Here is a 46,333-nt window from a genome sequence, read left to right as displayed (position 1 = left end):
ACAGTACTCCTACCTTGAATACCATAGACTTTTTGTACCTGCTTATAGGTGTAGTTGCCTTTTTCTACCTCGGCTACTAAGGCTAATTTAAAGCCTAAATTGTAATCGCGTTGGGTGCGCTTAACCCGCTTGTTTACTCCTTTACTCATAATAAGTCGATTTTGTGTCAACTTATTTCAGGACGGGACATATAGAATACAAAAGCCCGAGTTTTTACTCTCGGGCTTTTTTGTTTTTGACTTATTTTAAAAATAAGAATATAACAATAGAAAAAATTTATTTCAACTTATTATAATTATATAGTTACTCCATTCTTATACTATTTTTTTTGGTAAATTCGTACAGCAACAAAAAAACTAACATATATGGCTTTTGATATTAATATGATAAAAAATGTTTATAGCAAAGTAGTTGAACGAGTAGATGCTGCTCGTAAAATTACAGGTAAACCTTTAACATTATCAGAGAAAATTTTATATACACACCTTTGGGATGGTAACCCAACCAAAGCATTCGAAAGAGGAACGGATTATGTTGATTTTGCACCAGACCGTATCGCTTGTCAAGATGCAACAGCACAAATGGCCTTATTACAATTTATGCAAGCAGGAAAAGATAATGTAGCGGTGCCCACTACTGTGCATTGTGATCATTTAATTCAGGCAAAAGATGGAGCAGCTACCGATTTAAAACATGCAAATGATGTAAGTAGTGAAGTTTTTAACTTTTTAGAATCTGTATCTAATAAATATGGTATTGGCTTTTGGAAACCTGGAGCAGGAATTATTCATCAAGTGGTATTAGAAAATTATGCATTTCCAGGAGGAATGATGATTGGTACTGATTCTCACACAGTAAACGCTGGAGGATTAGGAATGGTAGCTATTGGTGTAGGTGGGGCTGATGCAGTAGATGTAATGGCAGGAATGCCTTGGGAATTAAAATTTCCAAAATTAATAGGAGTAAAATTAACAGGTAAACTATCTGGATGGACAGCACCAAAAGATGTGATTTTAAAAGTTGCTGAAATCCTAACAGTAAAAGGAGGAACAGATGCAATTGTAGAGTATTTTGGACCTGGAGCAACAGCAATGTCATGTACTGGTAAAGGAACCATTTGTAATATGGGGGCTGAAATAGGAGCAACCACGTCAACATTTGGTTATGATGAATCTATGGAGCGTTATTTACGTGCTACTGATAGGAGTGATGTTGCTGATGCAGCAAATGAAATTAAAGAATATTTAACAGCAGATGCTGAAGTATACGCAAACCCTGAGCAATATTTTGATCAAGTAATTGAAATCAATTTATCAGAATTAGGCCCATTATTAAATGGACCTTTTACTCCTGATTTATCTACTTCAGTAGGAAAAGAAATGACAGAGAAGGCTCAAGCAAATGATTGGCCATTACAAGTAGAATGGGGACTAATAGGTTCTTGTACGAACTCTTCTTATGAGGATTTATCACGTGCAGCTTCTATTGCGCAACAAGCTATAGACAAAGGACTGAAAACTAAAGCAGAATTTGGTATCAATCCAGGATCTGAGCAAGTACGTTTTACTGCTGAAAGAGATGGAATACTACAAGTTTTTGAAAATTTAGATGCAACAATATTTACCAACGCATGCGGGCCATGTATTGGACAGTGGGCTAGATATAGTGATCCTAAAAATGCGCCAAAGAACAGTATTGTTCACTCTTTCAATCGTAATTTTGCTAAAAGAGCTGATGGTAATCCTAATACACATGCTTTTGTTGCTTCACCAGAATTAACAGCAGCAATTGCAATTTCTGGACGTCTAGATTTTAACCCGATGACAGATTCATTAATTAATGAAAATGGAGAAGAGGTAATGTTTGATGAGCCAACAGGATGGGAGTTACCACCAAAAGGCTTTGAGGTTAAAGATAATGGATATCTAGCACCAGAGAAAGATGGAAGCCATGTAGAAATAGTTGTCAACCCTAATTCAGAGCGTTTAGAATTATTAACACCGTTTGAACCGCTAGGAGATACCATTAAAGACGCTAAACTATTAATTAAAGCACACGGTAAATGTACAACTGACCATATTTCTATGGCAGGACCTTGGTTACGCTATCGCGGACATTTGGACAATATTTCTAACAATATGTTAATTGGAGCAGTAAATGCTTTTAACATGAAGACAAATTTCGTGAAAAACCAATTAACAGGAGAGTATGATGCAGTGCCTAAGGTACAGCGTGAATACAAAGCAAAAGGAATTAAAACAGTTGTAGTAGGAGATCATAACTATGGTGAAGGTTCTTCTCGTGAACATGCTGCTATGGAGCCTCGTCACTTAGGAGTGGCTGCTGTATTAGTAAAATCATTTGCGCGTATTCATGAAACAAACTTGAAAAAGCAAGGAATGTTAGGGTTAACTTTTGATAATGAGGCTGACTACGATTTAATTCAAGAAGATGACACTTTTAACTTTGTAGATTTAAATGAGTTTGCACCTAATAAACCATTAACAATTGAAATAGTACACGCTGATGGCTCAAAAAATACAATTGTTACAAATCATACCTACAATGAAGGGCAAATAGAATGGTACAAAGAAGGATCAGCTTTAAATTTAATTAAAAAAGAAAATGCTTAACAAACATTTTAAAAGATAAATAGTTAAAAAGCTCTGGAAAATTCCAGAGCTTTTTTTTGTAATGTACTTTTAGTTTTTTCGACTTAAGACTTAAAAGTAAAAACTATGAGTGCACTTTGGTATTTTGAGGATGTTAACTTGTTTAAAATATTATGCCCTCACAGATATGGAGGTTATAAAGAAGAACATGTGTTTTCTGCATATAAAAAAAGTGATTATATATATTTTGAAGATGACGCAGCCAGTAAAATATATTTAATAGATAAAGGAAAAGTTAAGATTGGGTATTATACAGAAGATGGAGATGAAATTATCAAAGCAATATTAACAAAAGGAGAAATTTTTGGAGAAAAAGCAATTCTAGGGGTTGATAAAAGAAATGAATTTGCACAATCAATTGATAATACTACAGTGATTTGTCCAGTATCTAAAGATACGATGTTTTCATTAATGAGAGATAACGTGTCTGTTAGTTTTAAAATACACAAATTCATAGGCTTAAGAATTAAAAAATTAGAAAGAAGACTTCAATTATTATTATTTAAAGATACACGAACCCGTTTATTAGAATTTTTCAAAGAGCTTTGTGAAGAGTATGGTCATGAATGTGATAAAACAGGAGATCAAGTAATTGAACATCCATACACACAAAAAGACATAGCAACGCTAATTGGCACTTCAAGGCCTACTTTAAATACCTTAATGAATGAGCTAAAACAAGAAAAAATCATTGATTTTAACAGAAAAGAGATTAGATTACTAAAAAAAGTTGCTTAAGTGTAAGCTAGCTAACATTTTAATAAAAAATACGCAAGTAACTTTGTTTTTGTATAAACTTTAAAATACAAAAACAATGAAAAAAATACTTTTAACATTAGCAGCGGTAAGTGCATTAACTTTCGTTTCATGTAACGATGATGATGACAATACACCAATAACATCAAACTTAAATTTAAATATTAGCGGTTTAGAAAATTTAGGAGCAGAATATGTATATGAAGGTTGGGTAATAGTAAATGGATTACCAGTATCAACTGGAACTTTTAGTGTAAATGATTCAGGAGAGTTATCACAAAGTTCTTTTGTAGTAGAAGCAAATACTTTAGCAGTAGCTACAAAGTTTGTGCTTTCTATAGAACCAACAAACGATACAGATCCAGCACCGGCAAATACTAAAATATTAGCAGGAGACTTTTCTGGTAATTCAGCAGGAGTAACATCGACAGGAATTGTTGGAGACTTTTCGAATGCAACAGGGAAATATATTTTAGCAACTCCAACAGATGGAATGATGAATAATGAAAGAAGTGGTATTTGGTTTTTAGATTTAACAACAGGTGGTCCAACTACAGGATTATCTTTGCCAACATTGTCAGCAGGTTGGAAGTATGAAGGATGGGTAGTTATGAATGGTACACCAATAAGTACAGGAACATTTACTGATGTAGCAAAGGCAGATGATAATGCAGCAGCAACAAACTTTAAAGGAAATATAAACAATGGCCCAGGGTATCCAGGCGAAGATTATATTCAAAATGCACCTGATGGTTTTACTTTTCCTACAGACTTAAGAGGTGCAACAGCTGTTATATCAGTTGAACCAGATCCAGATAATAGTTCAAAGCCATTTACATTAAAACCTTTAGCACACGGAATTCCTTCAGATGCTAATGATCATGTAACATTTAGTATGGGAGCTGGACCAGTCAAAGAAATTAGTGGTACGGTTATAAGATAGAATAGTTTGTATAATTTACACATGTAAGAGTAATCAATTATCTTTGGTTACTCTTTTTTTATATAAAATTATTTATGACAGAATTTTTAAAAAATATATCTCAACAACCACTACATGTAATTGATGAAAGTATACCTTTTGAGCAATACATTCCAATTTCAATAGCAGCATCAAATAAAGAATTAACTTTTGATATTTCATCATCAAAAGAATGGGAAGTATATTTAGAAAACTATTTTTCAAAACATAAAAAAACAGTAGCTTTTGGTGGGTATTTAGAAGTAAGAGATATTTATAGCAGAAGTGAACATTTTAATAAACTATCAGAAGAAAACCAACGAAACATTCATCTAGGAATAGATTTATGGTGTAATGCAGAGACTGATATTTTAGCAGTGCTAGAAGGAGAAATCCATAGTTTTAAAAACAATACAAACTACGGTGATTATGGACCAACAATTATAATAAAACATTCAATAAGAGGAAATGAGTTTTATTCACTATATGGTCATTTATCTTTAGAATCTTTAGAAAACATATCTGTTGGTAAAAAAGTTAGACAAGGAGAAAAGATTGGAACTTTAGGAGATAATTCTGTAAACGGAGACTATGCTCCGCATTTGCATTTCCAGTTAATTATAGATATTGAAGATTATTATGGAGATTATCCTGGAGTAACTTCTAAAAAAACATTGGATTTTTACAAGCAAAATTGCCCCAATCCTAATTTATTACTAAAATTGCCAGATGAAATGAACATTAATAAATTTTAAAAACTTCTTTAGAAAAAGATTTGTTTAAAATTTTTAATGAGAGAACGAGTGGAGCGAGTGGTTGCAAACGTTCTTAATTTTATAATTATAATAAATCAATTAATTAAAAAAACTTAAAGCGTTTGAAATATAGACAACTTACAAAAGAGCAATTTGAAGGATTGCATGAAGATTTTGCTCGTTTTTTAGCATCACAAAACATTGATAAAAAAGAATGGGATGAATTAAAAAAAGAGAAGCCGCACGTTGCTGAAGAAGAAATGAATGTGTTTAGCGATGTCGTTTGGGACGATGTGCTTACCAAAACAGCATATTTAGAACATTTTTCTCCAAAAGTGGTAAACCTATTTAAATGTGAAGAAAAAGAAATTCATCGTATTGTAATAAAAATAGATAAAGAAATTAATGTTTTAGAACAAGATGGGTTTGAGTGGTTACTAAAAAATCCGAATGATGAAACAATTGAGTTTTTAAGAGGCTCAAAAGCATATCAAGAAGAAAGAAATGTTGAAATTTTTGATTTAATTGAAAAAGGAAGTACTATTTCCAAAGGAGAATTGTATGAGTATTTTGATCAATTAACGTCTAATTCATAAAACCGGATAATAAGTTTATTTCAAAAGAGTAACTAACTTATCTGTACCAGAACTAGCAATGTCTTCAATAATAGTCAAGTTATTGAAGGCATTTTTATTTACAGCAGGTTTAGGATCTATAAAATAAATAGGTGTATTATGCTGTATATAGTTAACTAAACTAGCTGCAGGGTATACTTGCATAGATGTTCCAATAATTACCAAAACATCTGCTTGTAAGGTAATTTCAGCAGCTTTTTCCAAAAGAGGAACATCTTCACCAAACCAAACAATATGTGGACGCAATTGAGCATTTTCTTCACATACATCACCTATAACAATATCTTTATTCCAATTGTAAACAAGGTGTTTGTTTTTTGTGCTACGGGCTTTTAATAATTCACCATGTAAGTGAATTATATTTTTGTTTCCTGCTCTTTCGTGTAAATCATCTACGTTTTGAGTAATAATGTCAACTTCAAAATCATTTTCTAAAGAAACTAGGTTATGATGTGCTTTATTAGGAGAAACCTCTAAAAGTTGTCTTCTACGTTGATTATAAAAGTCTAATACCAATTCAGGGTTAGCGAGAAACCCTTGTGGAGAAGCCACTTCATAAATATCATGACCTTCCCATAAGCCATCAGCATCCCTAAAAGTTTTAATACCGCTCTCGGCACTAATTCCTGCTCCTGTTAATACAACTAATCGTTTTTTCATAAAACTAAAATATAAAATTTTACTTACTGTATAATTGATGAAGGGCTATTAACTTATTTAGAAAGTTTTATTTACGAAGAAATATGAAAGATACATTTGAGAGAATGTTAGATAGTGTTATTCATCATTTTACGGTTTTATTAGAAATATATACTAATCAAATAACTGGAGTTCAATAGTGAGAAGTTATGGTATTTTAGAAGTATTAGATTTATATTTACTACAGAATAGCTTTTATTTTTCTATAGAGAATAAAAATTAGGTAAATTTGTATTGCTATGAAACATTTTCCTTTTCTATCTGAACCACTTTACTCATTAAAAAGAGAACTACACTCATTCCTAATTTTATTTTTCAAAATAAATACTCAGTTTTATCTAAAGTTTAAAGTATTAACTATGAAAAAAATATTACTCATTAAAGTCTTATTGGTAAGTTTTGGTCTTTTTTCTCAAGGTTCCCCAAAAATTACTTTAAAAGATTCTAGTGAACTAAAACTATCAAGTCTAAAAGTAGAAGTAAATATTACAGGTGATTTTGCTACTACTACATATGATATGGAGTTTTATAACGGTTTAGACAGAACACTAGAAGGGGATTTGATATTTCCTTTAGAAGAAGGACAATCTGTATATCAATTTGCGATGGACTTAAATGGAAAGTTAAGAGAAGCTGTAGTTGTAGAAAAAGAATTAGCTCGAGTTGCTTATGAAACTACTGTTAGGCAAAATATTGACCCTGCACTCTTAGAAAAAACATTAGGTAACAATTACAAAGCAAGGGTATACCCAATTTTTCCTAAAAAAAATAAAAGAGTAGTTTTAATGTATGAAGAAAAGCTTTCTGTTGTGAACGATAAACTTGTATATAAACTTCCTTTAGGAATTAAGAAAGTTGTTGATAATTTTTCTTTAGATATTTTTACTTATGGAATATCTAAACCTCCTATTGTAAAAAGCGAGTTCTTTAAAGATTTACATTTTCTTAAGAAAGGAAGTGTAATGAGTGCTTCTTTAGTTAAAAAGAATGTAGCTCCTCAAAAACCAATTAAAGTAGAGTTAAAAAAGTCTTCTAACTCTGAAAATGTTTTAAGCTATGGAGATTATTTTTATAGCTCGATTCCATTGAAAAACAAATCGAGAAATAAAGAAAAGCCTAAAAAGATAAGTATTCTTTGGGATGTTTCTTTTTCAATGAGAAATAAAAATTTAAATAAAGAAATAGAGCTTTTGAATAAATACTTTAACTATATACAAAATGTAGAAGTTGAATTTATCTCTTTTAATAATACAACAAATAAAGATGAGAAATTCGTTATAACTAATGGTACATGGGATAGCCTTAGAAAAGAGATACAATCTCAAACTTATGATGGGGGAACTAATTTAGAAATACTAAGTACCTTAAAATTAAATTCAGATGAAATACTTTTATTTTCTGATGGATTGACTAACCTAGGAACTATAGAAGGGTTTAAGAATAAAACAGTTTATACAATTAACTCGTTAACATCTGCTAATCATTTTTTATTAAATAAGATAGCCACTGATCAAGGAGCAGTATATATAAACTTAGGGAAACTTAATAGTGAAGAAGGATATAGACTATTAAAACAAGAAGTGTTACAGTTTTTAGGTTTTAAAAGTGATGCTAATCTAGATGAAGTATATCCAAAAAGCAGAACAAATGTTACAAGTGATTTTGTAATTACAGGACGGTTTAAAGGAAATTCCTCAGTTGAATTAGAGTTCGGATATCAAGGTAAGGTTACAAAAGTATTAACTCTTAATTTGGAAAATTCTCTAGTTTCAAATCAAGTTAGAAGACTTTGGGCAAAAGAGAAATTAAAGTATCTAAATAAAGAAAAAGTAAAGAACAAGAAAGAAATTATTTCTTTAGCGAAACAGTATCATTTGGTTACAGATTACACTTCAATGTTAATTTTAGATAGAATTGAAGATTATGTACGATATGGTATAGAACCACCAAAAGAATTAAGGTCTCGTTACAAAGAATTGTTAAAAGAAAAAGAAGAAGATCAAATTTCAACTATAGAAATTATTGAAGATAGAAGAGAAGACCTTTTTGATCAATATAAAGATATTACAGATTGGTATAATTTTACTTACCCGAGGAAGGATCAAAAGAAAAAAAGAACAAGTCAAATATCTAGGGTTAGAAATTCCAATATAAATCAAGAAAGTACTATTACCAACACAACAAACAACAACAGTATAAATGACAATCATATTGATAACCCAAGAGCAGATGTTGATTATTCTAAAAAGGTGGTAACAGGTATTGTAAGTGATTCTTCAGATGTTTTACCTGGAGTGAGTGTAATAGTTAAGGGAACTAATCGAGGAACTGAAACTGATTTTGATGGTAATTATGCTATTAATGTGGAGGAGAATGAAGTTTTAGTTTTTTCTTTTGTAGGATGTTCAACTAAAGAAGTTATTATTAGTAATGGTAGCACTGTAAATATAGAACTTGAAGAAGATAATGTTCTTGATGAAGTAGTTGTTACTGGATTAGGCATAGCAAGAGAATCAAAACCAGTAAGTAGTAATATTATTCAATCTTTATTAGGTAAATCTTCAAGAGTAAATATCTCTCAAAATAATCAGAAGCCTACCAAAACCTATATAAGAGGAAACAGTTCGTTAAATCAAAATGAGCCAATGTATATAGTTGATGGAATTCCAGCAAGAAAGAGTTTTATTGAAAAATTAAATTCCAAAGACATTGATGCTGTACAGGTAATTAAACCTTTTGATGCAATAAAACTCTATAGAGAAAAAGCAAGGAATGGGATTATAATTTTTACAACAAAAAAAGGAAAAGAAACTAATAAAAAAGAAATAGAGAAATTAAACTTGTTGATAGAGGAAAGAATAGAATTAAAAGCATGGAATCCTAAAACTCCATATTTAGATATTCTTAAAAAAGAAACTTCGGTTTTATCTGCTTATAATAAATATTTAGAAATTAGAGATTATTATTCTAATAGTCCGATGTTCTACATAGATGTAGCTAATTTCTTTGACCAAAAAGGAGAAAAAGAATTAGCAATTAGAATTTTGACAAATTTAATAGAGATAGATCTAGATAATTATGAACTTATAAAAGCATTGGCATATAAGTTAGAGTATTTTAAGGAGTATGATTTAGCCAAGAATATTTATAAAAAAGTATTAGAATTAAGACCTGAAGAGCCTCAATCATACAGAGATTTAGCATTAGCATATGAACTAGCAGGTGACTATCAAGATAGCTTTAATTTACTGTATAAGATTTATAATGGAGAGCTTTTAGTTAAAGATGAAAATGAACGATTTGATGGTATAGAATCTGTTGTATTTATAGAGCTTACAAGGATAGTATCGAAGTACGGAAATAAATTAATGTTAAGTAAACATCAGAAAAAGTTTTTTAAACCAATTCCAGTAGATGTTCGTATAGTTGTTGATTGGAATCATAATGACACAGATATAGATTTATGGGTTATTGATCCAAATGGAGAAAAGGCATATTACAAAAATCAGGAAACAGTGATTGGTGGAAGAATGTCAACTGATATGACAGAAGGTTATGGACCGGAAGAGTTTATGCTAAAGAAAACTATTAAAGGAAAGTATAAAATAATGATTGATTATTATGCTGATAATGTTCAAAAAATATCTGGTCCAACTATTTTAAAAGTAAATATGTTTACAAATTATGGAAAGAAAAATGAAAAGAAACGAACAACCATCGTAAAATTAGAAAAACAAGAGGATTATATTGAGGTAGGGAATTTGTCTTTTTAAAATAACTTTATTCTAAAATTTACCTTTACATATATTAAACATATGGATACTCTAATTTCTATATGCTAATTTAGTTACCAACAATGTTTTTTACTGCTCCTGTTAATACAACTAATCGTTTTTTCATATATAAATAATAAAAATTAAAAATAAATAAATTAAAGATGTTTGATGTGTTAATAAGCTAGGTTTGTTTTATCTTTTTCAGAAGTAATAGCATAAATCGTTTTCTAATTTTACAGTTTATTTGTGAGTTATCTCTTAAGATACTTAAAAATTTTAAAGACAAACAACTTTTGATTACTTAAGTAAACTCAAAGAGGAAATAGTTCCAATTTTACAAAGAATTTAGTAACTTTATATATAGGTATAAGAAGTCTTAAGAAGCTCTATCAGTCTTATAAGAAGATATTAATATAAACTAGTAAAAATGAAATCACTTATAAAGTTAATACTATCATTATCTATTATAGTTCTTACATTTAATTGTTGTACAACAACTCAATTAGTTGAGTATTGGAAGAACCCAGAAATTGATTCACTCTCATTATCGAAAGTATTAATCATTGGTATGACTCCAAATTTAGAAGCTAGAGATAAATTCGAAAAATCACTAAAAAAGGAGTTAGAATCTAGAAACATTGCAGCAGTACCAAGTTTAGATATTTTTGAGCCAGAATTTAGAATGGAAGGGAAAACAGAAGAAGAATTACAACTTATAGAGAATGTTTTAACAGCAAATTTTTATGATGCAGTACTTTATACTAAGGTGATAGGTGTAGAAGACAGAAAAATCTTCTCAGAAAAATATAAAGAAAAAAAATACCTAGATGTTAAGTTTAAGGAAGATTATTATAATCATCGAGAAATTCTAGAAGACCCGAATTATTACGAAAAATATAAAATATATAAAGCAGAAACTTCTTTATATTGTATTTGCCCTACAAAAGAACGAGAGTTAATTTGGAAAGGATACATAGATATTGTAGACCCTAAGTCTATAGAAGAAACTGTAAATGATTACGTTAATTTATTGGTTCTAGCCTTAGAAGAACAACAACTTATTAATAAAAAAGAAATTTAGTTTTCTCTTCTTTATTCAAGTTTATATTGGTAATCTAACAAAATTAAGAATTATAGCTTTACTTGTTATTTTAATTTAATTGAGAATAAGGTTTACTATCTTTATTAAAAACGAACGAGTCGTTTCAGCATAAGAGAAAAATAGGAAAAATCACTATGTTTGTTGAATGATTGATGAAGGATTATTAGCCTATTTAGAAGGCTACATTACCGAAAAAAGGAAAGATACATTTCACAAGGTTTTAAATGAAAGAACGCGCCATTTTACGGTAGTGTTAGAAGACATTTATCAACCACACAATGCAAGTGCTGTGGTAAGAAGTTGCGATATTTTTGGAGTACAAGATGTATATGCAATTGAAAACAAAGTAACTAATAGGGTTTCAAGGCATGTGGCGAAGGGAAGCCAGAAATGGTTAGATATTCATCGTTATAAAGAAGATGGTGATAATACCAAACTTTGTATAGAAGACTTACAAGCGAAAGGATATCAAATTATTGGTACCACTCCACATACTGATTCGTGTATATTACCTGATTTTGATGTCACAAAAAAATCAGCATTTGTTTTTGGAGCTGAAAAAGGTGGTATTTCTGACTATATGAAACAAGAAGCGGATGGATTTCTAAAAATCCCAATGGTTGGTTTTACCGAAAGCTTAAACATATCTGTAGCTGCTGCAATTACACTACAAAATGTAACTACACGCTTGAAAAGAACAGATATAAATTGGCAACTTTCAGAAGAAGAAAAGAAAGTATTGTACTTTAAATGGATAAAAAACACGATTAAAAATCCAGAGAAATTAATCAAGTATTATTATAGTGAGCTTACTTAGATAGAAGTCAATATTTCAGAAACCAATTCTTTGGTTAATGGTTGGCCGTTAGCCAATTTTTTTATGTTTTCGAAAGTAAATACAAAATCACAGCCGTTTTTATATTCAGAACACCCGTAGGCAGATTTTCCTTTTAAAACAGTTCCTTTGTTGCATTTAGGACAGGTTAGGGTGTCTTTAGATTTGGCTTCGCTGAACTTACGTTTCTCGCTATCGCTCGAAATGGGATTTGAGCTCGTTTTCTTAGGTTCAAATTTTAAAATAAAACTATCATCAAAACGAACTAAACCTTCTACTTTTTTATCTTCTTGTTTAAACCCCTTTAAATTAGTAGTACATCCTTTATCAAGCAAACGAATTAGTTGGTTTTCAGATATTTTTTTATCCATAAATTCAAAAGCTAACGTAAAATCACAACCATTTTTATAAGCAGAACAGCCATAAGCGGCACTTCCTTTTAATAATTGACCTTTTTTACATTTAGGACATTCTTTACCAATGACAGTTTTCTTTTTAGAAATTGTTTTTTTAGGTTGTTGTTTCGTTTTTTGAACCTCATAAGAAATCCGTTTCGTTTTAGAGCTCGAACGTACTTCGTAGACTAAATCGTCTACCATTTTTTTCATTTGATTTATAAACGTAGCAGCATGGTATTCGCCACGCTCAATTTCTTTCAAACGTTTTTCCCAGAGCCCTGTTAATTCAGCAGATTTTAAAAGTTCGTTGTCAATTAAATCAATCAAACCGATACCTGTTTGGGTAGGAATAATCAATTTTTTTTGACGTTCAATATATTTTCTTCTAAATAAAGTTTCAATAATACTCGCACGTGTAGATGGTCGTCCAATACCATTTTCTTTCATCAATTCGCGCATTTCATCATCGTCTACTTGTTTTCCTGCAGTTTCCATAGCACGTAATAAACTCGCTTCGGTATAATTTCGAGGAGGTTTAGTTTCCTTTTCTAAAAAAGAAGGTTCGTGCGGTCCTTTTTCTCCCTTTTTAAAAGTAGGAAGTACATCTTTTTCTTCTGTTTTTTTAGAGTCATTTCCATATTCAAAAACAACTCGCCAACCTTTGGTAAGGATTTCTTTTCCTGAAGTTCTAAAGGGCACTTTGTCAGCTTCTCCTTTAACTTCAGTTTTAGAAATATCACTATCAGGATAAAACACGGCAATAAATCGTTTTACAATAATAGCATACACTTGTTGCTGATTGTATTGCAGGTTGATTTCTATTCCTGTAGGAATAATAGCATGGTGATCGGTAACTTTTTTATCGTTAAAAACTTTACTCGATTTACGTATTTTCTTTCCTAATAAAGGTTGTGTTAACGAAGCATATTGTTTTAGTCCTTTTAAAATATTCGGAACCTTAGGGTAAATATCATTCGGTAAAAAAGTAGTATCTACTCTAGGGTAGGTAACAACTTTCATTTCGTATAATTTCTGAACAATTTTTAAGGTTTCATCTGCAGAAAACCCAAACTTATTATTACAATATACCTGTAAGCCTGTTAAATCAAAAAGTTTTGGAGCGTACTCCTTTCCTTTTTTCTTGGTAACTGAGGTAATTTCAAAATCACTTTCTTTTACTTTATCCGCAAAAGCTTGTCCATCTTCTTTTTTTAGAAAACGACCTTCTTCACAACTAAACAGTGTTTCACGATATTGGGTTTGTAATTCCCAATACGGTTCAGGTTTAAAGTTTTGAATTTCTTTATAACGATCAACCAACATAGCTAGGGTAGGGGTTTGTACTCTACCAATAGATAATACTTGTTTGTAACCACCAAATTTTACAGTGTACAAACGGGTAGCATTTAAACCTAAAAGCCAATCACCAATGGCACGAGAAAATCCTGCATAATATAAATTGTTGTAATCGTCGCTGTCTTTTAGATTTTCAAAACCTTCTTTAATTGCTTCTTCGGTTAGGGAAGAAATCCATAATCGTTGAATTTTGCCTTTGTAATTTGCTTGGTTAATTACCCAACGCTGAATGAGTTCTCCTTCTTGTCCTGCATCCCCGCAGTTGATAACCACATCGGCTTTTTCAAATAAAGATTTAATTATTTTGAATTGTTTCTGAATACCGCTGTCATTAGTAACCTTCGTATCGAAGCGTTCGGGAAGCATAGGTAAGTTGTTTAAGTCCCAACTTTTCCAGTGAGGTTTGTAGTCTTTAGGCTCTAAAAGAGTGCATAAATGACCGAATGTATAGGTAACAGCATAACCATTCCCTTCGAAATATCCATCTCGTTTGGTATTGGCTCCTAAGATATTAGCTATTTCTCGAGCTACACTTGGTTTTTCGGCGATACAAACTTTCATGTAAGTAATTTAGAGAGTCGAAATTACTAAAATATTTGTGAAGTTTCTACTTGAATTTACTATTGTTCTTTAACAAAATGAGGCCACCTTCGCATATAGTCTATAAACTTATTACTTAGCCCTTCGCTAGCTAAATATTCTTTTGAAACGGGTGTTTTAATAGGAGTAAAATTGGGGTTTTTAATAACCTTTTCAGGAAAGTCGTGATGAAGAATTCCAGATCTACCTATACAAACAAAATCAACTCCAGCATTTAATACGCTAGTAACATCTTTACCATTATTAATTTTTCCAGCAACGGTTAAAAGAACACTTTTGTAATCTAATTCAGTAAAATGCTCTAGTAAAGTTTTGTTTTGAAAAGCTTCATGTTCAGGATATTTAAAAACATCCCATAGAGAAAGGTCAATGAAATCTATTTTGTTATCGCTAATTAATCGTTTACAAATTTCTCTTATTTCAAGAAAATCCATACCAAACTTTTCAGGAGAAAGTCGAACACCTATTAAAAAATCAACTCCGCAAATATTTCTTATTTCATTAACAATCTCAAATAAAAGTCGTGATCTATTGTCTAAACTACCACCATACTCATCGGTTCTTTTATTGATTTCACTACTTAGAAACTGTGTTAAAATATATCCATGTGCACCATGAATTTCAACTCCATCATAACCACATTTTTTTGCTCTGCCAGCTGCTTTTATAAAGTTGTTTTTTAGGTCTTTAATTTCATTCAAAGATAATTCTCGAGCATTGTGTTTTTCATTGTTAGAAGGACAAACAGGTTGTTCATAAATCAATTCAGATGGAGACCTCATACCTGCATGATGTAATTGAATAACAGCTAAACTACCATGAGATTTAATACTTTTAGCTAGTTTTATATGTCCAGGAGTTTGTTCATCAGAAAAAATACCCAATTGACCAGGAAATCCTTTTCCGTTTTCTTGTACATGAGAAGCACAAGTTGTAACCATTCCAAATTGTCCTTTAGCTCTCATAGTTAACCAATTATATTCATCATCTGAAAGTTGACCATTTTCAAAGCTTTGGGTATTTGTTAATGGAGCAAGCATGAATTTATTTTTCATTTTGGCTCCACAAGAAAATTGTATCGGTGTATTAGGGTTGGTTTTCATACTTATTTAGTAATAGTTATTATTTTGAAGACAAAAAACTCGCTTATTGCGAGTTTTTGTTATGTGAGAGTACTAAAATAATTACTTCATTTCAGCTAAAAACTCTTTATTCATTTTTACATAATCAGCATTACCCGCTTTTTCAGCACCTGCTAATGAAGCTTTTGCTGCTTTAACAGCACCCTTCTTATCGCCAGCTTTTGCTAAAATTAATGATTGTTGACGTAAATACCAGAAACGAGGCTGATCTTTAGTCATCTCAACTGCTTTATTTATCCAATTTTTAGCTTTGTTAATGTCTTTCCCTTCTTGTAAATAATACACAGCGGAAGAAAAATAATCATTAGCAGAAGGACCGCCCATTACTTGCGCAATGCTTTTTTCTACCGCTTTATCAGTAGGAGTATTAAACTTTACACCTACGTAAGCATTTTCCCATAAAATACCCAATACAGCAGAATCGTTTGTTAAATCGTCAATAGTAATGGTAAATGTTTCAATTTTCATAGGCATTGCTTCAACCTTAGCAGTAGTTGATACAGCTACTTTAGCATCATCCCATTTTTGAGGAGTTCCCCAATTGTTTGTATCTGAATAAAATAGTATTTCCCAAGAATCTTTTCCAGGTTTGGTAAATAATGCATATGTTCCTTTTTTTAAGGTTTTACCGTCAATAGTTACATCGTCGCTAAAAGTAACAGTAGTATTTTTATTGGCTCCAGTTCTCCATACTTTTCCGTAAGGAACTAACCCTCCAAAAATAGTTCTCCCTTTCATACTTGGACGAGAATATTCAACCGATACGTCAGTCAAACCTACAGTTTGTTCTAACTTAGCTGAAGGGCTAGGAGCAGGGGTCTTTAATTGTGCGTTAATATTTGTTGATAAGGCCACAACAAACATGCTTAAAAGTATTTTTTTCATGGTGATTGATTTGTATTTTAATTAGTTTTGTTAAAATTACAAGGAATTCTTCGGATTAATGTTAACAAAAACTTAAAATACCGTAGCCTTGTTTTATTAGATGTTTGCAATTAAAGTAAGAATGAAAAAAAACAGAGTATATAGAAATAATGGAGCCATTGGAGCCTTGTTAGATGAATATGAAAAATCAATAACCGAGTTTAAAGAAGTTATTAAAGATGTAAATTCAAAAGAACTAATTCAAATAGTTGATAGTAAAACGAAAGATGAAGATTGTAAATCAATTCAAACAATAATAACACATGTAGTTAGAGCAGGATATACGTATGTTATTGAGATAAGAAGATGGCTAGGAGAAGATATAAAGTATAAAGAGAAAGAGACGTTAAATTCTATTTTAGAGTATAATGAAGCATTGGATAAAATGTTTGCTTATAATGAGCAACTTTTTGATGATTATTCTAATATAAAATTAGAAGAATTAGAACCAGATAAGAAAGTACATGTTAGATGGGGACAAAAATATGATGTAGAACAATTATTTGAACATGCTATTGTACATATACTAAGACATAGAAGACAAATAGAATTATTTAAAAACAAAATTAGTAGATAGAAATTCATAAAATGAAAAGATACATTTCTGAAAGTATAGGAACCTTTGCTTTAATTTTCTGCGGAACAGGAGCAATGACAGTAAATGAAGTAACCAACGGTGCTGATTTAACACACATAGGGGTGGCAATTACTTGGGGATTGATAGTAATGGCAATGATTTATGCTTTTGGAGAAATTTCTGGAGCACATTTTAATCCAGCAGTAACCATTGCTTTTGCCTATGCTAAAAAGTTCTCATGGAAAGAAGTGCCTAAGTATATAATAGCTCAATTACTAGGAGCTTTATTAGCAAGTATAATGCTTTGGATTTTATTTCCTACAAGTGAATTTTACGGAGCAACACTACCGTCAGTAGTGCCTTGGAGAGCTTTTATATTAGAACTTTTATTAACTTTTTTTCTAATGTTAACTATTATTAATGTTTCTTCAGGAAGTAAAGAAGTAGGGGTAATGGCAGGAATAGCTATTGGAGGCGTGGTGTTATTAGAAGCTATGTTTGCAGGTCCCATAACCAAAGCATCTATGAACCCTGCTCGTTCTATTGCACCAGCGTTAATTTCTGGTCATTTAGAACATTTATGGTTGTATATATTGGCTCCAATTACAGGTGCTTTATTAGCGGTGGTTTCTTGTAAATTAGTAAAAGACGATAATTGTTGCGATGAAAAATGTTAGCATTTTAGGCTGTGGATGGCTAGGGGAAAAATTAGCTGTAGACTTTATAAAGAAAGGTTATAAGGTAAAAGGGTCAACAACTTCGGAAGAGAAACTTCAGGAATTAAGGTCAGTTAATATTACTCCTTATTTAGTAGATATTTCTAAGAAAAGTATTGAACAAGAGTTTTTAGACGCTGATGTATTGATAATTGCGATAACTTCTAAAGAAGTAGAAAATTTTAAATGGTTGATAGCTTCAATAGAAAAGTCAAACATAACTAAAGTTATCTTTATTAGTTCTACCTCGGTGTATCCTAGTTTAAATAAGGAAATGATAGAAGAAGATGAAACTGTAGATTCTCCGCTAGTAGAAATAGAAAACCTATTTAGAAATAATAATAACTTTCAAACAACCATAATTCGTTTCGCAGGATTATTTGGAGGAAATAGGCAACCGGGAAATTGGTTTACTAATAGAAAAATACCACATCCAAAAGGCTATGTAAATATGATACATAGAGAAGACTGTATAGCTATTATACAAGAAATTATAGAGCAGAATGTTTTTGGTGAAATTCTTAATGCTTGCTCAAATCATCACCCTACAAGAGAAGCGTTTTACGTAAACGCTAGAAAATCTCTAGGAAAAACAATTCCTGAATTTGATGATTCAAAACCATTGGTATATAAAATAATTGATAGCGAAAAACTTCAAAAAGCATTGAATTATCAGTTTAAGCACAATGATTTATTGAGTATTTAAGTAGGTTTTACCTCTTTCTATAATTAAACCCAAATTCTTCCTGATATAAATGATTTAGATAAATATTTAAAGGGGAAGTCTTAATTTTAATAGAGTCATTTTTAGACTTAACCATTTACAAAACACTATAAAATCTTCATTTTTATATAGCTAGACAACTACTGATATTTCTTTTTCCTCCAGTAGTTAAAACCAAAACCAAATATTGCTAGTAACACTAATGGAATACCAATATTGATAAATTGCCAAAAACGTTTTTCAGCAAAAGCACGTTGCTTATCCAATAAGTTAATTTGAATGGTTTTATTACGTAGTTGAATCAATCCAGAATCGTCTAACAGATAATCAATAGCATTAATTAAAAATTCTTTGTTACCAAACTGTTCTCCCGTCCATTTATCTAAGGACAAATCGTGCGGTTTCCCTTTTAAAATCTGATTTTTTCCTATATCACCATCAGCAATTACAATCATTTTATTATTGGTACTCTCAGTTTTAAAGTCAGGAGTATCAAAGGGTTTTATCCTGTTTTTATACGCAGAAGGAATAGAGCCTTCTAATAATATAGCCAATAACTGTGGGCCAGAAGCAAATTCATTTTCCTTAGGTTCTTTTGCAATACTTTGTAGCTCAATAAAACTAGGAGTTCCTGTTTTTTTAGTTAATACTGAAGTAACCAATAACGGAGTTTTTTTCAAGTTTCCTTTTAAAGTGTCTATCTGAGTAGTAAAGCGAAAACGAATAGGAGCTACATTTTTAGTAATTGGGTGGTTCGGATTTCCGTTAACGAGTGGGTGATAAAACCAATTTAAGTGCTGAAACTGTGCTTGGTTTCCCATATTTCCTGTAGCTAGCGGAATTTTAGCCGAGTATAAATCTTGAATAAGATTGTTATTTACACGAACTTGATATCCAAACAATAAATCTGTTAAATTCAAATCACGAGGAAATGCTAACATTTTTCCTTCGTTGTACAAGCTATCAGTATCCGCTTGGTTATTATCCAGCATCCATAAGCTTTTACCACCGTTGGCTATAAATTGATCGATAGTAAACTTTTCCTCTTCAGTGAAACGTTCAGTAGGCTTTGCTATAATTGCCAAGTCGTAGGTTCTTAAATCTTTTAAAGTCTTTTGTGGGTTATTGGTAACACTATCTAACGTAAATTTAGCTAAACGATATTTTTTAACAACTTCACTTAGTAAACTATATAGATAAACATCTTGTAATTCACCGTTACCAGCTAATACCGCTATTTTTTGTCTTTCCTTTAAAGTAATATTATGCAAAGCATTGGCAAATGAATACTCTAATTTTTCAACTGCATTTTGTAATTGTGCTTCTTGTGTTTTAGCTATTGAATTAGGAAGTAAAGAAACCAACTCTATCTTCTTACCATAAGTAACTTCTGCCCAAGGAAAAATAATAGCTTCTGATAATTTCCCGTCTTCCTCTACAGTTAACTGGCTAGGTATCATACCTTTTTTTACCAAACGTTCACGAATATTATCTGGATTGATAAATCGAAAACGGATATTAGCATTTTTAGCTTGTAATTCTTCTAAAAACTGACGTGTTTCTATTTGTAAACGCTTAAACTCGGCAGGAAAATCACCTTCTAAAAATACATTAATGGTTAGTGGAGTATCTATTTTATCAATAAGATTCTTACTTACTTCTGATAAAGTATAACGTTTGTCTTGTGTTAAGTCAAAACGCTTGTATACAGAGTTAGCCACGTAGTTAAGAACTAACAACCCGATAAGAGCCAATGCGATGTGCTGTAGTTTCTTATTCATTTTTTAACTGTTGTTTAGTGATGAATAAAAAGAAGAACGTAACACTAATAAAGTAGATAAGGTCGCGTGTATCTACTACACCTCTACTAATACTTTTAAAGTGTTCATTAATGCCAAACTGCTGTAAGGTATATCCTGAGTTTCCTACAGAAGAACTCACTGCATCAAAACCATAGAACAAAGTAAAAGTGATGAATACACTTACAATAAACGCCACAATCTGATTATTTGAAAGTGTAGAAGTAAATAATCCTACAGCTGTATAAGTTGCTGCTAAAAATAACAATCCTAAATACGAACCTATGGTACTACCTACGTCTAAATTTCCAATAGGACTTCCTAATTGATATACGGTATATGCATAGGTTAACGTAGGTAATAATGCGATGATAACGAGTAAAAGTGCCGCAAAAAACTTACCTAGCACAATTTGCCAATCGGTAAGTGGTTTGGTTTTTAAAATTTCAATAGTTCCACTATTAAACTCATCTGCAAAACTTTTCATTGTTATGGCAGGGATTAAAAATAAAAATAACCATGGAGCCAAATAAAAGAAGCTGTTTAAATCAGCAAAACCCGCATTTAAAATGTTGAAGTTATCTTTAAATACCCATAAAAATAAGCCATTTACAAGTAAAAATACCCCAATAACCAAATAGGCAATGGGAGAGGCAAAAAATGAGTTAAATTCTTTTCTTAATAATGGTAACAATGTATAACTGTTTAATTGTTTATAATGTTAGTTATTTTTATAAGGCTATTGTCTAACGTCTAAGGTAGCGAAGCTACTTTATCTACACTCCAAGCAAAAGGTTTATCATTAAATAACACTTTGGTTTGTGCCCAAACGCCTTTAAATAAATCAGAATTTCTGTAGTTTTCTAAATCTTGCTCAGTATCCCAATAACTATAAGTAAAAAATATGTTCGGGTTTGTTTTGTCTCTGTACAACTCTAATAAACGGCAACCAGGAAATTTTCGTATAAATTCTTTTTTAGAATTAAAGTTGTTTAAAAATTCTTCAATTTTTTCTGGCTGAAAGCTCATTTTTACAATTCGTACAAACATAGATTTAATTTAGAGGGGTAAATTCTGGTTTAACAAGATTTTCAAATTCAACAGTAATGGTATCACGATATTCTAAGCCAAGTAAAGTGGAAGCACCACCTACAGTTCCTAAATTACTTCGATAAATAGCAATTTCTAAAAACCCAGCCGAGTTAAAAATAGCTAACTTTTCACCGTCATATTGTCTTTTATCAGTAACGGAGTAATTTACAATTTCATTATATCGATTATAAATTTTAGAAAAAGTATAACGTCTTGCCGTTACTTTATAGCCACGACCTTTTCCTATGGTATTAAATTGCTTTTTACTAATGTTGGTAATTACATTTCCATAGTTGTCAATATAAATAACACCACCAGAAATAATAGTTTGTTGTTCGTTTACTTTTGGCTTAATTTCAATAATTTTTTTATAATCTTCAATCTCTCTACCTATCACACTTAAGCTACCACCTCTAGAAATATGAGATGCTACTTGAACAAATACATCTAATACAGGAAAACTACTTTCAATACGATTGTGAATATTAATCTCAACAATTTTTGTAGGCTTAATTTCAGAAGCAATCATAGAAATTAATCCGTTATCAGGACAAATAAAATAATGATCATCCAACTCTAAAGCAATATGTTTATTATCAGCACTGAGTTCAGAATCTACTCCAATTACGTGAATAGTTTTATCAGGAAAACTTTTGTAAGCATTTTTTAAAATATAAGCAGTTTCTGTAATATTAAAAGGAGAAATGTCATGCGTAATATCCACAATTTTAGCATCAGGTAACTCAGAATAAATAGCTCCTTTTACAGCACCTACAAAGTGGTCTTTTGTTCCAAAATCAGTAGTTAATGTAATAAGAGACATTAAAATAAGTATTTGTTAATTAATTTGTGAAAAATTATGCTGAAATTTTAAACAAAACTACGTAATTCGATAAAAATAATCATTATTTTTAGTGTGAATAATATTAAAACTTTTATCATTTGAACGAACGCATAATTGAATTAACAGAAATTAATCCAAACGATTTTTTTGGTGCACAAAATAGTACCATTACTCAGTTAAAAACATTCTTTCCTAAAATAAAAATTGTAGCAAGAGGAAATAAATTAAAGATTTTTGGAGAACCTGAATTACTAAATGAATTTGAAAAGCGATTGCGGATGCTTATCAAGTACTTTAATAGATATAATAAGTTAGATGAGAATAGTATTGAACGTATTTTAACATCAACAGGTAAAGAAGAAGAGATTCGTAAATCAGAAAACACAAAAGATGTTTTAGTACATGGTGTTAGCGGAAAGTTAATTAAAGCACAAACTGCTAATCAGCGTAAAATGGTTGAGTTAATGCAAAAAAACGACATGTTATTCGCCGTAGGTCCTGCTGGTACAGGTAAAACATATACCGCAGTAGCTTTAGCTGTAAAAGCATTAAAAGAAAAAGAAGTTAGACGAATCATTTTAACAAGACCTGCAGTAGAATCAGGTGAAAACTTAGGATTTCTTCCCGGAGATTTAAAAGAAAAGTTAGATCCGTATATGCAACCTTTATATGATGCCTTACGCGACATGATTCCGCATGAAAAACTAGAATCACATCTAGAAAAAGGAGTCATACAAATAGCGCCTTTAGCTTTTATGCGAGGCCGTACTTTAGACAATGCTTTTGTAATTTTAGATGAAGCACAAAATACCACTCATGCACAAATGAAGATGTTTTTAACACGTATGGGAATGCATGCAAAGTTTATTATTACAGGTGACCCAGGTCAAATAGATTTACCACGTAGGCAAGTTTCTGGATTAAAAGAATCGTTATTAGCGTTAAAAGATATTGACGGAATTGCACAGGTGTATTTAGATGATAAAGATGTAATTCGCCATCGATTAGTAAAGAAAATTATCTCAGCTTATAAAAGTATAGAAACGGAGTAAAGTATGTTTAAAAATTTAGGATTTCAAGAATATTTATCTATAGGTTATATATTTTTGATTGCTTTAGGCTTAGTTAGTGACACCATTTTTTATCGTTATCTAGACATAGAGTATTTACAATACATAACTATCACAGATACACTTTTATCTCCTATTTCATTATTAGCTAACAATTGGGCATTGTCAGTAATTCTTGTAATATTTTCTATGTCTTTGTATTTCCTTATTAAAAATTCAGTAAAAATAGAAGAAAGACTAAAGAGAATAAAATGGTTGAAAAAGAGAATTGAAGCAAATAAAAAAACAAAAAGAAAAGAATATGATAACAAGTCTGCCTTTATTGTTTCTGTTTTTATTATGGTTTTTTCTTTATTGTTAGGGTTTAGACTAGGAATGGGAATAAATTATAAAAAGCGTTTAGCAGAAGGTAAGCTTAAGAATAATGTTACGTTAGTTTTTAAAGACGATTCTCAACTAAAAGCCAAAAAAATAGGTCAAAATAGTGCTTATATTTTTTATGTAGAAGAAGGGAATACATTCGTAACTGTAACACCTATTTTAGAAAATATAAAACAAATAAAAACTATTCAAAAAGAAGAGTAGAATACTTACATTTGCGGGCAACAACACAACAATCTACTAATGAATACAATTAACGAAACAAACTTCCAGTTTCAAGGACAAAAAGAAGTTTATAAAGGAAAAGTAAGAGAAGTATACAACATTAATGATGATTTATTGGTAATGATTGCTTCAGATAGACTTTCTGCTTTCGATGTAATCTTACCACGTCAAATTCCTTTTAAAGGACAAATTCTAAACCAAATTGCTACTAAAATGATGAACGATACAGTTGATATTGTTCCAAATTGGTTATTAGCAAATCCAGATGAAAATGTAGCAGTAGGTCATTTATGTGAACCTTTTAAAGTAGAAATGGTAATCCGTGGATATTTATCGGGTCATGCAGCTCGTGAATATTCAGCAGGAAAGAGAACGCTTTGTGGAGTAGCAATGCCAGAAGGAATGAAAGAAAATGATAAATTCCCAGAGCCAATTATTACACCATCAACAAAGGCAGATAATGGAGAACATGATGAAGATATTTCTCGTGAAGATATTTTAGCAAAAGGAATTGTTTCTGAAGAAGACTATTTAGTGTTAGAAGATTATACAAGAAAGTTATTTCAAAGAGGAACCGAATTAGCAGCAAAAAGAGGATTGATTTTAGTAGATACCAAATATGAATTCGGAAAAACAAAAGAAGGTGAAATTGTATTGATTGATGAAATTCATACACCAGATTCTTCTCGTTATTTTTACGCTGACGGATATGCTGAACGCCAAGAAAAAGGAGAGAAGCAAAAACAATTATCAAAAGAGTTTGTACGCCAGTGGTTAATAGAGAACGGATTTCAAGGAAAAGAAGGACAAGAAATACCTGAAATGTCGGATGAAAAAGTTATTGAAATTTCAAATAGATACATTGAACTATACGAACAAATCACAGGAGAAAACTTTGTGAAAGCAGATACCCAAAATGTATTGAGTCGTATTGAAAAAAATATAGTAAGCTACTTAAATGGAAAACAGTAAGCTGAGTATTCGTCCAATTTTAAAAATACCGTCAAGTAATATTGATGAACGTTTTCAAAATGAAACCCTCAGACCTATACTAAAGTTGCAGCATTCACTTTTAATAAAGGTTTATTATATAGCAAACCAAAAACAAAAAATCTTTATTAAAACTCTTACTAAAGATAGCTTTCAAGAATATGTAAATAAATCTTTATCAAAAGATATAAGCTTAAGAAATCAAGTTATTGGATTGATTATAGGAATGTTTACTGATGAAGAGTTTGAAGTTTATCAACATAAAAAAAGTGAGTTTAATAAACGAATCATTAATATGGTTAAAAAACGATTAATTGATAATATTAAAAATTTATAGTAAAAGGAACGGTTACCGTTCCTTTTTTTATTGAGTATTTGTCTCGTCTTAAAATAAGTCGATTTTGTGTCAACTTATTTTAGGACGAGATACACAGACCTCTCGATTAAGCACTTTTTGCCAATTTTTTATACATCTTAAAGTTAGCAAATCATTAAAATTAGTATTTTAAATCAGTTTTTAGTTTTTCATCATTCATTAGGTCAAGAGATTTTTTTATTTCTTTCATTTGGATTAGATATTGCTTTTTAATCCACTTAATTCTAATTACCTCGAATAGGTAGCCTAAAATAAACTCTAATTGTTCATTCCCTAAAATACGAGAAGCTTTAACCATATGCTCCTCTTGGTCGAACTTATCGAGTTTATAAACATTAAACGCTGTGTTAATACTAAATTCTTTAGGTGAGTATTAAAATCCTTAAAAAATAGGCTATTAGAAATTCCATAATAATTAATCAGTTTATCCTTGTATAAAGTATCTTAATAATTTTATTCTTCTTGTTTCAAACACCTGATATAAAATAAAATTATGTTGTTGCCTAATAGCACAAATGTTTTTTTTTACTTATCAATTTAATTATTAAAATAAAAATTGGGTAAATAAAAATAATACTATAACTTTGCCTCGTTCATTAACGTATTGATGTTATCAAGAAAGGTGGAGGGAATAGACCCTTTGAAACCTTAGCAACCCTTTGTGTAAACAAAGAAGGTGCTACATTCTACTGCATTCGCAGGGAGATAACGAAAAGAATTTTACTTCCTCTTTTCCTGATAACATTACACTAAATATCAGGAATGTCAAACATTTATCAAGAAATACAAAAAAGAATTCTCGTGCTTGATGGCGCTATGGGGACTATGCTTCAGGAATATAAATTTTCGGAAGAAGATTTTCGTGGAGAACGCTTTAAAGACTACTCAACTCCGTTACAAGGAAACAACGATTTGTTATCCATTACACAGCCCGAAGCTGTAAAAGAAATACATAGAAAATACTTTGCTGCTGGAGCGGATATTGTAGAAACCAACACATTTTCTGGAACGACCATTGCTATGGCCGATTATCAAATGGAAGATTTGGTATATGAGCTAAATTATGAATCAGCGAGAATAGCTAAAGAAGCAGCTGACGAATTTACAGCTAAAGAACCTCATAAACCTCGATTTGTAGCAGGTTCAATAGGCCCAACAAACCGTACCGCAAGCATGTCTCCCGATGTTAACGATCCAGGATACAGAGCCGTAACCTTTGATGAGTTACGTATTGCCTACAAACAACAAGTAGAAGCACTGATAGAGGGAGGAGCTGATATTTTGTTAGTAGAAACCGTATTCGATACTCTAAACGCAAAAGCAGCTTTGTTTGCAATAGAAGAAGTAAAAGCAGAACGAAATATAAAAATTCCTATCATGATTTCTGGAACAATTACCGATGCTTCAGGAAGAACCTTGTCAGGACAAACAGCTGAAGCTTTTTTAATTTCAATATCACATATTCCGTTACTATCCGTAGGGTTTAATTGCGCTTTAGGAGCCAACTTATTACAACCTCATTTAGAGGCAATAGCCTCTAAAACAGAATTTGCTATTTCGGCACATCCCAATGCAGGATTACCCAATGCCTTTGGAGAATATGACGAAACCCCAGAAGAAACAGCAGAGCAGATAGAAGAATACTTAAAGAAAAATTTAATCAATATTGTAGGGGGATGCTGTGGTACCACACCAAAACATATTTCAGCAATAGCAGAAGTAGCAGCAAAGTACAAACCACGTCACGCTGAGTTTGTTTCAGTAGCACAAAATAGTTAGTAGATGAGTGAAGAAAGACGAAATATGAAGTTATCTGGTTTAGAACCATTAATTGTTACCCCAGAAAGTAATTTTATCAATGTAGGTGAGCGAACTAATGTGGCAGGATCACGTAAATTTCTCCGATTGATAAAAGAAGAAAAATTTGATGAAGCCTTGGCAATTGCGCGTCATCAAGTAGATGGTGGGGCACAAATTATAGATATTAACATGGACGATGGTTTGATTGAAGGAAAAGAAGCCATGGTACGTTTTTTAAACCTAATAGCATCTGAACCAGATATTGCTAGAGTCCCTATTATGATTGATAGCTCTAAATGGGAAATTATTGAAGCAGGATTACAGGTAGTACAAGGAAAATCAGTAGTAAATTCTATTTCTTTAAAAGAAGGAGAAGAAAAGTTTATTTGGGAAGCCACGCAAATTAAACGATACGGAGCCGCAGTAATTATCATGGCTTTTGATGAATTAGGACAAGCAGATACCTACGAACGAAGAATTGAAATAGCAGAGCGTTCGTATAGGGTATTAGTAGACACTGTTGGTTTTCCACCAGAAGATATCATTTTCGATTTAAACATCTTTCCAGTAGCAACAGGAATGGAAGAGCACAGAAGAAATGCACTTGATTTTATTGAAGCTACCCGATGGGTACGCGAAAACTTACCACATGTTAGTGTAAGCGGCGGAGTAAGTAACGTATCGTTCTCTTTCAGAGGAAACAATACTGTTCGTGAAGCCATGCACTCGGTGTTTTTATACTATGCCATCAAAGCAGGAATGAATATAGGAATTGTAAACCCAACGATGTTGGAAGTATACGACGATATTCCTGAAGATTTATTAGAACATATTGAAGATGTTGTTTTAGATAGAAGAGATGATGCTACCGAACGCTTACTAGAGTTTGCTGAAACGGTAAAAGGGAATAAAAAAGAAAGTAGTGAGAAGGTTTTAGAATGGAGAAGTTTACCACTACAAGAACGTATTACACATTCATTAGTAAAAGGAATAGATGTTTTTATTGAAGAAGATGCAGAAGAAGCACGTTTAAGTGTAGCAAAACCATTACATGTTATTGAGGGACACTTAATGACAGGGATGAACGTGGTTGGAGATTTGTTTGGAGAAGGAAAAATGTTTTTACCCCAGGTAGTGAAATCTGCTCGAGTAATGAAAAAAGCAGTTGCCTATTTAAACCCCTATATAGAAGCAGACAAAAGTGAAGAACAACAAGCTATAGGAAAAATACTCATGGCAACTGTAAAAGGAGATGTACATGATATTGGCAAAAATATAGTATCTGTTGTTTTAGGTTGTAATAACTACGAAATAGTAGATTTAGGAGTAATGGTTCCGCCAGAGAAAATTATTGAAACTGCTAAAAATGAAAAGGTAGATGCCATTGGTTTAAGCGGATTGATAACACCTTCGTTAGATGAAATGGTGTATTTAGCGAAAGAAATGGAGCGTCAAAACTTGCAAATTCCATTATTAATTGGTGGAGCAACAACCTCGAAAGCGCATACTGCTGTTAAAATAGACACGCAGTATAAAAACGCTGTAGTACACGTAAACGATGCTTCAAGAGCAGTAACGGTAGTAGGGGATTTATTAAACAAAGAAACCTCCAATGAATATGTAACCAAATTAAAGAAAGACTATGAAGATTTTCGTGATAAATTCTTAAAACGAGGTAAGCAAAAGCATTATATACCTATTGAAGAAGCAAGAGAACGAAAATTCAAAATAGATTGGAACGCTACTAATATCACCAAACCCAAAGAACTAGGCGTACAAAAACTAGAACAAGTAAGTTTAAAAGATTTGGTACCGTATTTTGACTGGAGTCCGTTTTTCCGTTCATGGGATTTACATGGGAAATATCCAGCAATTTTAGAAGACAAAGTAGTAGGGGAAGAGGCAACTAATTTATATAAAGATGCACAAGAAATGTTGCAACAAATTATAGAAGATCAAGCCTTGAAACCCAAAGCTGTTTTTGGGCTTTTTGAAGCAAACTCTATAAATGATGATGATATTTCTGTACAAAAGAAAGGAAAAGAAGTAGCTGTATTTAGAACGTTACGTCAGCAATTAAAAAAGCGTGAAGGGAAACCTAGTTTTGCCTTAGCAGATTTTATTGCCCCAGAAGAAACAGAAAGAACAGATTATATAGGTGCCTTTTGTACGGCCATTTTTGGTGCAGATGAATTAGCATTACGATACAAAGAAAATCACGACGATTACAGTGCTATTATGGCACAGGCAATTGCCGATCGTTTTGCCGAAGCTTTTGCCGAGTATTTGCATCATAGAGTAAGAACAAAACATTGGGGATATGCTTCAGAAGAAAACTTAACCAATAATGAATTGATAAAAGAAGCATACAAAGGAATTCGTCCAGCACCTGGATATCCAGCTTGTCCAGATCACTTAGAAAAAGAAACGATTTGGAAGTTGTTACAAGTAGAATCTGCTATTGGGGTAACACTCACAGAAAGTTTAGCCATGTGGCCTGCGGCAGCAGTTTCAGGATATTATTTTGCCAATAGCGAAGCTGCCTATTTTGGTTTAGGTAAAATAACAGACGATCAAGTAAGAGATTACGCGGAAAGAAAAAACATTTCCTTAGAAAAAGCTAGGAAATGGTTACATCCAAATATATCAGACAATTAATAATAATTTAAAATAAACAAATAAAAGAGCGTATTTAATTAACAATAACTTATAAGTTAGGTAAACAAAAAACTACAAAAGGCTAGTAATATTGCAGTATAAAAATCAACAAAATTAAACAGATGAAAAAATATAATTTAGAGATTCGATTTGCAATTCAATTATTAGTAATGGCAGCAATATCGTTATTCGCAGCTTCATTGGTATAATTAAATACGCCTTTATAAGCCATACTTATGAAGGTAACACAACACTTAGAGAAAGCAAATGGAACTTCGTTGTTTTCATTTGAAATACTACCTCCGTTAAAGGGAGATACAATTGAGTCAATATTTAAAAATATTGATCCGTTAATGGAGTTCAAACCTCCTTTTATAGACGTAACTTACCATCGTGAGGAATACGTATATAAAGAATTGGGTGAGGGATTGTTAAAAAAACAAGTGGTAAAAAAACGCCCAGGTACTGTTGGTATTTGTGCGGCGATTCAAAATAAATATCAGGTAGACGCTATTCCACATATTTTATGTGGAGGTTTTACCAAAGAAGATACCGAGAATTTTTTAATTGACCTCGATTTTTTAGGGATTGATAATGTAGTTGCATTGCGTGGTGATGCAGTAAAAAGTGAAACCTATTTTAAACCTGAAAAAGAAGGACATGCCTATGCAAGTGAATTGGTTACACAAATAGAAAACTTAAACAAAGGGAGGTATTTGGATGATGACTTGCAAAACTCATCAAAAACTGATTTTTGTATTGGAGTAGCTGGATATCCTGAGAAGCACATGGAAGCACCAAGTTTAGATTCTGATATTCATTTCTTAAAAAAGAAAATTAAAAACGGCGCAAATTACGTGGTAACACAAATGTTTTTTGACAATGAAAAATACTTTGAATTTGTTGATAAATGTAGAATAGAAGGTATTACAGTTCCTATTATTCCAGGGTTAAAGCCTATTTCAACCAAAAAACAATTAAATTTAATACCACACCGATTTAAAGTAGATTTACCAGATGCTTTGGTAAAAGAAGTAGTGAACTGCAAAGAAAATGCTGAAGTACGACAAGTAGGAATAGAATGGTGCATTGCACAAAGTAAAGAATTACTTCAAAAAGGCGTGCCAATTTTGCATTATTACTCAATGGGGAGGTCAACCAACATTAAAAAAATTGCCGAGGCAGTATTTTAATAAAAAATCTGTCATTTCGAACCGATTAAAATGAAGTGTGAGAAATCTTATGAATATGAGTAGCTCATCTTTAATGAGATTTCTCCCTTCAGTCGAAATGACAGATTTGTTTTAGTACTTCTTACGTCATTAAGAGGAAGGCACTACGAAGTAATCTGTTTATTCAGAATCCAATATAAAAATTATTTCACCCTATTTCCAGTGACGCATTATGACTTACTATTGTAATAAGAAGTGTTTATCATGTCATTCCCATCACTTAAAAATGAAATATTAACAGTTTTTAGAACAATCAAATTTTTCTTTAATAATTTGAGCCACAGGTTTATTTTCAATTTTACTTTCAAGCCATGAAAGAATATCTAAGTACAAAAAAGCTCTTTTTTCATATGGGTGATTCTCATAAATTTTAAGACGACTGTGTACTTTTTTTAATTCCTTTTTTATTTGATGAGGATATACGTCACCCAAAGCTTTAATAGTAGAAATAAACTCTTTTTGAACCTCTTGTAAATTTTCCATTTTTAGCAAAAAACGATACGTGTCTTTAAACTGTCGTTCCAAGTCATAATCCAACCCACACTCGTAATGAGCAATTAAAGAAAGAATCCTGGCAAAACACTGTAAGTCGTTTGCAACCTGAATGTTTTTTGGTTTAATTATTTTGTTTAAGTATAAAATACACTCTTTATTTTTACCCATACCAAAGTATAAACAAGCTATTTTGTAGTAGAAAACGACGATGTGATGATTGTCAAGACGATCTTTATAATCATCAATCATATCATTAATAATAGCCACTAAATACTCACCTTTAGCAAAACTACCCTCTAAGAAATGAAGGTGTAATTTATTAGCATAATAGTATAGGAAAGTAAGCGTTTCAGTATTGCTATTTTGCGGAATAGTTTTTTGTTCAATTTCCTCTTCAAAAACCGAAAGCTCTTCTTTAAACTTATCATAATGCTTTATAAAAAATAAACTTTCTAATAAGTAATTCTTCCCTTTTAAATAAAAAACAGGGTGCAAAGAAATATTCTTAGCATCATTCTTAAATAAATCTACCCACTTATTCGCATACTTATAGCTCTGTAAAAAATCTTGTGTTAAAAAACTATGCCATAAATGTGCTTTATATAACCATAGTTTTTCTCTAAAACCTAAATCCTCATAAGTATATTCAGGAAGCTTAGAGTAAAAATAAGTATTAACTCTTTTAAGTTCCTTATCATTTTTAACATAGCCATTTTTTAACAAAGTTCCGTAAAGTTGTAGCGACAAATTAGATAACTTACTAGCAACAACATTTTGCATGCTAAGCTCTTTTGCCTGAATGGTTAACTCATCAGAACGTGTGTCAATACTTCGTGTTATATATTGACTTTCAATAACTTTTTCTAGTTCAACAATTTCATAGGCAATATTTTTTTCTTCATTCTCAATCGCCATGTTTTTTGCTTTGTCTAGCAATTTTAAACTTTGTTTGTATAATCCTTTTTGATATAAAACCGTAGCAAAATCTAGTTGTTCACGTATTTGAATTCTAATATTTTTATGAGCAGGATTCATGCGAAGACTAATAAGAATTTGCTTGTATAAATGAGCTTTTAAGTTAGATAACTGCTGTTTACTCACTACACCACTACTAATAATAGCCTTTTCGTTGTAACTTTTTTGTTTTTCAAGTAATTTAAAAAGCGCAAAAAATTTAGCATCTACATTACCCCCTAAACGACCAACATATAAATTAAATTGTCGCTTTTCTGACTTCGATAAAGACTTTATCAAAACAAACAAAGCGTCATTTTGTTGGTTGGAGAATGTAATTGGTTTGCGCATAACTCTTTGTTTATCAGTATGTTGTTTTTGTTTTTTGTTGTTTTGGTATCGTAATAAGCCCATTAAAATAGAGCTTGCTAGAAAAGCCAATATATACATTTGGTTTTTATTTTGATAATCATATTTAGATTTATGCAAAGCGATAAAATTCAAATTTTCGATACCACATTACGAGACGGAGAGCAAGTCCCAGGATGTAAATTAGATACCCAACAAAAGCTAGTTATTGCAGAAAGACTCGATTTTTTAGGAGTTGATGTAATTGAAGCAGGTTTTCCTGTATCCAGTCCAGGAGATTTTACATCAGTAAGAGAAATAGCCAAATTGGTTAAAAATGCTTCTGTTTGTGGATTAACAAGAGCTGTGAAAAAAGATATTGAAGTAGCAGCAGATGCTTTAAAATTTGCCAGAAAACCTAGAATTCATACAGGTATTGGTACAAGTGATTCACATATTCAATTTAAGTTTAATGCTTCAAAAGAAGAAGTGATTAAACGAGCAAAAGAAGCTGTTTCATACGCCAAAAATTTTGTTGATGATGTAGAGTTTTATGCAGAAGATGCTGGTAGAACCGACAATGCTTTTTTAGCCAAAGTTTGTGAAGAAGCTATAAAATCTGGAGCAACAGTGTTGAATATTCCTGATACCACTGGGTATTGTTTACCTGAAGAATACGGGGCTAAAATCAAGTATTTAAAAGACCATGTAAAAGGCATTGAAAATGTAATTATTTCATGCCATTGTCATAACGATTTAGGCTTAGCCACAGCAAACTCTATTGCAGGAGCTATCAATGGCGCACGTCAAATAGAATGTACCGTTAACGGAATAGGAGAGCGCGCAGGGAACACGGCACTAGAAGAAGTAGTAATGATTTTAAAGCAGCACCCATATTTAAACCTGCAAACAGATATCAACACCAAATTATTGTACGATACAAGTATAATGGTTCGTGAACGTATGGGAATGCCTGTGCAACCTAACAAAGCTATTGTAGGTGCCAATGCTTTTGCACATAGCTCAGGAATTCACCAAGATGGAGTTATCAAAAACCGAGAAACTTATGAAATCATCAATCCAGCAGATGTAGGAGTTACTGAAAGTGCTATCGTATTAACAGCAAGAAGCGGAAGAGCAGCTTTGGCGTATCGTGCAAAAAAAATAGGGTATGAGTTAACTAAAATTCAGTTAGATACTGCTTATAAAACATTCTTACAATTTGCAGACAGACAAAAAGAAGTAATTGATGAAGATATCCATCAAATTATGAAACAAGTAAATAAAATTTCAAAAATAGCCATAGCATAATGGGAAAGACATTATTTGATAAAGTATGGGATACACATGTGGTAGACACTGTTAAAAATGGACCGCAAATTTTATATATAGACAAACACTTAATTCACGAAGTAACCAGTCCGCAAGCATTTAATGAGTTAAAAGAACGTAACATTCCAATTGCACGACCAGACAAAACAGTAGCAACGGCCGATCATAATACACCAACCGTAAATCAACATTTACCAATAAAAGACGAATTATCAAAAAATCAACTAGAACAATTAACAAAAAACTGTAAAGAAAACAACATTACCTTATACGGTTTAGGGCACCGATATAACGGAATTGTACACGTAATGGCTCCTGAATTAGGAATAACACAACCAGGAATGACTATGGTTTGTGGAGATAGCCATACGTCAACACATGGTGCTTTTGGTACTATTGCTTTTGGTATTGGTACAAGTCAAGTAGCCCAAGTATTTGCAAGTCAATGCCTATTGTTAGAAAAACCTAAGAGTTTACGAGTAACGGTAAACGGTAAACTTAAAAAAGGAGTATTACCAAAAGATGTAATTCTTTATATCATAGCACAATTAGGCACAAATTCAGGTACAGGATATTTTTGTGAATATGCAGGAAATGTATTTGAAGAAATGTCTATGGAAGGGCGTATGACCGTATGCAATATGAGTATTGAAATGGGAGCCAGAGGAGGTATGATTGCCCCAGATGAAACTACTTTTGAATACGTTAAAGGACGTGAATTTGCACCAAAAGGAGAAGAATTTGATAAAAAATTATCCTATTGGAAAACATTGAGAACTGATGCTAATGCAAAATTTGATAAAGAATATTCGTTTAAAGCAGAAGACATAGAACCAATGCTTACTTATGGAACCAACCCAGGAATGGGTATAAAAATATCAGAGAATATTCCCCAATTTAATGATGCTTCCTTTGAAAAGTCATTACAGTATATGAACTTTGAAAAAGGAACATCATTAATTAATACACCAGTTAACTATGTGTTTATTGGAAGCTGTACCAACTCTAGAATAGAAGATTTTAGAGTCGTAGCAGACTATATAAAAGGAAAGCAAAAAGCAACGAATGTAAATGCATGGTTAGTACCAGGTTCACAACAAGTAGCAAAACAAATAAAGCGAGAAGGCTTACAAGAAGTTTTTGAGGCGGCAGGATTTCAGTTACGACAACCAGGATGTTCGGCATGCTTGGCAATGAACGATGATAAAATACCAGAAGGAGAATACTGTGTATCAACTTCAAATAGAAACTTTGAAGGACGTCAAGGACAAGGAGCGAGAACCATTTTAGCAAGTCCGTTAATGGCAGCTGCTACGGCTGTTGAAGGAAAAATCACTGACTTTACAAAACAATTAAACTAATGGAGAAATTTGTTAAACTAATAGATACCGCCATACCATTACCAACAGAAAATATAGATACCGATCAAATTATACCCGCACGATTTTTAAAGTCAACCAATAAAGAAGGTTTTGGAGACAATGTGTTTAGAGACTGGCGCTATAAAAAAAATAATAGTTTAAACGAAGACTTTGTATTAAACAATGAAGATTATAGCGGAAGTATTTTAATAGCAGGAGATAATTTTGGATGTGGTTCAAGTAGAGAACATGCAGCATGGGCATTAGCGGGTTACGGATTTAAAGTAGTAGTCAGTAGTTTTTTTGCTGATATTTTTAAAGGAAATGCACTTAACAATGGAATATTACCCGTGCAAATACCTAAAGAATACTTAAAAAGGTTGTTAAAAAAAGTAACAGAATTACCAAGTACAACCATAATTGTCGATTTAGAAAACCAAATGCTTAAAACACCAATTGGTAGCGTAGATTTTGAAATCAATCCGTATAAAAAACTGTGTATGATAAATGGTTACGACGATATAGATTTTTTAATTAGTAAAAAAGATACAATAACAGCTTTTGAAGCAACAATGAAATAAAAAGTAAAAAGATGAAGTACAACATAACGGTAATACCAGGAGATGGAATAGGGCCAGAAGTAACAGAACAGGCAAAAAAAGTGCTTAGAGCTGTTGGTAATGTGTTTGATCACACATTCTTATTTACAGAAACATTAATGGGCGCCTGTGCTATTGATAAAACAGGAAACCCGTTACCAGATGAAACTATTGAACTGTGTAAAAAGAGTGATGCTATTTTATTTGGTGCTATTGGAGATCCAAAATACGATAATGATCCTACAGCAAAAGTACGTCCAGAACAAGGATTATTGCGTTTACGAAAAGAATTAGGACTGTTTTGTAATGTTCGTCCTGTAAAAGCATATGATGCCTTAATTCATAATTCACCTTTAAAGAAAGATAGAATTGAAGGAACCGATATTGCTATATATAGAGAACTTACAGGAGGAATTTATTTTGGTATTAAAGAACTAAGTGATGACGGAAAACATGCTTTTGATGGTTGCTCTTATACCGTAGAAGAAATTGAACGGATGGCACATTTAGCTTTTCAAGCAGCTCAAAAAAGGCGTAAAAAATTAACGTTGGTAGATAAAGCGAATGTATTAGAAACTTCAAGACTGTGGCGTAAAACAGTAACAGCACTAGCAACACAATATAAAGACGTAGAATTAGACTTCTTATTTGTTGATAATGCAGCAATGCAACTTATTTTAAACCCTAAACAGTTTGATGTAGTATTAACAGAAAATCTTTTTGGAGATATACTTTCAGACGAAGCAAGTGTTATAGGAGGATCTATAGGTTTATTAGCTTCTGCCTCAGTAGGAAAAAAGAATGCTTTGTTTGAACCTATTCATGGATCCTTTCCACAAGCAAAAGGAAAAGACATCGCAAATCCACTGGCGTCCATATTATCTGCAGCGATGTTACTAAAGCACTTAAATTTAGTACAAGAAGCTGAAGCAGTAGAAGAAGCAGTAGAAAAATCGTTAGTATTAGGAATCACCACTGAAGATATTAACTCAGAAAACCCATTTTCAACTAGTAAGGTAGGAGATTTTATAGCAGATTATATCTATAATCAAGAAGATAGCGATATGAATTTTCAAAACATTCATATGGGACAAAGCACCATTATATAATCAGGATTCGTAAATAATATAATTACAAAAAGCTACCTTTTTCTATTAAAAAGTAGTTTTTTTTGCGTAAGTAATTGATAATGTATATGTTATTGTTTAGGAGTGATGATGTTTGTTAAATATTCTATTTTTTGTAACTTACACAAGACAAACAAAAATTAGCCAAAAATGCCAAATTATACATTAAAAATTAACGGAAAATCGGTGTCCTTTAAGGCAGATGCTGATACACCATTGTTGTGGGTATTACGTGATGAACTTAATATGACAGGAACTAAGTTCGGTTGTGGAATAGCACAATGCGGAGCATGCACTGTTCATATAGATGGAACAGCAATGAGGAGTTGTCAATTACAAGTTTCTATGTTGGGTGACGAAGAAATTACAACCATAGAAGGATTGTCAAACGAAGGAAATCATCCACTCCAAGAAGCCTGGAAAGAAGTAGATGTACCTCAGTGTGGATACTGTCAAGCAGGTCAAATAATGACAGCAGCTTCACTCCTAAAAGAAAACCCAAACCCTACTAAAGAAGAAATTAGAGAAGCGATGCAAGGAAACCTATGTCGTTGTGCTTCGTATAATAGAATAGAAAAAGCGGTTGCTTTAGCAGCAGATAAAATGTCTTAAAATTTTCAATCATGAGTACAAAAGAAAAAAACTTTACGTTTAGCAGAAGAAACTTTTTAAGAACCTCTGTATTAGCTAGTGGAGGTATTATGATTGGATTTAATTTATTCACAGCCTGTAAACCCAACGTAAAACCATCTATAGATGTAGAAAATCTAAACTTTAATGACTTTAATGCATTTATAAAAATATCTGATGAAGGCTATGTGACTATTTACTCCCCAAACCCAGAGATTGGTCAAGGAGTAAAAACCTCGATGCCGATGATTATAGCAGAGGAACTAGATGTTGAATGGGATAAAGTATATGTAGCACAAGCTCCGTTAGACACCAAAAATTATAGACGTCAATTAGCAGGAGGAAGTCAGTCTATCCGTCAAGGTTGGACAGCCTTAAGACAAACAGGGGCAACAACTAAGAAAATGTTAATTAATGCAGCAGCAGTAAAATGGGGAGTAAATGCAGCTGATTGTTCAGCTTCAAAAGGAATAATTACTAATAAGAATGGAGATAAATTAGGTTATGGAGAAGTAGTAAAAGTAGCCGCTACTTTAGAAGTTCCAGAGGATGTAATATTAAAGAAACCTTCAGAATTCTCAATTATTGGCAAAAGTGCTAAAAATGTTGATTTAGAAAAAATAGTTACAGGAAAACCGCTATTTGGATTAGATTATAAGGAAGAAGGAATGTTGTACGCTGCGGTAATAAGACCACCTTCTTTTGGAAAAGAATTAGATTCATTTGATGCATCAGAGGCCAAAAAAGTATCTGGTGTGATAGATGTAGTTACTATCGGGCAAAAAGCAAGGAATTTTATTGAATCAGAAAAAAATAACTGGACGTTTAAGCTGTCAAAATCAGATAAGGTAGTTGTATTAGCTGAAAACACTTGGGCAGCAATTAAAGGAGCAAGAGCAGTAAATGCTGTTTGGAAAGAAACTTCAGAGTTAGAAGATACTAAATTTCATGATGAAAAACTACTAAGTTTATTAGATGGAGATAAATTTGATGTTAGACGAGAAGATGGTGATATAAATAAGGCATTTTCAGAAGCGGACAAAGTTATAGAGCGTACATATCATTCACCTTTCTTACCTCATAACTGTATGGAACCAATGAATTTTTATGCAAATATAACCTCAGATAAAGTACATTTAGTAGGTCCAGTACAAACACCAGAATATGCTGCTCAAGTTGCATCTGAAATGTTAGGTCGTGATTTAGGCCAAGTTCATGTAGAAATGACTCGAATGGGAGGAGGTTTTGGAAGAAGATTATATGGAGATTTTGTATATGAAGCTCTTGAAATATCTGATAAAATTAAGAAGCCAATAAAAATGGTTTCAACCAGAGAAGAAGATATAACAAGTGGTATTTATCGCCCAGCAATTAAATACAGAATAGCAGCAGCTATTAAAGAAGGGAAAATTACAGGATATCATTTAAAAGAAGCAGCTATTAATGATAATATGTATGGTTTAATTCCGCATTTCTTTCCTGCAGGATGCATCCCTAACTACAAAGTATCTACAACAAATTATAAAAGTAATATAACAACAGGAGCTTGGAGAGCACCTTATACAAACTTCTTAGGATATGCAGAACAATCCTTTTTTGATGAATTAGCACAAGAACTAGAAGTTGATCCGGTACAATTACGTTTAGACTTACTAGAAAATGTAAAAGAAACAAAAGATGAAAAAATCCAGTATTCAGGAAAAAGAATGCAAGATGCAATTCGATTAGCAGTAAAAGAAGGAAATTGGGGTAAATCAAAAGAAGGAGTTTATCAAGGTTTTTCAGCTTATTATAGCCACAACTCACATGTAGCTGAAGTTGCAGAAGTTGAGTTAAAAGACGGAGTACCAGTAGTAACAAAGGTCGTAGCTGCTGTAGATTGTGGTATTGTTGTAAACCCTACTGGAGCAGTAAATCAAGTTCAGGGAGGAGTTATTGATGGTATTGGACATGCTATGTATGGAAACTTAACCTTCAAAGAAGGAGAACCTTCAACTAGAAACTTTGATAATTATAGGTTGATAAGAATCAAAGACACACCAGTAGTTGAAGTGCATTTTGTTCAAAACGAATTATCACCAACTGGTTTAGGAGAACCTGGCTTGCCACCGGCAGGAGGAGCAGTTGCAAATGCAATACATAAAGCCTTAGGTAAAAGACTATATAAACAACCATTTATTGAGGAATTAAATTCAAATACTTTAACCTAAAAAAAGAAGTAAAATAAAAAAAAAGATGCTTATTCAAGCATCTTTTTTTTTATTTCTGGTGGAGATACTGTTTTTTATATATAAAGTTCCAATGAAAAAATATTAAAATGATAATTTTTCAATAGAAAAACGATAAAAAGGTTTTTTATTACACTTGTTATGGTGAATTGTTAAATTAATGATTTTTTGTAACTAAAAACTCTGTTTAGGTTATGAATATGTAAAATGTAAGCTAAATTTGGAGAAAGGTTAATTAGATAGTAACAAAAACATATTAACAACAAATACAACACACAATGAAAATACAAAAAGTACTAGTAGCAAATAGGGGAGAAATAGCTATTAGAGTATTTAGAGCCTGTGTAGAAATAGGAATTAAAACAGTAGGAATTTATACGTATGAAGATAGATATTCTTTACATAGATACAAAGCAGATGAATGTTATCAAATAGGAGAAGATAATGAGCCACTAAAACCTTATTTAGATATTGATGCTATTATAAAAGTAGCTAAAAACAATAATGTAGATGCGATTCACCCAGGATATGGTTTTCTTTCTGAAAACGCTGAATTTGCCAAAAAATGCGAAGAAAATGGTATTGTTTTCATAGGCCCTAAAGTATCTGTACTTAAAGCACTAGGAGATAAGATTACAGCAAAAGAAGTAGCAGTAGCTAATAATATACCTATTATTCAAAGTAGCCAAAATGATTTAGCTACCATTGAAATAGCGCTATCTCAAGCCTCAAGAATAGGATATCCTGTAATGTTAAAAGCTGCTTCTGGAGGAGGAGGTAGAGGTATGCGAGTAATTCGAAAAAAAGAAGAGCTAATCAAAGCTTTTCCTGAAGCAAAAAGAGAATCATTAAACGCTTTTGGAGATGATACCGTTTTTTTAGAAAAATTTATTGAAAACCCTAAGCATATAGAAGTCCAAATAGTAGCTGATGCACATGGAAATATTGTACATCTGTATGAAAGAGACTGTTCAGTGCAACGTCGCTATCAAAAAGTAGTAGAAATAGCTCCTTCTATAGAGTTAGCTCAAGAAATAAAAAATAAGTTATATAACTATGCAATCGATATATGTAAAGCAGTAAACTATAATAATATAGGAACTGTAGAGTTTTTAGTAGATGATAATAATTCGATATATTTTATAGAAGTAAACCCGCGAATTCAAGTAGAACATACGGTTACTGAAATGGTAACCAATATAGACTTAGTTAAAACACAACTGTTTATTGCTGGAGGATTTAAATTAGAAGACAAACAAATAAAAATACCAAATCAAGAGTCAGTTACTGTTACTGGATATGCACTACAATGTAGAGTAACTACGGAGGACCCTGCAAATGATTTTAAACCAGATTATGGGACAGTAACTACTTACAGAAGTGCTTCAGGGTTTGGTATTCGGTTAGATGCAGGAAGTATATATCAAGGAGTAAAAATTTCACCTTTTTTCGATTCCATGTTAGTGAAAGTTTCAGCAAGAAGTAGAACATTTGATGGAGCTTGCAGAAAAATGTTAAGAGCATTAGCTGAATTTAGAGTGCGTGGAGTAAAAACAAATATAGCTTTTCTAGAAAACATACTTCGTCACCAAACATTTAGAGACGGAAAGGTAACTGTAAATTTCATAAAGAATGAGCCAAAATTATTTGAATTTAGAGAACCTAAAAATAGAGCGAATAAATTAATCAACTTTTTAGGAGAGGTAGTTGTAAATGGAAATCCAGATGTAAAAAAAGTAAACCCAAGTCATCAATTTACACAACCAAAAGTACCAAAATTTCCAATTTTAGAAAATTACCCTAAAGGAACAAAGGATTTACTAACTGAATTGGGATCTACAAAATTTACAGAATGGTTAAAAAATGAAAAAAAAATACATTTTACAGATACCACGATGCGTGATGCACATCAAAGCTTATTAGCTACTCGTATGCGTACTACTGATATGTTAAAAGTAGCAGAAGGTTATGCAAAAAATCATCCAGAAATATTTAGTATGGAAGTTTGGGGAGGAGCAACTTTTGATGTCTGTTTGAGGTTTTTACAAGAAAATCCATGGGAGCGTCTAGCTTTATTACGCAAAGCAATGCCGAACGTGCTATTACAAATGTTAATTAGAGGATCTAACGGAGTAGGATATACTGCATATCCCGATAACTTAATTGAAAAATTTGTAGAAAAATCATGGGAAACAGGAGTAGATGTTTTTAGAATATTTGATTCTTTAAACTGGATGCAATCCCTAGAACCATGTATAAAACATGTAAGAAATAGAACACAAGGATTAGCCGAAGCATCCATTTGTTATACAGGAGATATTCTAAACCCAAATAAAGGAAAATACAATTTAAAATACTACCTACAATTAGCAAAAGATATCGAAAATGCAGGAGCGCATATTTTAGGAGTAAAAGATATGGCTGGCTTATTAAAACCACAAGCAGCTTACGAGTTAATTTCAGCCTTAAAATCAACCGTAGATATTCCAATTCATCTACATACACACGATACATCTTCGATCCAATCGGCTACCTACCTTAAAGCAATCGAAGCAGGAGTAGATGTGGTAGATGTCGCTTTAGGTGGATTATCAGGATTAACATCACAACCAAACTTTAACTCAATGGTTGAGATGCTGCGCTTTAATGAAAGAGAAAATTTAATAAACACTGAAAAGTTAGCAGAATATTCAAATTATTGGGAAGCTGTTAGAGGATATTATTATCCATTTGAATCAGGGTTAAAATCAGGTACAGGAGAAGTTTATAAACATGAAATACCTGGAGGTCAGTACTCAAATTTAAAAGGACAAGCCATAGCTTTAGGCCTAGAAAATAAGTTTACTGAAGTTACTAAAATGTACGGAGAAGTAAATCAACTATTTGGAGATATTGTAAAAGTAACACCTAGTTCCAAAGTTGTAGGAGATATGGCTCAATATATGATTAGTAATAATTTAACTATTCAAGATGTATTAGAGAAAGGAGAAACAATTTCTTTTCCTCAGTCAGTAATTAGTTTTTTTAGAGGTGATTTAGGGCAACCTGTTGGTGGCTTTCCTGAAAAAATTCAAAAAATTATACTAAAAAATGAAAAACCATATACAAATAGGCCCAATGAACATTTAGCCCCAATCAATTTTGAAAAAGAATTTGAGGACTTTAAAAAACAATTTAAAAAAGGAATGGGTCGCCCATTAGAAATTACCGATTTCTTGTCATTTAAATTATACCCTAAAGTTTTTACAGAGGCTTATAACAGTCACTTAAAACACGGAAACCTAATGAATATACCTACTAAAAACTTCTTGTTTGGAATGGAAGTAGGAGAGGAAATAATGGTAGATATTGAAGAAGGAAAACGAGTGTTAATCTCTCTAATGCAAAAAAGTGAGCCTGATGAAGACGGAAATGTAAACGTTTACTTTAAGATTAACGGACAAATGAGAAATGTGTTAATAAAAGACAACTCTATAAAAGTTAATAAAATTGAAAATGTGAAAGCAAATGCAGATAACAAAAAAGAAATAGGAGCACCCTTACAAGGGTTGCTATCTTCTGTATTAGTCAAAAATGGAGAAAAAGTTGCAGAAAATCAACCTTTATTTATTATTGAAGCAATGAAAATGGAAACTACAGTAACAGCTATAAATTCAGGAATTATCGATAAAATACAGTTAAACTCAGGCGTGTTAGTAAATACAAATGACTTGGTGTTAAAATTAAAGTAAGTAAGAGGAAAAGGAAGTTGTTTTGAAATACCCTTAAAAAAGATTACTTTCGCAGGATATAAAAACAAAAAGTAAAAATGAGTAAAGATTTATTTGAAAGAATCAAAGGTGATAAAGGACCTCTAGGAAAATGGGCAGATAAAGCAGAAGGCTATTATGTGTTTCCTAAGTTAGAAGGCCCAATATCCAACCGTATGTCTTTCAATGGAAAAAAAGTAATTACTTGGAGTATTAATGATTATTTAGGGTTAGCAAACCATCCAGAAGTATTAAAAGTAGACGGAGAATCAGCAGCAACTGATGGAATGGCATATCCAATGGGGGCTCGTATGATGTCAGGGCATACAACATATCACGAACAATTAGAGCAAGAATGTGCTAAGTTTGTAGGTAAAGAAGCAGCTTATTTAGTAAATTTCGGCTACCAAGGCATGGTATCAGCTATTGACGCATTAGTTTCAAAAGATGACGTTATAGTATACGATATGGATACACATGCATGTATCATTGATGGAGTTCGTTTGCATGCAGGAAAGCGTTTTGTATATCGTCATAACGATATAGAAAGTTGTGAAAAAAACTTGAAACGCGCTACCAAAATGGCAGAAAAAACGGGTGGAGGAATTTTATTAGTTTCTGAAGGAGTTTTTGGTATGCGAGGAGAACAAGGACGCTTAGCAGAAATTGTAGCTTTAAAAGAAAAATATAATTTCCGCTTATTAGTAGATGATGCACACGGATTTGGAACATTAGGAGACGGAGGAAGAGGAACAGGGTTTGAACAAGGAGTGCAAGATGGAATCGATGTATATTTTGCAACATTTGCTAAATCTATGGCAGGTATTGGAGCTTTCTTTGCAGGAGATAAAGATGTAGTACAATACTTACAATACAATATGCGATCGCAAATGTTTGCGAAATCATTGCCAATGCCAATGGTAAAAGGAGCATTAAAACGTTTAGACATGATTCGTACCATGCCTGAGTTAAAAGAAAACCTTTGGAAGATAACTAATGCATTACAATCAGGTCTACGTGAAGCAGGTTTTGATTTAGGAACAACACAAACATGTATTACACCAGTATACTTAAAAGGAGAAATACCTGAAGCTATGGCAATGGTGAATGACTTACGAGAAAACCATGGAGTGTTCTGTTCAATAGTAGTTTATCCAGTAATACCAAAAGGATTAATAGTATTAAGATTAATACCAACAGCTCGTCATACAATTGAAGATGTAAACGAAACAATTGAAGCATTCTCTGCTATCCGTGAAAAATTAGAAAACGGAATCTATAAAAAAATAGCAGCCTCAATTATGGCAGAATAATAAAAAAACAAAAAATAAATAAAACTCATGAAATACATCATGAGTTTTTTTGTTTTAAAAGAGAAATGATACATTTGGAACTCTTTTTGTTTATAAAAAATCAAATGAAAAAAATACTACCACTATATCTAATATTATTCACTTTAATATCAAGTGCACAAATAAAAGATTCGCTACCAAACTTTAACGATGAGTATATATTAGTTAAAGAAGGAGATAGTTTAATGATAAGACTAAATGAAATTACAATATTACCAAAACATAAGTTTAAAGAAAAAAAAGACATTCTTTACTATTATTGGCTAAAAAAAAAGGTATTTAAAGCATACCCTTATGCAATTCTAGCAGCAAAAAGAGTAGATAGCGTAAACTCACGATTAGCAAAAGTTAAATCAAAAAGCAAAAAAAGAAAATACATAAAAAGAATTCAGAAATATTTAGAAGAAGAATTAACAGCACCCTTAAAGAAGTTAACAAGAACAGAAGGAAGAATTTTGTTAAAGTTAATTCATCGTCAAACAGGAAAAACAGCTTTTGACAATGTAAAAGAATTAAGAAGCGGTTGGAAAGCTTTTTGGTACAATACGACAGCAAATTTATTTAAGTTGTCATTGAAATCAGAATATAAACCTGAAACCGAAAATGAAGATTATTTAGTAGAAGATATCTTACAGCGAGCATATATAGAAGAGAAGTTAGAGTATCAAGAGCCAAAATTAAATAAAGATTACTTATTTATAGTTTCAAAAAGTAGGGGTTATTTAGATGTTTCAGAATATAAAGAGATGTTTGCGAAGATGCGTAAGAAGCGAAAACGCAAGAAAAAGTAATCAAATCATATTTCAGAATAGCTTACTTCAGTCATACTTTACATAGAGTATGGATAAGTTACTAGAAGGTTAAAGATAGTAGTTAAAAGAGGTGTGTTATGTAAAAGAGTATGTAAAGTATGGGGTTATAATAAAAAACTTCAGATGTAAATAATTAGAATATAGCGAGTTAAAAAAAGTTATAAAAAAAAGGCAAAAAAAGCACTTGTTGAATGGAAAAAGGTATCTATATTTGCACCCGCAAACGGATAAGCGATAAGCTAAGAAGTTAG

37 protein-coding genes, 1 pseudogene and 1 riboswitch are annotated in these 46,333 nt (G+C 31.9%); of the genes and pseudogenes, 27 read left to right on the top strand and 11 right to left on the bottom strand.

The annotated features are described in order from the left end of the window. Nucleotides 1-149: pseudogene (locus tag ACKTSW_RS03595) on the bottom strand (IS3 family transposase); the annotation flags it as partial. A gap of 216 nt (nt 150-365) precedes the next feature. On the opposite strand from ACKTSW_RS03595, the gene ACKTSW_RS03590 reads away from it, so the two are divergent. The 5 genes from ACKTSW_RS03590 to ACKTSW_RS03570 all read left to right on the top strand — a co-directional run bounded on the left by ACKTSW_RS03590 (nt 366) and on the right by ACKTSW_RS03570 (nt 5,740). Continuing rightward, nucleotides 366-2,633 (top strand): aconitate hydratase, encoded by a 2,268-nt coding sequence (locus ACKTSW_RS03590; protein ID WP_408023903.1) that lies wholly within the window; start codon nt 366-368, stop codon nt 2,631-2,633. Between the two features lie 105 nt (nt 2,634-2,738). Next, nucleotides 2,739-3,410 (top strand): Crp/Fnr family transcriptional regulator, encoded by a 672-nt coding sequence (locus ACKTSW_RS03585; protein WP_408023902.1) that lies wholly within the window; start codon nt 2,739-2,741, stop codon nt 3,408-3,410. Nucleotides 3,411-3,486: 76 nt separating this feature from the next. Beyond that, nucleotides 3,487-4,371 (top strand): hypothetical protein, encoded by an 885-nt coding sequence (locus tag ACKTSW_RS03580; RefSeq protein WP_408023901.1) that lies wholly within the window; start codon nt 3,487-3,489, stop codon nt 4,369-4,371. Between the two features lie 74 nt (nt 4,372-4,445). Next, complete coding sequence (locus ACKTSW_RS03575; RefSeq protein ID WP_408023900.1) at nt 4,446-5,144, top strand: peptidoglycan DD-metalloendopeptidase family protein; 699 nt, start codon at nt 4,446-4,448, stop codon at nt 5,142-5,144. A 122-nt stretch (nt 5,145-5,266) separates the two neighbouring features. After that, nucleotides 5,267-5,740, top strand: coding sequence for a DUF6495 family protein (locus ACKTSW_RS03570; protein ID WP_408023899.1), 474 nt, complete (start codon nt 5,267-5,269; stop codon nt 5,738-5,740). A 15-nt stretch (nt 5,741-5,755) separates the two neighbouring features. Here ACKTSW_RS03570 and ACKTSW_RS03565 read toward each other — a convergent pair whose 3' ends face one another. Further along, nucleotides 5,756-6,439 (bottom strand): SIR2 family NAD-dependent protein deacylase, encoded by a 684-nt coding sequence (locus ACKTSW_RS03565; protein ID WP_408023898.1) that lies wholly within the window; start codon nt 6,437-6,439, stop codon nt 5,756-5,758. 398 nt (nt 6,440-6,837) lie between these two features. Here ACKTSW_RS03565 and ACKTSW_RS03560 point away from each other — a divergent pair, with 398 nt between their 5' ends. The 3 genes from ACKTSW_RS03560 to ACKTSW_RS03550 all read left to right on the top strand — a co-directional run bounded on the left by ACKTSW_RS03560 (nt 6,838) and on the right by ACKTSW_RS03550 (nt 12,173). After that, nucleotides 6,838-10,251 carry a VIT domain-containing protein gene (locus ACKTSW_RS03560; RefSeq protein ID WP_408023897.1) on the top strand — a complete coding sequence of 1,138 codons (3,414 nt, stop codon included), beginning with the start codon at nt 6,838-6,840 and terminating at the stop codon, nt 10,249-10,251. A gap of 430 nt (nt 10,252-10,681) precedes the next feature. Then, complete coding sequence (locus tag ACKTSW_RS03555) at nt 10,682-11,335, top strand: hypothetical protein (protein WP_408023896.1); 654 nt, start codon at nt 10,682-10,684, stop codon at nt 11,333-11,335. 166 nt (nt 11,336-11,501) lie between these two features. After that, entirely contained in the window at nt 11,502-12,173 is a 672-nt protein-coding gene (locus tag ACKTSW_RS03550; protein ID WP_408023895.1) for a TrmH family RNA methyltransferase, read from the top strand. Here the strand turns inward: ACKTSW_RS03550 and ACKTSW_RS03545 are convergent. From ACKTSW_RS03545 to ACKTSW_RS03535, 3 genes are all read right to left on the bottom strand, one after another. Next, complete coding sequence (locus ACKTSW_RS03545; RefSeq protein ID WP_408023894.1) at nt 12,170-14,506, bottom strand: type IA DNA topoisomerase; 2,337 nt, start codon at nt 14,504-14,506, stop codon at nt 12,170-12,172. The genes ACKTSW_RS03550 and ACKTSW_RS03545 overlap by 4 nt on opposite strands. Nucleotides 14,507-14,565: 59 nt before the next feature. Further along, complete coding sequence (locus ACKTSW_RS03540; protein WP_408023893.1) at nt 14,566-15,648, bottom strand: NADH:flavin oxidoreductase; 1,083 nt, start codon at nt 15,646-15,648, stop codon at nt 14,566-14,568. 81 nt (nt 15,649-15,729) lie between these two features. Beyond that, nucleotides 15,730-16,572, bottom strand: coding sequence for a DUF2911 domain-containing protein (locus ACKTSW_RS03535; RefSeq protein ID WP_408023892.1), 843 nt, complete (start codon nt 16,570-16,572; stop codon nt 15,730-15,732). A 121-nt stretch (nt 16,573-16,693) separates the two neighbouring features. Between ACKTSW_RS03535 and ACKTSW_RS03530 the strand changes: the two genes are divergently transcribed. From ACKTSW_RS03530 to ACKTSW_RS03520, 3 genes are read left to right on the top strand one after another with little or no spacing between them, the layout of a single operon-like run. After that, nucleotides 16,694-17,188: a DinB family protein gene (locus tag ACKTSW_RS03530; RefSeq protein WP_408023891.1), complete on the top strand. Its 495-nt coding sequence runs from the start codon at nt 16,694-16,696 to the stop codon at nt 17,186-17,188. A gap of 11 nt (nt 17,189-17,199) precedes the next feature. Further along, a complete protein-coding gene (locus tag ACKTSW_RS03525) occupies nt 17,200-17,865 on the top strand; it encodes an MIP/aquaporin family protein (protein ID WP_408023890.1) in 666 nt (221 codons plus the stop codon). Beyond that, nucleotides 17,852-18,610 carry an NAD(P)H-binding protein gene (locus ACKTSW_RS03520; RefSeq protein ID WP_408023889.1) on the top strand — a complete coding sequence of 253 codons (759 nt, stop codon included), beginning with the start codon at nt 17,852-17,854 and terminating at the stop codon, nt 18,608-18,610. The genes ACKTSW_RS03525 and ACKTSW_RS03520 overlap by 14 nt, the downstream gene beginning before the upstream one ends. A gap of 158 nt (nt 18,611-18,768) precedes the next feature. Here the strand turns inward: ACKTSW_RS03520 and gldG are convergent, their stop codons facing one another. From gldG to ACKTSW_RS03500, 4 genes are read right to left on the bottom strand one after another with little or no spacing between them, the layout of a single operon-like run. Next, nucleotides 18,769-20,409: a gliding motility-associated ABC transporter substrate-binding protein GldG gene (gene gldG, locus ACKTSW_RS03515; RefSeq protein WP_408023888.1), complete on the bottom strand. Its 1,641-nt coding sequence runs from the start codon at nt 20,407-20,409 to the stop codon at nt 18,769-18,771. After that, nucleotides 20,402-21,121 (bottom strand): gliding motility-associated ABC transporter permease subunit GldF, encoded by a 720-nt coding sequence (gene gldF, locus ACKTSW_RS03510; protein ID WP_408023887.1) that lies wholly within the window; start codon nt 21,119-21,121, stop codon nt 20,402-20,404. The genes gldG and gldF overlap by 8 nt, the downstream gene beginning before the upstream one ends. A 59-nt stretch (nt 21,122-21,180) precedes the next feature. Beyond that, complete coding sequence (locus ACKTSW_RS03505) at nt 21,181-21,477, bottom strand: putative quinol monooxygenase (protein WP_408023886.1); 297 nt, start codon at nt 21,475-21,477, stop codon at nt 21,181-21,183. Between the two features lie 4 nt (nt 21,478-21,481). Continuing rightward, nucleotides 21,482-22,342: an SAM hydrolase/SAM-dependent halogenase family protein gene (locus ACKTSW_RS03500; protein ID WP_408023885.1), complete on the bottom strand. Its 861-nt coding sequence runs from the start codon at nt 22,340-22,342 to the stop codon at nt 21,482-21,484. A 119-nt stretch (nt 22,343-22,461) separates the two neighbouring features. On the opposite strand from ACKTSW_RS03500, the gene ACKTSW_RS03495 reads away from it, so the two are divergent. The 4 genes from ACKTSW_RS03495 to ACKTSW_RS03480 are packed head-to-tail and all read left to right on the top strand — an operon-like array spanning nt 22,462 to nt 25,366. After that, the gene (locus ACKTSW_RS03495; RefSeq protein ID WP_408023884.1) at nt 22,462-23,415 is read left to right on the top strand and encodes a PhoH family protein; all 954 of its coding nucleotides are present in this window, start codon (nt 22,462-22,464) and stop codon (nt 23,413-23,415) included. 3 nt (nt 23,416-23,418) lie between these two features. Beyond that, nucleotides 23,419-24,018 carry a hypothetical protein gene (locus ACKTSW_RS03490; RefSeq protein ID WP_408023883.1) on the top strand — a complete coding sequence of 200 codons (600 nt, stop codon included), beginning with the start codon at nt 23,419-23,421 and terminating at the stop codon, nt 24,016-24,018. A gap of 39 nt (nt 24,019-24,057) precedes the next feature. Then, nucleotides 24,058-25,011: a phosphoribosylaminoimidazolesuccinocarboxamide synthase gene (locus tag ACKTSW_RS03485; protein WP_408023882.1), complete on the top strand. Its 954-nt coding sequence runs from the start codon at nt 24,058-24,060 to the stop codon at nt 25,009-25,011. Further along, a complete protein-coding gene (locus tag ACKTSW_RS03480) occupies nt 24,998-25,366 on the top strand; it encodes a glyoxalase (RefSeq protein WP_408023881.1) in 369 nt (122 codons plus the stop codon). Before ACKTSW_RS03485 ends, ACKTSW_RS03480 begins: the two co-directional genes overlap by 14 nt. 160 nt (nt 25,367-25,526) lie before the next feature. On the opposite strand, the gene ACKTSW_RS03475 is transcribed toward ACKTSW_RS03480, so the two are convergent. Further along, nucleotides 25,527-25,703 carry a hypothetical protein gene (locus tag ACKTSW_RS03475; RefSeq protein ID WP_408023880.1) on the bottom strand — a complete coding sequence of 59 codons (177 nt, stop codon included), beginning with the start codon at nt 25,701-25,703 and terminating at the stop codon, nt 25,527-25,529. Between the two features lie 309 nt (nt 25,704-26,012). After that, nucleotides 26,013-26,117: riboswitch (SAM riboswitch) on the top strand. 50 nt (nt 26,118-26,167) lie between these two features. Here ACKTSW_RS03475 and ACKTSW_RS03470 point away from each other — a divergent pair. The 3 genes from ACKTSW_RS03470 (at nt 26,168) to metF (ending at nt 31,056) form a co-directional block, all read left to right on the top strand. Next, a complete protein-coding gene (locus ACKTSW_RS03470; protein WP_408023879.1) occupies nt 26,168-27,184 on the top strand; it encodes a homocysteine S-methyltransferase family protein in 1,017 nt (338 codons plus the stop codon). 3 nt (nt 27,185-27,187) lie between these two features. Further along, nucleotides 27,188-29,863 (top strand): methionine synthase, encoded by a 2,676-nt coding sequence (metH, locus tag ACKTSW_RS03465; protein WP_408023878.1) that lies wholly within the window; start codon nt 27,188-27,190, stop codon nt 29,861-29,863. A 236-nt stretch (nt 29,864-30,099) separates the two neighbouring features. After that, nucleotides 30,100-31,056, top strand: coding sequence for a methylenetetrahydrofolate reductase [NAD(P)H] (metF, locus tag ACKTSW_RS03460; RefSeq protein WP_408023877.1), 957 nt, complete (start codon nt 30,100-30,102; stop codon nt 31,054-31,056). Between the two features lie 273 nt (nt 31,057-31,329). Here metF and ACKTSW_RS03455 read toward each other — a convergent pair whose 3' ends face one another. Then, nucleotides 31,330-32,895, bottom strand: a complete 1,566-nt coding sequence (locus tag ACKTSW_RS03455; protein WP_408023904.1) for a hypothetical protein — start codon at nt 32,893-32,895, stop codon at nt 31,330-31,332. A gap of 132 nt (nt 32,896-33,027) precedes the next feature. Here ACKTSW_RS03455 and ACKTSW_RS03450 point away from each other — a divergent pair, with 132 nt between their 5' ends. The 9 genes from ACKTSW_RS03450 (at nt 33,028) to ACKTSW_RS03410 (ending at nt 46,061) form a co-directional block, all read left to right on the top strand. Beyond that, the gene (locus ACKTSW_RS03450) at nt 33,028-34,203 is read left to right on the top strand and encodes a 2-isopropylmalate synthase (RefSeq protein ID WP_408023876.1); all 1,176 of its coding nucleotides are present in this window, start codon (nt 33,028-33,030) and stop codon (nt 34,201-34,203) included. Further along, complete coding sequence (gene leuC, locus ACKTSW_RS03445; RefSeq protein WP_408023875.1) at nt 34,203-35,585, top strand: 3-isopropylmalate dehydratase large subunit; 1,383 nt, start codon at nt 34,203-34,205, stop codon at nt 35,583-35,585. Before ACKTSW_RS03450 ends, leuC begins: the two co-directional genes overlap by 1 nt. Continuing rightward, nucleotides 35,585-36,166: a 3-isopropylmalate dehydratase small subunit gene (leuD, locus tag ACKTSW_RS03440; RefSeq protein ID WP_408023874.1), complete on the top strand. Its 582-nt coding sequence runs from the start codon at nt 35,585-35,587 to the stop codon at nt 36,164-36,166. The genes leuC and leuD overlap by 1 nt, the downstream gene beginning before the upstream one ends. An 11-nt stretch (nt 36,167-36,177) precedes the next feature. Beyond that, nucleotides 36,178-37,293 (top strand): 3-isopropylmalate dehydrogenase, encoded by a 1,116-nt coding sequence (gene leuB / locus ACKTSW_RS03435; protein WP_408023873.1) that lies wholly within the window; start codon nt 36,178-36,180, stop codon nt 37,291-37,293. A 168-nt stretch (nt 37,294-37,461) separates the two neighbouring features. Then, nucleotides 37,462-37,923: a (2Fe-2S)-binding protein gene (locus tag ACKTSW_RS03430; protein ID WP_408023872.1), complete on the top strand. Its 462-nt coding sequence runs from the start codon at nt 37,462-37,464 to the stop codon at nt 37,921-37,923. Nucleotides 37,924-37,934: 11 nt separating this feature from the next. Next, nucleotides 37,935-40,151, top strand: coding sequence for a xanthine dehydrogenase family protein molybdopterin-binding subunit (locus ACKTSW_RS03425; RefSeq protein ID WP_408023871.1), 2,217 nt, complete (start codon nt 37,935-37,937; stop codon nt 40,149-40,151). A 296-nt stretch (nt 40,152-40,447) separates the two neighbouring features. Next, entirely contained in the window at nt 40,448-43,900 is a 3,453-nt protein-coding gene (locus tag ACKTSW_RS03420; RefSeq protein WP_408023870.1) for a pyruvate carboxylase, read from the top strand. A 77-nt stretch (nt 43,901-43,977) separates the two neighbouring features. Continuing rightward, entirely contained in the window at nt 43,978-45,231 is a 1,254-nt protein-coding gene (locus ACKTSW_RS03415; RefSeq protein WP_408023869.1) for an aminotransferase class I/II-fold pyridoxal phosphate-dependent enzyme, read from the top strand. A 104-nt stretch (nt 45,232-45,335) separates the two neighbouring features. Continuing rightward, nucleotides 45,336-46,061, top strand: a complete 726-nt coding sequence (locus tag ACKTSW_RS03410) for a DUF4294 domain-containing protein (protein WP_408023868.1) — start codon at nt 45,336-45,338, stop codon at nt 46,059-46,061. Nucleotides 46,062-46,333: the final 272 nt, after the last annotated feature.

It is taken from the genome of Tenacibaculum sediminilitoris (genome assembly GCF_964513795.1).
Classification (GTDB): domain Bacteria; phylum Bacteroidota; class Bacteroidia; order Flavobacteriales; family Flavobacteriaceae; genus Polaribacter; species Polaribacter sediminilitoris.
This window is presented reverse-complemented; position numbering and strand designations above follow the sequence as displayed.

Excerpts from the sequence above, each read along its gene's own strand:
- ACKTSW_RS03425 (WP_408023871.1), top strand. The coding sequence starts at position 37,935 with ATGAGTACAAAAGAAAAAAACTTTACGTTTAGCAGAAGAAACTTTTTA.
- ACKTSW_RS03560 (WP_408023897.1), top strand. The coding sequence starts at position 6,838 with ATGAAAAAAATATTACTCATTAAAGTCTTATTGGTAAGTTTTGGTCTT.
- ACKTSW_RS03535 (WP_408023892.1), bottom strand. The coding sequence starts at position 16,572 with ATGAAAAAAATACTTTTAAGCATGTTTGTTGTGGCCTTATCAACAAAT.
- metF (WP_408023877.1), top strand. The coding sequence starts at position 30,100 with ATGAAGGTAACACAACACTTAGAGAAAGCAAATGGAACTTCGTTGTTT.
- ACKTSW_RS03410 (WP_408023868.1), top strand. The coding sequence starts at position 45,336 with ATGAAAAAAATACTACCACTATATCTAATATTATTCACTTTAATATCA.
- leuD (WP_408023874.1), top strand. The coding sequence starts at position 35,585 with ATGGAGAAATTTGTTAAACTAATAGATACCGCCATACCATTACCAACA.
- ACKTSW_RS03485 (WP_408023882.1), top strand. The coding sequence starts at position 24,058 with ATGAATACAATTAACGAAACAAACTTCCAGTTTCAAGGACAAAAAGAA.
- ACKTSW_RS03415 (WP_408023869.1), top strand. The coding sequence starts at position 43,978 with ATGAGTAAAGATTTATTTGAAAGAATCAAAGGTGATAAAGGACCTCTA.
- ACKTSW_RS03575 (WP_408023900.1), top strand. The coding sequence starts at position 4,446 with ATGACAGAATTTTTAAAAAATATATCTCAACAACCACTACATGTAATT.
- ACKTSW_RS03565 (WP_408023898.1), bottom strand. The coding sequence starts at position 6,439 with ATGAAAAAACGATTAGTTGTATTAACAGGAGCAGGAATTAGTGCCGAG.
- ACKTSW_RS03530 (WP_408023891.1), top strand. The coding sequence starts at position 16,694 with ATGAAAAAAAACAGAGTATATAGAAATAATGGAGCCATTGGAGCCTTG.
- gldG (WP_408023888.1), bottom strand. The coding sequence starts at position 20,409 with ATGAATAAGAAACTACAGCACATCGCATTGGCTCTTATCGGGTTGTTA.
- ACKTSW_RS03545 (WP_408023894.1), bottom strand. The coding sequence starts at position 14,506 with ATGAAAGTTTGTATCGCCGAAAAACCAAGTGTAGCTCGAGAAATAGCT.
- ACKTSW_RS03475 (WP_408023880.1), bottom strand. The coding sequence starts at position 25,703 with ATGGTTAAAGCTTCTCGTATTTTAGGGAATGAACAATTAGAGTTTATT.
- leuC (WP_408023875.1), top strand. The coding sequence starts at position 34,203 with ATGGGAAAGACATTATTTGATAAAGTATGGGATACACATGTGGTAGAC.
- leuB (WP_408023873.1), top strand. The coding sequence starts at position 36,178 with ATGAAGTACAACATAACGGTAATACCAGGAGATGGAATAGGGCCAGAA.
- ACKTSW_RS03470 (WP_408023879.1), top strand. The coding sequence starts at position 26,168 with ATGTCAAACATTTATCAAGAAATACAAAAAAGAATTCTCGTGCTTGAT.
- ACKTSW_RS03580 (WP_408023901.1), top strand. The coding sequence starts at position 3,487 with ATGAAAAAAATACTTTTAACATTAGCAGCGGTAAGTGCATTAACTTTC.
- ACKTSW_RS03590 (WP_408023903.1), top strand. The coding sequence starts at position 366 with ATGGCTTTTGATATTAATATGATAAAAAATGTTTATAGCAAAGTAGTT.
- ACKTSW_RS03540 (WP_408023893.1), bottom strand. The coding sequence starts at position 15,648 with ATGAAAACCAACCCTAATACACCGATACAATTTTCTTGTGGAGCCAAA.
- ACKTSW_RS03455 (WP_408023904.1), bottom strand. The coding sequence starts at position 32,895 with ATGCGCAAACCAATTACATTCTCCAACCAACAAAATGACGCTTTGTTT.
- ACKTSW_RS03550 (WP_408023895.1), top strand. The coding sequence starts at position 11,502 with ATGATTGATGAAGGATTATTAGCCTATTTAGAAGGCTACATTACCGAA.
- ACKTSW_RS03490 (WP_408023883.1), top strand. The coding sequence starts at position 23,419 with ATGTTTAAAAATTTAGGATTTCAAGAATATTTATCTATAGGTTATATA.
- ACKTSW_RS03500 (WP_408023885.1), bottom strand. The coding sequence starts at position 22,342 with ATGTCTCTTATTACATTAACTACTGATTTTGGAACAAAAGACCACTTT.
- ACKTSW_RS03555 (WP_408023896.1), top strand. The coding sequence starts at position 10,682 with ATGAAATCACTTATAAAGTTAATACTATCATTATCTATTATAGTTCTT.
- ACKTSW_RS03525 (WP_408023890.1), top strand. The coding sequence starts at position 17,200 with ATGAAAAGATACATTTCTGAAAGTATAGGAACCTTTGCTTTAATTTTC.
- ACKTSW_RS03585 (WP_408023902.1), top strand. The coding sequence starts at position 2,739 with ATGAGTGCACTTTGGTATTTTGAGGATGTTAACTTGTTTAAAATATTA.
- ACKTSW_RS03450 (WP_408023876.1), top strand. The coding sequence starts at position 33,028 with ATGCAAAGCGATAAAATTCAAATTTTCGATACCACATTACGAGACGGA.
- ACKTSW_RS03430 (WP_408023872.1), top strand. The coding sequence starts at position 37,462 with ATGCCAAATTATACATTAAAAATTAACGGAAAATCGGTGTCCTTTAAG.
- metH (WP_408023878.1), top strand. The coding sequence starts at position 27,188 with ATGAGTGAAGAAAGACGAAATATGAAGTTATCTGGTTTAGAACCATTA.
- ACKTSW_RS03420 (WP_408023870.1), top strand. The coding sequence starts at position 40,448 with ATGAAAATACAAAAAGTACTAGTAGCAAATAGGGGAGAAATAGCTATT.
- ACKTSW_RS03505 (WP_408023886.1), bottom strand. The coding sequence starts at position 21,477 with ATGTTTGTACGAATTGTAAAAATGAGCTTTCAGCCAGAAAAAATTGAA.
- ACKTSW_RS03480 (WP_408023881.1), top strand. The coding sequence starts at position 24,998 with ATGGAAAACAGTAAGCTGAGTATTCGTCCAATTTTAAAAATACCGTCA.
- ACKTSW_RS03520 (WP_408023889.1), top strand. The coding sequence starts at position 17,852 with ATGAAAAATGTTAGCATTTTAGGCTGTGGATGGCTAGGGGAAAAATTA.